The sequence below is a fragment of the Brevibacillus sp. B_LB10_24 genome (assembly GCF_046036945.1).
In the GTDB taxonomy this organism is placed as follows: Bacteria; Bacillota; Bacilli; order Brevibacillales; family Brevibacillaceae; genus Brevibacillus_C.
This window is the reverse complement of record NZ_JBJQOQ010000014.1, coordinates 1-57,671: the sequence shown is the minus strand read 5'-3', so window position 1 is coordinate 57,671 and position 57,671 is coordinate 1. Positions and strand designations below refer to the sequence as shown.

The 57,671-nt window shown below is 47.9% G+C and carries 56 protein-coding genes and 2 pseudogenes; 16 read left to right on the top strand and 42 right to left on the bottom strand.

The features are described from left to right. The first annotated feature begins 125 nt into the window (after positions 1-125). Positions 126-1,571 carry a catalase KatA gene (gene katA / locus ACI7RC_RS14450; protein ID WP_408108999.1) on the top strand — a complete coding sequence of 482 codons (1,446 nt, stop codon included), beginning with the start codon at positions 126-128 and terminating at the stop codon, positions 1,569-1,571. A gap of 69 nt (positions 1,572-1,640) precedes the next feature. On the opposite strand, the gene ACI7RC_RS14445 is transcribed toward katA, so the two are convergent. From ACI7RC_RS14445 to ACI7RC_RS14435, 3 genes are all read right to left on the bottom strand, one after another. Then, on the bottom strand, positions 1,641-1,895 hold the full coding sequence (locus tag ACI7RC_RS14445) for an LPXTG cell wall anchor domain-containing protein (RefSeq protein WP_408108926.1): 255 nt from the start codon (positions 1,893-1,895) through the stop codon (positions 1,641-1,643). A 48-nt stretch (positions 1,896-1,943) separates the two neighbouring features. Next, the gene (locus ACI7RC_RS14440) at positions 1,944-2,432 is read right to left on the bottom strand and encodes a low molecular weight protein-tyrosine-phosphatase (protein WP_408108925.1); all 489 of its coding nucleotides are present in this window, start codon (positions 2,430-2,432) and stop codon (positions 1,944-1,946) included. 153 nt (positions 2,433-2,585) lie between these two features. Beyond that, positions 2,586-3,452, bottom strand: coding sequence for a sensor histidine kinase (locus tag ACI7RC_RS14435; protein WP_408108924.1), 867 nt, complete (start codon positions 3,450-3,452; stop codon positions 2,586-2,588). 175 nt (positions 3,453-3,627) lie between these two features. On the opposite strand from ACI7RC_RS14435, the gene ACI7RC_RS14430 reads away from it, so the two are divergent. Continuing rightward, positions 3,628-4,461 (top strand): SDR family NAD(P)-dependent oxidoreductase, encoded by an 834-nt coding sequence (locus ACI7RC_RS14430; RefSeq protein ID WP_408108923.1) that lies wholly within the window; start codon positions 3,628-3,630, stop codon positions 4,459-4,461. Positions 4,462-4,519: 58 nt separating this feature from the next. On the opposite strand, the gene ACI7RC_RS14425 is transcribed toward ACI7RC_RS14430, so the two are convergent. From ACI7RC_RS14425 to ACI7RC_RS14350, 16 genes and pseudogenes are all read right to left on the bottom strand, one after another. Further along, entirely contained in the window at positions 4,520-5,512 is a 993-nt protein-coding gene (locus ACI7RC_RS14425) for an ABC transporter ATP-binding protein (RefSeq protein ID WP_408108922.1), read from the bottom strand. Then, positions 5,509-6,507, bottom strand: a complete 999-nt coding sequence (locus ACI7RC_RS14420; protein ID WP_408108921.1) for an ABC transporter ATP-binding protein — start codon at positions 6,505-6,507, stop codon at positions 5,509-5,511. The genes ACI7RC_RS14425 and ACI7RC_RS14420 overlap by 4 nt, the downstream gene beginning before the upstream one ends. Position 6,508: 1 nt before the next feature. After that, positions 6,509-7,441 (bottom strand): ABC transporter permease, encoded by a 933-nt coding sequence (locus ACI7RC_RS14415; RefSeq protein WP_408108920.1) that lies wholly within the window; start codon positions 7,439-7,441, stop codon positions 6,509-6,511. Positions 7,442-7,457: 16 nt separating this feature from the next. Continuing rightward, positions 7,458-8,375 carry an ABC transporter permease gene (locus ACI7RC_RS14410; protein WP_408108919.1) on the bottom strand — a complete coding sequence of 306 codons (918 nt, stop codon included), beginning with the start codon at positions 8,373-8,375 and terminating at the stop codon, positions 7,458-7,460. 182 nt (positions 8,376-8,557) lie between these two features. Next, positions 8,558-10,138 carry an ABC transporter substrate-binding protein gene (locus ACI7RC_RS14405; RefSeq protein WP_408108918.1) on the bottom strand — a complete coding sequence of 527 codons (1,581 nt, stop codon included), beginning with the start codon at positions 10,136-10,138 and terminating at the stop codon, positions 8,558-8,560. Between the two features lie 70 nt (positions 10,139-10,208). Next, positions 10,209-11,324, bottom strand: coding sequence for an amidohydrolase family protein (locus ACI7RC_RS14400; protein ID WP_408108917.1), 1,116 nt, complete (start codon positions 11,322-11,324; stop codon positions 10,209-10,211). 46 nt (positions 11,325-11,370) lie between these two features. Beyond that, the gene (locus tag ACI7RC_RS14395) at positions 11,371-11,742 is read right to left on the bottom strand and encodes a Rieske (2Fe-2S) protein (protein ID WP_408108916.1); all 372 of its coding nucleotides are present in this window, start codon (positions 11,740-11,742) and stop codon (positions 11,371-11,373) included. A 1-nt stretch (position 11,743) separates the two neighbouring features. After that, the gene (locus tag ACI7RC_RS14390; protein WP_408108915.1) at positions 11,744-12,859 is read right to left on the bottom strand and encodes an amidohydrolase family protein; all 1,116 of its coding nucleotides are present in this window, start codon (positions 12,857-12,859) and stop codon (positions 11,744-11,746) included. Between the two features lie 188 nt (positions 12,860-13,047). Continuing rightward, on the bottom strand, positions 13,048-13,872 hold the full coding sequence (locus ACI7RC_RS14385) for an AraC family transcriptional regulator (RefSeq protein WP_408108914.1): 825 nt from the start codon (positions 13,870-13,872) through the stop codon (positions 13,048-13,050). A gap of 229 nt (positions 13,873-14,101) precedes the next feature. Then, complete coding sequence (locus ACI7RC_RS14380; protein ID WP_408108913.1) at positions 14,102-14,524, bottom strand: SRPBCC family protein; 423 nt, start codon at positions 14,522-14,524, stop codon at positions 14,102-14,104. A 92-nt stretch (positions 14,525-14,616) separates the two neighbouring features. Beyond that, positions 14,617-15,996, bottom strand: coding sequence for a M56 family metallopeptidase (locus ACI7RC_RS14375; RefSeq protein ID WP_408108912.1), 1,380 nt, complete (start codon positions 15,994-15,996; stop codon positions 14,617-14,619). A 9-nt stretch (positions 15,997-16,005) separates the two neighbouring features. Then, entirely contained in the window at positions 16,006-16,365 is a 360-nt protein-coding gene (locus ACI7RC_RS14370) for a BlaI/MecI/CopY family transcriptional regulator (protein ID WP_408108911.1), read from the bottom strand. Between the two features lie 245 nt (positions 16,366-16,610). Next, complete coding sequence (locus ACI7RC_RS14365; RefSeq protein ID WP_408108910.1) at positions 16,611-17,555, bottom strand: zf-HC2 domain-containing protein; 945 nt, start codon at positions 17,553-17,555, stop codon at positions 16,611-16,613. Next, on the bottom strand, positions 17,552-18,046 hold the full coding sequence (locus tag ACI7RC_RS14360) for an RNA polymerase sigma factor (RefSeq protein WP_408108909.1): 495 nt from the start codon (positions 18,044-18,046) through the stop codon (positions 17,552-17,554). Before ACI7RC_RS14360 ends, ACI7RC_RS14365 begins: the two co-directional genes overlap by 4 nt. A gap of 133 nt (positions 18,047-18,179) precedes the next feature. Continuing rightward, a complete protein-coding gene (locus tag ACI7RC_RS14355) occupies positions 18,180-18,359 on the bottom strand; it encodes a hypothetical protein (protein ID WP_408108908.1) in 180 nt (59 codons plus the stop codon). A 232-nt stretch (positions 18,360-18,591) separates the two neighbouring features. Further along, positions 18,592-18,849 (bottom strand): annotated as a pseudogene (locus tag ACI7RC_RS14350) (helix-turn-helix domain-containing protein); the annotation flags it as partial. 298 nt (positions 18,850-19,147) lie between these two features. On the opposite strand from ACI7RC_RS14350, the gene ACI7RC_RS14345 reads away from it, so the two are divergent. Beyond that, the gene (locus ACI7RC_RS14345; protein ID WP_408108907.1) at positions 19,148-19,630 is read left to right on the top strand and encodes a DUF4367 domain-containing protein; all 483 of its coding nucleotides are present in this window, start codon (positions 19,148-19,150) and stop codon (positions 19,628-19,630) included. A gap of 170 nt (positions 19,631-19,800) precedes the next feature. On the opposite strand, the gene ACI7RC_RS14340 is transcribed toward ACI7RC_RS14345, so the two are convergent. The 4 genes and pseudogenes from ACI7RC_RS14340 to ACI7RC_RS14325 form a co-directional block, all read right to left on the bottom strand. Next, positions 19,801-20,364: a hypothetical protein gene (locus ACI7RC_RS14340; RefSeq protein ID WP_408108906.1), complete on the bottom strand. Its 564-nt coding sequence runs from the start codon at positions 20,362-20,364 to the stop codon at positions 19,801-19,803. A 288-nt stretch (positions 20,365-20,652) separates the two neighbouring features. Next, positions 20,653-20,813: pseudogene (locus ACI7RC_RS14335) on the bottom strand (SRPBCC family protein); the annotation flags it as partial. 2 nt (positions 20,814-20,815) lie between these two features. Then, positions 20,816-21,352 carry a hypothetical protein gene (locus ACI7RC_RS14330; RefSeq protein WP_408108905.1) on the bottom strand — a complete coding sequence of 179 codons (537 nt, stop codon included), beginning with the start codon at positions 21,350-21,352 and terminating at the stop codon, positions 20,816-20,818. Positions 21,353-21,398: 46 nt separating this feature from the next. Next, positions 21,399-22,601 (bottom strand): hypothetical protein, encoded by a 1,203-nt coding sequence (locus tag ACI7RC_RS14325; RefSeq protein WP_408108904.1) that lies wholly within the window; start codon positions 22,599-22,601, stop codon positions 21,399-21,401. A 205-nt stretch (positions 22,602-22,806) separates the two neighbouring features. Between ACI7RC_RS14325 and ACI7RC_RS14320 the strand changes: the two genes are divergently transcribed. From ACI7RC_RS14320 to ACI7RC_RS14285, 8 genes are all read left to right on the top strand, one after another. Next, positions 22,807-23,598 carry a GNAT family N-acetyltransferase gene (locus ACI7RC_RS14320; protein ID WP_408108903.1) on the top strand — a complete coding sequence of 264 codons (792 nt, stop codon included), beginning with the start codon at positions 22,807-22,809 and terminating at the stop codon, positions 23,596-23,598. A gap of 109 nt (positions 23,599-23,707) precedes the next feature. Further along, positions 23,708-23,848 (top strand): hypothetical protein, encoded by a 141-nt coding sequence (locus tag ACI7RC_RS14315; protein WP_408108902.1) that lies wholly within the window; start codon positions 23,708-23,710, stop codon positions 23,846-23,848. A 310-nt stretch (positions 23,849-24,158) separates the two neighbouring features. Continuing rightward, on the top strand, positions 24,159-24,887 hold the full coding sequence (locus ACI7RC_RS14310; protein WP_408108901.1) for an amino acid ABC transporter ATP-binding protein: 729 nt from the start codon (positions 24,159-24,161) through the stop codon (positions 24,885-24,887). A 102-nt stretch (positions 24,888-24,989) separates the two neighbouring features. After that, positions 24,990-25,799: a transporter substrate-binding domain-containing protein gene (locus ACI7RC_RS14305; protein WP_408108998.1), complete on the top strand. Its 810-nt coding sequence runs from the start codon at positions 24,990-24,992 to the stop codon at positions 25,797-25,799. A gap of 88 nt (positions 25,800-25,887) precedes the next feature. Then, positions 25,888-26,541 (top strand): amino acid ABC transporter permease, encoded by a 654-nt coding sequence (locus ACI7RC_RS14300; protein ID WP_408108900.1) that lies wholly within the window; start codon positions 25,888-25,890, stop codon positions 26,539-26,541. Between the two features lie 16 nt (positions 26,542-26,557). Next, the gene (locus tag ACI7RC_RS14295) at positions 26,558-27,208 is read left to right on the top strand and encodes an amino acid ABC transporter permease (RefSeq protein ID WP_408108899.1); all 651 of its coding nucleotides are present in this window, start codon (positions 26,558-26,560) and stop codon (positions 27,206-27,208) included. A gap of 69 nt (positions 27,209-27,277) precedes the next feature. Continuing rightward, positions 27,278-28,549, top strand: a complete 1,272-nt coding sequence (locus ACI7RC_RS14290) for a sensor histidine kinase (protein ID WP_408108898.1) — start codon at positions 27,278-27,280, stop codon at positions 28,547-28,549. Further along, a complete protein-coding gene (locus tag ACI7RC_RS14285; RefSeq protein WP_408108897.1) occupies positions 28,546-29,475 on the top strand; it encodes a response regulator in 930 nt (309 codons plus the stop codon). Before ACI7RC_RS14290 ends, ACI7RC_RS14285 begins: the two co-directional genes overlap by 4 nt. Here the strand turns inward: ACI7RC_RS14285 and ACI7RC_RS14280 are convergent. From ACI7RC_RS14280 to ACI7RC_RS14265, 4 genes are all read right to left on the bottom strand, one after another. Beyond that, positions 29,465-30,886, bottom strand: a complete 1,422-nt coding sequence (locus ACI7RC_RS14280) for a sensor histidine kinase (RefSeq protein ID WP_408108896.1) — start codon at positions 30,884-30,886, stop codon at positions 29,465-29,467. The two genes, ACI7RC_RS14285 and ACI7RC_RS14280, sit on opposite strands and share 11 nt — an antisense overlap. A 109-nt stretch (positions 30,887-30,995) precedes the next feature. After that, complete coding sequence (locus ACI7RC_RS14275; protein ID WP_408108895.1) at positions 30,996-31,883, bottom strand: hypothetical protein; 888 nt, start codon at positions 31,881-31,883, stop codon at positions 30,996-30,998. Positions 31,884-31,989: 106 nt separating this feature from the next. After that, complete coding sequence (locus tag ACI7RC_RS14270; RefSeq protein ID WP_408108894.1) at positions 31,990-32,637, bottom strand: response regulator transcription factor; 648 nt, start codon at positions 32,635-32,637, stop codon at positions 31,990-31,992. 245 nt (positions 32,638-32,882) lie between these two features. Then, positions 32,883-33,071, bottom strand: a complete 189-nt coding sequence (locus tag ACI7RC_RS14265) for a hypothetical protein (RefSeq protein ID WP_408108893.1) — start codon at positions 33,069-33,071, stop codon at positions 32,883-32,885. Positions 33,072-33,384: 313 nt separating this feature from the next. Here ACI7RC_RS14265 and ACI7RC_RS14260 point away from each other — a divergent pair, with 313 nt between their 5' ends. From ACI7RC_RS14260 to ACI7RC_RS14245, 4 genes are all read left to right on the top strand, one after another. Continuing rightward, on the top strand, positions 33,385-34,146 hold the full coding sequence (locus ACI7RC_RS14260; RefSeq protein ID WP_408108892.1) for an FG-GAP-like repeat-containing protein: 762 nt from the start codon (positions 33,385-33,387) through the stop codon (positions 34,144-34,146). Positions 34,147-34,332: 186 nt separating this feature from the next. Beyond that, positions 34,333-34,935, top strand: coding sequence for a TetR/AcrR family transcriptional regulator (locus tag ACI7RC_RS14255; protein WP_408108891.1), 603 nt, complete (start codon positions 34,333-34,335; stop codon positions 34,933-34,935). Positions 34,936-34,940: 5 nt separating this feature from the next. Continuing rightward, a complete protein-coding gene (gene map, locus ACI7RC_RS14250; protein ID WP_408108890.1) occupies positions 34,941-35,687 on the top strand; it encodes a type I methionyl aminopeptidase in 747 nt (248 codons plus the stop codon). 278 nt (positions 35,688-35,965) lie between these two features. Continuing rightward, on the top strand, positions 35,966-37,093 hold the full coding sequence (locus tag ACI7RC_RS14245; protein WP_408108889.1) for an NAD(P)/FAD-dependent oxidoreductase: 1,128 nt from the start codon (positions 35,966-35,968) through the stop codon (positions 37,091-37,093). A gap of 514 nt (positions 37,094-37,607) precedes the next feature. Here the strand turns inward: ACI7RC_RS14245 and ACI7RC_RS14240 are convergent. Beyond that, positions 37,608-38,558: a helix-turn-helix transcriptional regulator gene (locus ACI7RC_RS14240; protein ID WP_408108888.1), complete on the bottom strand. Its 951-nt coding sequence runs from the start codon at positions 38,556-38,558 to the stop codon at positions 37,608-37,610. 97 nt (positions 38,559-38,655) lie between these two features. Between ACI7RC_RS14240 and ACI7RC_RS14235 the strand changes: the two genes are divergently transcribed. After that, positions 38,656-39,840: an MFS transporter gene (locus tag ACI7RC_RS14235; protein WP_408108887.1), complete on the top strand. Its 1,185-nt coding sequence runs from the start codon at positions 38,656-38,658 to the stop codon at positions 39,838-39,840. Between the two features lie 303 nt (positions 39,841-40,143). Here the strand turns inward: ACI7RC_RS14235 and ACI7RC_RS14230 are convergent, their stop codons facing one another. The 14 genes from ACI7RC_RS14230 to ACI7RC_RS14165 all read right to left on the bottom strand — a co-directional run bounded on the left by ACI7RC_RS14230 (position 40,144) and on the right by ACI7RC_RS14165 (position 57,357). Next, on the bottom strand, positions 40,144-41,322 hold the full coding sequence (locus tag ACI7RC_RS14230) for an MFS transporter (protein WP_408108886.1): 1,179 nt from the start codon (positions 41,320-41,322) through the stop codon (positions 40,144-40,146). A gap of 143 nt (positions 41,323-41,465) precedes the next feature. After that, a complete protein-coding gene (locus tag ACI7RC_RS14225; protein WP_408108885.1) occupies positions 41,466-41,768 on the bottom strand; it encodes an ArsR/SmtB family transcription factor in 303 nt (100 codons plus the stop codon). A gap of 242 nt (positions 41,769-42,010) precedes the next feature. After that, positions 42,011-42,433: a DUF1259 domain-containing protein gene (locus ACI7RC_RS14220; protein ID WP_408108884.1), complete on the bottom strand. Its 423-nt coding sequence runs from the start codon at positions 42,431-42,433 to the stop codon at positions 42,011-42,013. 54 nt (positions 42,434-42,487) lie between these two features. Next, a complete protein-coding gene (locus tag ACI7RC_RS14215) occupies positions 42,488-42,907 on the bottom strand; it encodes a DUF1259 domain-containing protein (RefSeq protein WP_408108883.1) in 420 nt (139 codons plus the stop codon). 279 nt (positions 42,908-43,186) lie between these two features. After that, on the bottom strand, positions 43,187-44,455 hold the full coding sequence (locus ACI7RC_RS14210) for a cytosine deaminase (protein ID WP_408108882.1): 1,269 nt from the start codon (positions 44,453-44,455) through the stop codon (positions 43,187-43,189). Beyond that, positions 44,445-45,719, bottom strand: coding sequence for a cytosine permease (codB, locus tag ACI7RC_RS14205; protein WP_408108881.1), 1,275 nt, complete (start codon positions 45,717-45,719; stop codon positions 44,445-44,447). Before codB ends, ACI7RC_RS14210 begins: the two co-directional genes overlap by 11 nt. Positions 45,720-46,020: 301 nt before the next feature. After that, entirely contained in the window at positions 46,021-46,896 is an 876-nt protein-coding gene (sigJ, locus tag ACI7RC_RS14200; RefSeq protein ID WP_408108880.1) for an RNA polymerase sigma factor SigJ, read from the bottom strand. Beyond that, positions 46,874-48,193, bottom strand: a complete 1,320-nt coding sequence (locus ACI7RC_RS14195; RefSeq protein WP_408108879.1) for a phytoene desaturase family protein — start codon at positions 48,191-48,193, stop codon at positions 46,874-46,876. Before ACI7RC_RS14195 ends, sigJ begins: the two co-directional genes overlap by 23 nt. A 110-nt stretch (positions 48,194-48,303) precedes the next feature. Continuing rightward, positions 48,304-50,013, bottom strand: coding sequence for an ABC transporter ATP-binding protein (locus ACI7RC_RS14190; protein WP_408108997.1), 1,710 nt, complete (start codon positions 50,011-50,013; stop codon positions 48,304-48,306). Beyond that, on the bottom strand, positions 49,982-51,814 hold the full coding sequence (locus tag ACI7RC_RS14185; protein ID WP_408108878.1) for an ABC transporter ATP-binding protein: 1,833 nt from the start codon (positions 51,812-51,814) through the stop codon (positions 49,982-49,984). Before ACI7RC_RS14185 ends, ACI7RC_RS14190 begins: the two co-directional genes overlap by 32 nt. Beyond that, on the bottom strand, positions 51,811-53,010 hold the full coding sequence (locus ACI7RC_RS14180) for an MFS transporter (protein ID WP_408108877.1): 1,200 nt from the start codon (positions 53,008-53,010) through the stop codon (positions 51,811-51,813). The genes ACI7RC_RS14185 and ACI7RC_RS14180 overlap by 4 nt, the downstream gene beginning before the upstream one ends. 33 nt (positions 53,011-53,043) lie before the next feature. After that, positions 53,044-55,101 (bottom strand): multicopper oxidase family protein, encoded by a 2,058-nt coding sequence (locus ACI7RC_RS14175; RefSeq protein ID WP_408108876.1) that lies wholly within the window; start codon positions 55,099-55,101, stop codon positions 53,044-53,046. A 227-nt stretch (positions 55,102-55,328) separates the two neighbouring features. After that, complete coding sequence (locus ACI7RC_RS14170; protein ID WP_408108875.1) at positions 55,329-56,681, bottom strand: sensor histidine kinase; 1,353 nt, start codon at positions 56,679-56,681, stop codon at positions 55,329-55,331. After that, positions 56,674-57,357 (bottom strand): response regulator transcription factor, encoded by a 684-nt coding sequence (locus ACI7RC_RS14165; protein WP_408108874.1) that lies wholly within the window; start codon positions 57,355-57,357, stop codon positions 56,674-56,676. The genes ACI7RC_RS14170 and ACI7RC_RS14165 overlap by 8 nt, the downstream gene beginning before the upstream one ends. Between the last annotated feature and the right edge of the window lie 314 nt (positions 57,358-57,671).

Sequence of the window (57,671 nt, the reverse complement as noted above, 5' to 3'; positions counted from 1 at the left end):
CGGCCTACCCAAAATCGAATGAGACAAATTATAATTATTATAAAAAAGTATTGATTTTAGACTGAGAAGTGTTATCATATACCTATGCAACATCAAAACTTCTTCGAGGTGATTCGCTCATGAGCATAAATAAGAACAACCTTACGACAAGCTGGGGAGCTCCCGTCGGGGACAACCAAAACTCCATGACAGCCGGTTCGCGCGGCCCCACTTTGATCCAAGATGTCCACCTATTGGAAAAATTGGCTCATTTTAATCGAGAGCGCGTCCCGGAACGGGTCGTTCACGCGAAGGGCGCCGGTGCCCATGGCTATTTTGAAGTTACGAATGACGTCACGAAATACACCAAAGCGAATTTCTTGTCAGAGGTAGGGAAGCAGACCCCGGTATTCGTTCGATTCTCGACGGTTGCCGGAGAGAACGGCTCCGCAGATACGGTTCGCGATCCGCGCGGCTTTGCCGTCAAATTTTATACGGAAGAAGGAAACTACGACCTGGTCGGCAACAACACCCCTGTTTTCTTCATCCGCGACGCGATTAAATTCCCTGACTTTATCCATACGCAAAAACGCCATCCGCAAACACACCTGAAAAACCCGAATGCCGTTTGGGATTTCTGGTCTTTATCACCTGAATCGCTGCACCAGGTCACGATTTTGATGTCGGACCGCGGCATCCCGGCGACCTACCGGCACATGCACGGCTTCGGCAGTCACACGTTCAAATGGGTAAACGCGCAAGGCGAAGGAGTCTGGGTAAAATACCACTTCAAAACCGAACAAGGGATTAAGAACTTGACAGCAGAAGTAGCTACAAAGATCGCGGGAGAGAACCCCGATTACCACACCGAAGATTTATTCAATGCGATTAAAAACGGCGACTTCCCGTCTTGGAAGCTGTACGTTCAAATCATGCCGCTGGAAGATGCAAATACGTATCGCTTTGATCCATTTGACGTGACGAAAGTCTGGTCACAAAAGGACTATCCTTTGATTGAGGTAGGCCGGATGGTGCTGAACCGAAATCCGGAAAACTACTTTGCCGAGGTGGAGCAAGCGACCTTCTCTCCAGGCACGCTGGTGCCCGGGATCGATGTCTCGCCGGACAAAATGCTTCAAGGCCGCTTGTTTGCCTACGCTGACGCACACCGCTACCGGGTGGGGGCCAACCATCAGGCACTGCCCATCAACCGCCCGCGCAATCAGGTGAACAACTACCAGCGCGACGGTCAAATGCGCTTCGACGACAACGGCGGCAGCTCCGTCTACTACGAGCCAAACAGCTTTGGCGGACCGACAGAATCACCTGCGCACAAAGCACACGCCTATCCGGTATCCGGGATGGCCGACAGCGTGGCCTATGACAAAGATGACCATTATACCCAAGCAGGCGACCTGTACCGCCTTCTGAGCGAAGAGGAACGCACACGCCTGATCCAAAACATCGTCAACTCGATGAAGCCTGTAGAAAAAGACGAAATCAAGCTGCGTCAAATCCGGCACTTTTACAAAGCGGATCCTGAATACGGCCGCCGTATTGCAGAAGGACTGGGACTGCCTGTGCCGGAATGATCAAAGTAACATGATTGGACAAAAAACAGCCTGCTGAACTATTTCAGCAGGCTAAAAACCGTCTTTTGATTACTGCGGACTGCGTTTAAACTGTTTCCTTCCCAAGAACCAGGCACCGAGTATAACCAGGTACGCACCAAACAATTGGAGCGGCAGATGGCTCTCTTCACCAGTCTGAGGAAGTTCCTTCACCGAAACCTTGCCTGGCTCACTCGGCTTTTCCGGATTGGATACAACCGGTTTTTCCGGTCTATCCTCCCTTTCTCCTTTATCCGACTGATCCCCTTTACCCGGGTTGTTCGATCCCAGCGAGCCCTTCATCATCCACAATGATCACTTTCAAGCCGATCTCTCCCCTTAAAAAAACCGCCGCTACATTTGCTGCTCCTTCTTCCTGATGATTCCGTGATCCCGGCAAATCTTCTCCAGCAAGCCTTTGCACCCAAGCTCGACAAGTTGATAGACATGCTCAAACCGCCCTGTATAATAGGGGTCCTCCACTTCCCGCTCCTCTTGTTCCCGGGCGTAATCCAGCAGCATCGAGATATTGCCTGCCTGCGGAGCCAATCTTTTCAGTCCGTCAAGATTTTCGTTATCCATACAAACAATATAGGTAAACGCCGTAAAATCCCCCGTGTTAATCTGTCTCGCCCGCAAGTAGTCATGTGGGATGGCGTTCGCTTTTAACAATCCCAGCGTCCCCCGATGGGGCCGATCTCCTGTGTGCCAACCGCCTAGTCCAGCCGAATCCACCTCGATTTGATCGGCAAGACCTGATTCCGCAACCATATGGCGGAAAACGGCTTCCGCCATCGGAGAGCGGCATATATTGCCCAAACATACAAATAACACACGTATCATCCAAATCCCCTTCTCTCAGAAGAAGTCTTCCATTGTTGGCAAGTATTTGTATTCCATTCTATCAGTTCTCGGAACCAATTTCCCGAACGAAGTGAACAAACCGCTTTTCATCACCGATTCCGATCAGGTATGACAAATGACACCGTCGTGCCTTCACCCGGCTTGCTGTGGATCGGGAATCTCCATCTTCAGTTGAATAGGCTTGACGTCGATCATAAATGTGAGCGTGTCGATGACACCGGAAACCACCGATTGGACATGCAGCGGCTCTTTATGAAGCACAATGCGCTTGTCTTGCAGCCGGACGACATCCAGCAGATCGTCGATCAGCCGTGACATCCAGCTGATCGTGATGAGCAGCTCCATGTCCCGGGTGCTGCGGGCATTCATCGCCTGCTTCTCATTGGCGACGACGGTCTGGGCAATATTGATAATCCCGTGCAGCGGCGTTCTCAGCTCATGAGAGGTATTGGCAAGAAACTGGTCCTTCAGCTTGTCTGCCTGTCTCAACTGCTCGTTCAGCTTGGCATTTTCCTCAGAATTGCGGAAATACCGTTTAAACCAGTATGCCGAAAATCCGACAATGGCCCCGATCACATCGATCGGATAGTAGATGTTGTCCACTTCCAGGATATTTTGTAACACGCCCCAGAAAATGCTGGAAAAAACGCTCGTGGCAGCAAACAGCAAAAATACAGCGTCAGAGTGATTTCTGACGACCATTCTGCCGACCAAATAAAAAACCCAAGCCAAAGGAAACAAATAGAGTAATTCGAACACTTTTACTTCGGTTGTATAGTAGATCAACGGTGCCGGCGCTATGAACAAAAACGCCGAATACAGGCTGAGGAAAGCCATATACCCGCGGAACAGCCCGGTGCCGGCTGCATGCCGGGAAAGATTTCTGACCAGCAGGAGCATAAAGCAGGACTGCCATATGTAAGCGAGCAGCTTGACCTTTAATGCCCAAGTGTAATCAAGCGGCAGCCAAAGCAACAGCAAGTTATCGTGATCGGACACTATTTCGACATGGATCCGATTGTTCCTTTTTGAAGGAAAAATAACCCGTACTGTGAACTTTCCCCTTTATTTTTCCTCTGCTTTGAATATGACAGAAGATGACATATATAACAGCTAAAATAAAGCTTACTGATCCTACCTACTCACAATCACATTTATGAAAAGGGGAGTTCGCATGAATTCATTGGATGGGAAAATTGCACTGGTCACAGGCGGAAGCAGAGGCGCGGGAAGAGCCATAGCGGTAGAGCTGGCGAAAGCTGGCGCGACAGTCTACGTCACGGGAAGAAGCGTCAAAAGCGGGTCTACGCTGGGCTATCCCGGAACGATAGACGATACGGCGGCAGAGATCCAATCCTTCGGCGGAACAGCATTTGCCGTTCGCTGCGACCACACCGATGACGAGCAGACAGCGTCAGTAATCCGCCGCATCCAGCAGGAGCAAGGGCAGCTGGATATCCTGGTGAACAATGTTTGGGGCGGCAACGAACTATCTATTGAACAGAAACCTTTTTGGGAATTGCCGATGCAGCATTGGGATCACATGTTTCAGGCAGGGGTGCGGGCACAGCTTGCAACCAATCGGTTTGCGATTCCTCTGATGCGGGAAAAGCAATCAGGTCTTATCGTGCACACAACCTTCTGGGATGACCACAAATACATCGGAAATTTTTATTACGACTTGGCAAAAAATGCCCTAAACCGCATGGCTTTTGGATTGGCAACTGAGTTGAGGCAGGACAATATTGCTGTCGTCGCCGTTTCACCGGGATGGATGCGAACGGAGCTGGTATTGGCCGCGTTCCATACCGACGAAGAAAATTGGCATACAGTGCCTGAACTGGGGCAAACGGAATCGCCCCACTATGTAGGACGCGCCATCGTCGCTTTATCAAGCGATCCGCAGGTAGGTGCAAAAAGCGGTCACATTCTCAGAGTCGGTGAACTTGCGGAGGAATACGGCTTTACCGATATTGACGGAAGGAAAATTCCGGCGTTTCATGTGTAAGTGATGAAGAGGGGTGAGCTGCCCCTCTTGTCTGTTTTCCATGGCCATTACGTATAACTCACACTACCGAATAATGACAAGCAACCTGTTGACCTGGCCCAATTTCACGCAATGAAGGGACCTCTTCCTTGCACTTTTTATCTGCATAAGGACATCTCGTGTGAAAACGACAACCAGATGGAGGGTTGATGGCATTTGGAATTTCACCACTTAAGAAAATTCGACCTCTCTCATTTCTTCTAAAGGGGTCTGGTACGGGAACGGCTGACAACAACCCTTTGGTGTAAGGATGTAGGGGTTGTTGGAAGATCTGCTCCTTCTCGCCGACTTCCACAATTTTTCCCAAATACATAACAGCAATGCGATCACTGATATACTTAATCGCGGGTATACCGTGGGCGATAAACATATACGTCAGTTGAAATTCTTTTTGCAAGGATTGAAGCAAGTTTAGGATCTGGGCCTGTATTGACACATCTAGCGCTGATACCGGCTCATCACAAACAATTAGCTTCGGATTAAGAGCCAAGGCCCTGGCGATTCCGACCCTTTGTCTTTGTCCCCCGCTAAATTCATGTGGAAAACGGTGCGCATACGTCTTGCTTAATCCCACGGTATCCATTAAATCTGCCACTCGTTTTCCCAGCTCTGCTCCTCCTGCTTTTTTGTGGGTCCGCAGCGGCTCCGCAATGATATCGAAGACTCGCATTCGAGGGTTTAGCGAGGAAAAAGGATCCTGAAAGATCATTTGAATATCAGGTCTCCTGCTTGCCAACTCTTCTTTTGTCATGGAGAACAAATCTCTCCCTTCAAACAAGATTTGCCCTTCCGTTGGTTCCAGCAGTTGAACAACCATATTGCCAGTCGTAGACTTGCCGCAGCCGGACTCTCCTACAATCCCTACCGTCTCCCCTTTTTTTATTTGCAGATCAATGCCGTCAACTGCCCGCAACACTTCCTTCTTTTTTGATAACCATCCTCCGGAAAGGTTGAAATGCTTTTTTAAGGCACGCAATTCCAGCAGATACTTTTCATTCTCTGTCCCTCTCATATCGCCACCTCGCTTGGTCCATCAAAAAGCCAACAGCGAACATCATGTTCCCTCGAAAGGGGATACATCTGGGGAGATTCACTCGCACATTTCTCCAATTTACATGGACATCTCGGATGGAATCGACACCCCTTGGGCATCTCCATCGGGCTGGGAACAGTACCTTCAATCGGTTCCAGGGTTTCATTCGATTGATCAATGTTGGGGGTGCTTTTTAATAAACTTTTCGTATAGGGGTGTTTTGGATTTTGAAATAGAGAATAAACATCTCCCTGCTCCACAACCTGTCCGGCGTACATCACAATCACCCTGTCGGCCATTTCCGCAACAACACCCAGATCATGCGTGATTAACATAATTGAGGTGCCAAATTCCTGTGAAAGCTGTCTCATCAGCTGCAGAATTTGGGCCTGAATCGTGACGTCCAGCGCAGTGGTCGGTTCATCTGCAATCAATAACTTGGGATTGCAGGCAAGCGCCATCGCAATCATAACTCTTTGTCTCATCCCCCCACTTAATAAATGAGGATAGGTCGAATACATTTTCTCAGCGCGGGCAATCCCAACACGTGTCAATATGTCAATCCCTTTTTTTCTGGCTTCATTTTTGCTTACTTTTTCATGGAGTCTGATTACTTCCGAGAGTTGATTGCCAATGGTAAACAACGGATTTAATGAAGTAAGGGGCTCCTGGAAAATCATTGAAATTTCGTTTCCCCGAATTTCCCTCATTTCTTTTTTTGAGGCCTTTCCTAAATCTTTTCCTTCAAACAGGATTTCTCCCTTTTCGATTTTCGCCAATTTCGGCAATAGACCCATAATCGACAACGAAGTAACACTCTTCCCACATCCAGACTCTCCGACAACGGCTACGGTTTCACCCCTGTTAATGTGAAACGAGACACCATCTACAATCGGGACAAGTCCATATGTAGTGGAGAAACACGTCTTCAGTTGTTTAACCTCGAGCAGCGGATGTTCCTTATTTTTCTTCATTTTACAAATCCCTCCCCTGCGAGTGCGGATCCAAAATATCGCGCAACCAGTCTCCAAGGAATATGATTCCTAGAACGGTAAACGTAATGGCTAATCCCGGAAACGTGGCAAGCCACCAATTCGTGGCCAAGTAATTTCGCCCGTCGCTTAGCATGCCCCCCCACGAAACGGTTGGCGGTTGTATCCCCAGTCCCAAAAAGCTTAATGAAGCTTCAAGCAAAATCGTTGTAGCAACCGTTAACGTGGAGATGACGATAAAGGATGATAAGATGTTAGGAAAAATGTGACGCATAATGATCATTCTGTTACTGACGCCTATCGTACGAGCTGCTTTCACAAATTCTCTTTCTTTGATGCTTAATACTTCTCCGCGGACGATTCGCGCGTAGGAAACCCAATTCGTTACGCCAATAACAAAGATCAACGTTACAACTCCGGGTCCAACCACCCCTAATACGACTAATGTAAACAAAATGTTTGGTATGGCTAGAAAGGCATCCACAAGACGCATCGAAACAATATCGATCCATTTTCCGTAATAACCGGAAATCAATCCGATAAACAATCCAATCAATCCTGACAGTACCACGGAACAAACTCCAACCAGGAGTGAAATTTGCGTTCCATAAATGATTCGGCTTACTATATCCCTGCCCATCTGATCTGTCCCGAGAATATGTTCACTAGTGCCCCCTTCGACCCAGAAAGGAGGAACTAACATATGTGCAGGGTTGATTTCATCAGGAGTATAAGGGGAAATCTGCGGAGCGAAGATTCCGACCAAACAAACGATGAGCGTTATGATCGCTCCAACTGTTCCCGTTTTACTCTGAAACAAAAGCTGAAGCCAGCGTTTCAGTTGCTTTTTTTTCGTTTCTGTTCGACTACCATGAATCGATACATCTGTTGAGGAGGCCGGCATGTCGTACTCCATTCCCGATTCCCCTTTCCTATTTGAACTTGATTCTCGGATCAATCACACGATAAAGCAGGTCGGTTATCAAGTTAATGAGTACCACAATAGTCGCCACGACAAATACAGCAGCTTGAACGATCGCCATATCCCTGCCGTTGACTGCTTGAACAATTAATTGACCCAAACCCGGCCATGCGAATACCGTTTCGGTAATGAGTGCACCGCTTACCAAAGTTGACACCTGCAGTGCGATTATCGTAATAACGGGGATTAAAGTATTGCGAAACGCGTGCTTGTAAATCACAAAAAAATCCCGCAACCCCTTGCTCTTTGCTGTTCGTACATAGTCTTGATTAAGAACCTCCAGCATACTGGAGCGGATCAGCCGCGTCATCGTAGCGGCAACAGCGGTGCCTAATGTGACAGCCGGCAATATCAAATGTTCAATCGATCCGCGACCAGAGACCGGGAATATTTGGAAACTTACGGAAAAGAGCAAAATCAACATGATACCGAGCCAAAAGTTTGGCATTGCTTTCCCCAACACAGAACCGCCTGTGATGAATAGATCAAGAAATGAATTCCTTCTGGTTGCCGACCAAATCCCGAGCGGAACTGAAATGATTGTTGCCACTATCATGGAAGCAAAGGCAAGCTCAAAGGTTGCAGGCAGTCTTTCCAATACAATGGGCAAAGCAGCGCTATTGTAGCGAAACGATTGGCCGAAATCATCTTGCAACATGTTCTGAAAGAAAATCCAGTATTGAACAAGAAAAGGCTTGTTTAATCCTAATGATTCACGGAAGATCTCGATTTCTTCTTGCGTAGAACCGATCGGCATCATTAACGCAACAGGATCCCCAGCAACATGGATCAGCCCGAAAACGATGAGTGAGATCAGGAAAAGGACAATGATTAGCTGAACGAGTCGTTGTATCAAAAATTTGGTCATTGTTTCACCTGCTCTTGTATAAAATTGTTTCCAGCGTACATGCAACTGCTGAGCAGTCGAAAACTGGATACTACTTGCCTGTATCCAGCGTCAGTCCCACGATATAGAAAGCCGGGAGAGAAAGCCCTCTGCCGTTGTGTGAAGTCCCACTCTCCCGCCTCATTTCTTGAAACAAAGCTGCTTTATTTCCTGGTGATGGTATCGAAGTAAATCTGCTCATCGAATCTTGGGGTAAAGGTAATTCTGTCATTCACACCGTAAATCGATTTTTCTTGATACAGAGGGATTTGCGGACGTTCATCGGACGCAATTTTCTGAATTCGGTAAAATGCTTGTTTGCGCTCTTCCATATCAAGACTGCTTGCAGCCTTTTCGTACAATTCATCAATCTCTGCATTGTGGTAATCCATTAATTGATCGGCATTTTCTGCGTAGAATTGAGTCAATACGTACGAAGCATCCAGCAAGTCATCCGCCAAACCGATTAACATCATGTCCTTAATTGCATGGGGTGTAGTGTACACATTGGACAGTGCGCTAAATTCAAGAATTTCCAAATTCACCTTAAATCCTGCCTGAGTGAGCATTGCTGCTACCATCTCAGCGACCTCGCTGTCAAGCAAATATCTTCCTTTCGGTGCTTGAAGCGTCAGCTCGACTCCGTTTGGATATCCAACTTCAGCCAACAACTGCTTGGCTCGCTCAGGATCGTATAGAGAAGTGTTTTGCAGATCCGGATCTGCACCAAATATTCCTTCTGCTACCCTTGTTCGGATCTCGTTTCCTGCGTTTTTCAACACATTTGTAATCAATGCTTTCTTGTCGATTGCCAGCTCAATCGCTTCCCGAACCCTTGGATTGCTTGTCACGTGCCCTTCACCGGTACGCAAGATCAAGGTCATGACTCTTGTATGTCCCTGCTTAATCAATGACAATCCTTGGGAATTTTCGATACGATCCCATTCGTTGGGCGGGATGTTTACGGCAAGGTCGACTCCGCCGGTCAAAAGCTCGCTTACTCTTGTAGAGTTTTCCGGAATAGCGCGTACAATCACTTGGTCCCACTCTCTTTCCCCGCCATCGAAATACTCCGGGTATTTCTCCAGAATGACACGATCGTCTTTTATCCACTTCACATACTTGTACGGACCCGTCCCAACTGGATTTTTCAGGAAATTATCCCAGCCGTTTTCCTCGATGTATTTCTTGGGCAGAATCTCCGAACCGTTCTTAACCAACAAATTCAATAATGTGGGCGCTTTGGTTTTCGTAATGATTTCAAATTGCAAATCGTCAATTACCTTGACATCTGTAATGATTCTGTTGTAATAGACATACTCCAGGACCGTTTTATCCTTTGAAATCCGGTCCAATGTGAATTTCACGTCATTCGATGTCAATGTGTCTCCGTTATGAAACTTTACTCCCTCTTTTAACTTGAATTTCCATGTTACATCATCAACTTGCTCATAGCTCTGCACCAATTCCGGCTCGGGTGCCTTGCCTGGTTGCAATTTCATCAAATGATTGAACATATTGCGCAGAACAGTTGCTGTCGGCGTGTTGCGGGAGTTTTGGGTATCAAACGTTTTCAGATCAGAAGCTTGGGCGATGGTAAGGACCTTAGTGTTTGCGCCGCTTTGACCACTACTCGCCCCTTCTGATTTAGTGACTTCACTAGATTGAGTCCCGGAAGAACAGCCTTGAAAAACAAGAGTTAAGGAGACAACCAGACATAGGAACGGAGTGAGATATTTACGCATTTTCCAACTACCCCTTACCATCTCTATTTTTTTATCTAGCTTGGGTTACCCCCCGTAAATCCGTCTAACCTTACTCGACTTCATCCAGAGGCGGTAATTTGTACAACTTGCTTGCGTTATTGTAGAAAATGTTGTTTCTCAGTTCAGGGTCTAGCTTTGCAGGAAAAGCATGCGTGGGAGAATCAAAATCCCAGTGCGGATAATCACTGCAAAATACAAGATTATCTTTCGCGTTCAACCATTCCATATGCTGGACAAATATCTCTTTCTCCGGTGTTTCCTGCACGGGTTGCGACCCGATAAATACATTGCTCTTGTAGTATTCACTTGGCGGTTTTTTCAACCAAGGTACCTGGGTGTGCAACGATTTCCAATCATGATCCATTTTCCACAAAAATGGCGCAACCCAATAGAATCCACCTTCAATTAATCCTACTTTTAGTGTAGGAAAGCGCTCGAATACACCTTCGTAGATGAAGCTGGCCAAATGAGCCATGAATGACGGGGGGCGTAATGCTTTCCACTCAGCGTAATGACTTGGATACCCGACACTAGTTGGCGTTCCGAAAATGCCATCGCCTTCATATCCAACGTGAATCGCAAAGGGCAGATTATACTCGACGCATTTCTCGTAGATCGGATAATAAAAGCGTTGCCCGTATGGCATTCTCGCTCCGGAAACGGTAATGACTTGCACCATTCGTTTATCTTTTGCCATGCGATCAATCTCTTTGGCTGCCAGAAGCGGATCCTGGATGGGTACGAAGATGGAAGCCCGCAATTTGTCACACTTATCCAGCCATTGGTCTATTGTCCAATCGTTGTGCGCCGCACAAAGCGCCTCGGCGTATTCGACTTGTTGACTTGCATAGATTCTGTAGTGTTGTCCAGTTAAAATCCCGTACCTTATGTTGTATTCATCAAGTAACTGTTTTTGCAAAAAGTCCAAATCACCGGCAGCGGGTCTCCCATTTTCCGGAAAGGAGTCGTTTCTCCGTCCCTTGACTCCCCCTCCTTTGAGAAAAGGCAGCAGAGGCAGTTGATCTCCCCAGTGGTCGATCTGATCTCGATATTTTTTTGACAAGTATGGGTAAAGGTCTTTAAGTCCAGCAATGTTATGATGGATGTCGCAATCAATAATCGCGGTTTTTGTCTTTTTTCTCTGTACACTCAATTCAGTAGCCATTCGTATCCCTCCCTTTCGATTGGAAAAAGTAATCTTCGTCAATCACTCATACCTGAATGTACACATCCCCATCCTCAACAGAGACATCAAATCTTTCTACCGTGACCTCGTACGACTTGGTTCTCATCTTCGGATCCACGATCAAACACCCAGTCTTGATATCAAACTCCCAGCTATGCCATGGGCAGTGAACAATTTCTCCTTCGCGTTCATATTCCAATGTGTTGGGAGCATGAGAGACAATCAGCGGTCCAATCACTCCTCTGCAAAGCGGCGCATTTTGATGGGGGCAGATGTTCCGCAAGCCGTAAAGTTCCCCGCCAAGGTTGTAGATACCAATGCTTTTGTTTTCAACTTCCACAATTTTGCATTGTCCTTGCTTAAATTCCTTCAGCACACCGATATGATGCCGGCCCACGTTAATCACTCTCCTTGCGACGAGGTAAATGATAGATTTCGCTGGCATTGGCAAACAAGATGTTTTCCCGAAGCCCGGCGTCCAGTTCCGCTGCAAGAACCTCGATTGGTGATTCAAAGTCCCAGCGGGGGTAATTGCTGCAAAATACGAGATTTTCTTTCGCGTTCATCCATTTTAATGATTGGAGCATCGCGTTTTTGTCGGGAGATTGCTCTAGCGGTTGTTGACCAACGAAAACATTGCTCTTGTAGTATTCACTAGGGGGTTTTTTCACCCATGGCGTCTGATTGCGCAGGCACTTCCAGTCATTGTCGAACTGCCATAGTGCTGGGGCCACCCAGTGAATACCCGCCTCAAGAAAACCAACCTTCAATGCAGAGAATATTTCGAATACTCCTTCGAAGATAAAACTCGCCAAGTGAGCAATAAATGCACCTGCTCCGATTGTTTTATATTCAAGGTAATGACTCGGATAGCCAACCCCGGTTGCGGTTCCCAGGAATCCCGCCCCTTCCAATCCGCTATGAATAGCAAACGGGAGATTATACTCGACGCACTTCTCGTAAATCGGATGAAACACACGCTGCCCATATGGATATCTGGAACCACCGACAGTGATAACCTGCACCATTCGCTTATCTTTTGCCATTCGTTCAATTTCTTTTACCGCCAGTTTCGAATCGTGGATTGGTACCAGAATCGATCCTCTCAACCTGTCGTCTTTATCCAGCCAATGCTCCACTGTCCAATCATTATGGGCCGAGCAAAGAGCTGCCGAGTATTCGATATGGTAGCTGGCATAATGCTTGAAAAACTGGCCGGTCAGTATCCCGTAGTCAATGTCGTATGCATCCAACAATTGATCCCGCATTATGCTCAAATCCGAGCCTGGCGGCTTATTGTTTTGAGGAAACGAATCATGCCTAAACCCTCTCAAGCCGGCTCCATCCAACATTCCAAATTCCGGCAATTGTGGACCCCATGCTCCAATTTGATCCCGGTACACTCTTGGCAGATAAGGAAACAAGTCCTCGATCCTTTCCATGGAATGATGGATATCGCAATCTATGACCGCTGTCTTTTGCAATGATTGTTTGTCACTAATTGAAGCAGACATATCGTTTACACCTCCAAATATTTTCCAACATTCGTAACGCCATTATAATTAAATGTGCAGAATCCAAACATGCACATTTTTATTCTGTTTATATACAAAATCTCACTCTCTGTCCTGAAGCATAAAAAAACCCTTCTCTTTAGCCAGAGGGCTTTGGAGAAGGGTTCTGATCCAATTTTTATGTTTTCTCATGGTTGGGCCACATGAAAAAAACCGATAAAAGAGCCATGTTCCTTTCGGTATTGTGATGGCGTAATGTTGATTTTTGACGAGAAAATTCTACTTAAATAAAACCCGCTTTGGTACCCGCATCGCGTTGCAATATCATCAATCGTTAAATTTGAATTAAGCAAAAGCACTTGTGCTTTTTTAATCCGCAATAATGTCAAGTATTCAATAGGTGAAACCCCGTAAGCCTCCTTAAATCTGCGTGTGAATTGGCCTTGACTCAGGCCAAATAAAGAGGAGACTGACTTTATGCTTATCGGATGAGACATATGTTCCTCGATAAATTCCACTGCCTGTTTTATCAATCGATCATTTTTTAACGCCGGTCTGGTGAATTGTTTTGGTTGATTCTTCAAGAAAAACTGATACAGGATTTCGTGCAATAGATGATTCTTCCAATCTTGGCTGATCACATCCTTGCGCAGAAGACTTTCCCTAAAAAAGTCGCAGATCGTAGATAGGCGAACTGTGTCTTCAAGAGTTATTTTTCCAAATGGATACTGTTGGTGATCGAACGTGTAATCCTCTGGCTGAAACCACGTGAAGAATAGGGAATGAAACGTTAATTTCGATAAGATTTCATGACGAAAGGATATTCTCGGTGGAAATAAGACAACGTCACCAAAGGTTGCAATACCTGTTTGGTTTTTTATTTCGAAACGAAGACTGCCACATTCCGGAATGATCATCTTCCAAGACGTATAATGATTCTTCTCAATAACAAACTGTCTTGTTGTCGAATAAAGGTGTATACCTATTTCCGGCTTATTTCTCCAGACATGCATTCTGTCAGCTCCCCTTTATGATCCCTTGACTGGAAAAAGATGACCCGAAACTAAATTTATATTAACAAGATGATAATGTAATATTTATATTTTTGCAAATATTAAACCTATAGCTACTTTCATGAAAACTAATCTCATTGTAAAGAGAAAAATCACTTTTCACAATATGTGTATGAGGTTTATATATACAAAAACACCACAGGAAAGCGTCCTGTGGTGAATCATACGATCACTTCACTAATGCTGCTCTCAAATCCACGCCAAATTCCAAATACCCCTTTAAGCAGGTCAGCATATACACCCAGCCTTCTTTATTATCAATCAGGTTCCCAATGTCATCTTCTTGAAAACCCTCTTCATTCACTTCAACCACCGTGCTCGCATGATCCAGCTCTTCCAGCATAATCGTAACAACGTGTTCATCCTCAGCCTGGCCCCACTTGAATACGATTTTCTTATTCGCTTCGACTTCTGCTACATAGATAACTGCTTCTGCATTGTATTCATCATATCTCAATGTAACCGTCTTGCCGGGAGCCCATCTCTCAGAACTGGACGAGAACCAGAAGCCGCCAATTTTCGCGGGATCTACAAAGGCTTCAAATACTTCAACCGCAGGTTTACCGACTTTCATTTTCGTTACATTGTTCATGCCAAATCAACTCCCTTGGTATTGATCATATGGAAATGGGCGGCAAAATCGCTGCTTGTTTTTGTTCCACCTCCAGTTTATTGTATCCAACCCTATTGATTTTTCGGCGCCATTTGAACGATTGCCGCTTTTGCTTCTTCTTCCGTCATTTCAACAAGTTTTTCTACCTGGTTGGTTTCGGGGTTTCTCACGGTTTTCAGGTCAATTGGTTCGCCCCTATCAATTATATCGTTTGGATTATCGGTAATGCCAGATCTCATAAGGCCGCTATATGACTTGCCTTTCCAAATGTTTTCATCGTACAAAGTACGTACCCACTTTCCGTCAAAACGGTAAACATGCATGGTCTCATCATACTGCAGGAATTCAGCAAAATCGGCAAATGCCCGACGATTTTTCAAGGTATAGGGAGGATATTCCTCTGCAGATTCGTCTTTAGCTTCGTTCATGCTAACAGTAGTTGGCACTGTCCGCGTCTGAACTCCTTGCTCTGCTTTGGTTGTGCCGGGATCCTTATAAGCTGTTGCAAATACTGTTGTGACGCCTGCCGCAAGCAAAATGGCTGTTATTATTGTAGAAATGGATGCCTTCTTAAATTTCATAATAGACACAATCCTTTCTTCGGTTGCATTTTTGCTAAAACCATTGTAGAGCATTGTGAACCTGCTTCTCTGCTCTGCCATGCCTATCAAGGACAGGGCATATTCAGACCTTGTTCCCTCGCCAAATAATGTAAGGACTTTCTCGTCGCAGGCCATTTCCAAATCTCGATTTGCCAGCACGTACATGATCCAGACCAACGGGTTAAACCAATGGACGCAGAGCACAAGCATCAAAACGAGCTTCCAAAGCATGTCAAAGTGCTTGATGTGCTGAAATTCATGCGCCAGTACGTATTGCATAAGCCGCTTGTCGGTAAAGTCCATTGTCTTGGGGAAAATGATGCGGGGCTTCAATATCCCAACTGCCACAGGAGTGGTTATTCTGTCTGACATCAGGACTTGTATAGGACGAAGCAGCTTATGTTCGCTGCACCATTCGTCTACGAGAGCATTGTTGCGGATCGGGATCGCCATTTTCAATTCTTTGCAGCTTTTGTAAAAAGCAGTAGCAAAAAAGCTGGCCACAGCCGCCGCACCAATAATCCAAATCATGTACATCGGTGATACGGTGAATGTCCCGCCCTGTATCGGCAAATCCCCTTGTGTTCCTGTCGGTGTGCTGTCATACCAAAAGTAGCTTGCCACGCCAGGCATAACGACGTGGGGAGAGAAGAAAGCTGCAATGCTGTCAACGATATTGTAGAGGCTGAACCTTGAAGCAGTGGAATATGGTATCAACAAACGAAAGGCTGCAACGCCCCAAAGCACAAGGAACGTGTTCTTAGGAAGCTTGTTCAAACTCAAGAGCCGGATCACCACGATGGCGATAATGAGTACGGCAGCGGACAGGCTCATTTGAAAAATATCCATTGTAACGCCTCACTTTAGGTTCTCAACAATTTGTTTAAGCCTGTCAATCTCTTCCTTGGTAAGGTTTTTCTCATTGATATATGTGGAGAAAAACAGTTCGGTAGACCCGTCAAATACCTTGTTGATAAGTTCCTCAGTTTCCTGTTTTTGTACCTGCCTTTTTGTAATTAGAGCCTTGCAGGTAAAGTTTGGTTCTTTACGCTCGATAGCGCCTTTTTTGATTAGCTTCTTGATGATGGTATACGTTGTGTTGCGATTCCAACCCGTGTCATCATTGAGGATTTTGGCAAGCTGTCCAGCTGTTAATTCACCTTCCTTCCATAAGGCTTCCATGACTTTCAGTTCCGAATCGAACAGTTTGATACTCATAGAGTTCACCCCTGACTACTGCAGTAGTTATGTGTAAATTAAGACTATCGCGGTAGTCACATTTTGTCAATGACTATTCTGATAGTCAAACAATTTTATTTTTAGTACTTTTTCATTTGGTATGTAAAGAATTGTTGAATCTTTTGCATGATCACTTTCGATATGATGAAGCTCTACTGGCTGATTCCCTAAATCATTCGTCAACTTAACCTGATATGTTTCAGCCAATAACGTAATGTAAAAATCTATTTGGCACTTAAAAAATACCTTGCAAATACAACCCCTAAAATAAGCACAATGGCAATAAGTACGTATAGCATAAACTGTTCCATTGTTGCTACACTGGCACTCCATCCTTTATCGCCGCTCTCAGGCATTCGATAACTTTCTGTGATATCTGTACCTTTTGAATCTAAAAGAACCAGGCCAGAGTGATTTAAGCTAAGTTGCCCAGCTTCCCCCATTTGTTCTCGTAACGTATTCTGCAGGTCCGACTCACTGTACAAGTCCAGGAACTGGTTATTTCTTATATCAAACGTTAACAACCTTCGGGTATCACGGTATCCGTCTTCAAGGAAACGAAGTCCATAAGCAGCGATATTCTCACAATGATAACCACCCACCGCATAACAAGTCCCCTTCTTGGTGTCAAATCGATAGGATTTCAAGACTGCCGAATAATTGCTCGGACTGTATTTAACATTTACTAATCTATATTTCTGATTCACTCCTTTTAATAGCCGAGCGAAGCCATAAACATTCGGATTGGCGTTATCTTTGAAAAATGCAATTAATACTCCGTCTATTTCTTTTGTTTCCAGAACATATGCGTCTGTCGAATGATCGCCGGCAGAAGTATATTCCGTTATCGCAGTCGATAAAACTCCCTTGTCACTCGTAAACGTATATTCTTTAGAATAAAGCCAAAAAGAACAGAGCAGCGCAAAAAATAGGCAGAAAACACCTGCTATGATCCTCGTTTTCTTTATCTTTTTCAAAAATTTCAATTCAACCTTTGGAAACGTTTTTTCCTTGCCGATTTCAGCAGTCATAACTTTCCACACGTCATGACATTGTTCGCAGGAGTTCATGTGTTCTTCAAGAAAATGATTGGTTTCTTCACTTGCAAGTTTTTCTATGTAGTTCGGAATCAAATCTTGGACAATACTGCAAGGCAAATTTTGTTTCATTTTAATTCCTCCCTTAATAATTTTTGTTTTCCTCTGTAAAAGGTTACGCGCGCCCATGTCTCATTTCGGCTTAATATGTCGCCAATCTCTCTAAAACTTAGTCCCCCTGTTATCCTAAGCAGCATAACCTCTTTTGTCTGTTCGTCGAGGCCCTGAATTTTACGATACAATTCGGTTTTCTCCTCTTTCATTAATATTTCGTCTATGGCCTTTTCTGTTATGGAGAGGGAGAGTGTAAACTCGCTCTCATCTAAAGGAAAATTATCTAATTTATTTCTCTTTTTCCAATATTTAAACCATAAATGTTTGGCGATTTGGCAGAGCCAAACGGATATTTTACATTGTCCGCGAAAGTTTTTTACTGTTTTCAATGCCTGGTAAAAGGTTTCTTGTGTCAGTTCTTCAGACAAATTAGCATCACGAGTTAGGCAAAATAAGTATTTATACACTGTTTGAAAGTACTCTGTATAAATTTGCTCCATATCCTTCATCCTTTCACCTCCTGCTAATAAGTCCCTTAAAGCCAGGTTTCGTTACAAATAGATTGCGGGAAAAACAAACTCATTTAATTGTACATACAACTTATTGAGATAACAAACGAAAAAGAAGGGCGATCTGCCCCTCTCACGCTTCTGTTTTGATTTTTGCCATATGCAGCTCATGCAATTCCTCAAGATTTTGCAGAGAAAGTTCCTGCTTACTCGCCTCAATCTCTTCAATCATTGCCAGAATCGCTTTCGTCAGTGTCATGTCCAGCGCTGCCGACTCGCCAGCGGCAATAACCGGCCCCAAATGCTCGGGCACTTCCGTCTTCCTTTTTCGAACGGCCAGATCTCTCCATAGTCCCGTCTTTGTTTTCGTATACGGTGCAGCCTTCCTTTGCGTCAGATGTAGTAGATAGAATCAGTGAATGTTCCACCGCCTGAAGAGGCGGGGGCTTCTTGTTTCGACGATCGTTGCCTTTCTGAAGGAAAGGTCTTACATGATCTCCACAAGCGTTCGATGCGTTACGCATCCCGTTCGGGGCAAACCCTCCCTACGGTGTTCGGTCCACTTTTGACGATGCGGTATGATTGTTTGTGCAAAAAATCTTTGCGCTGCCGCGCGACTTTTTGGTGGATTCTCGCAACCTTCCGTATGCGGGGAATTCCTTCTTGAAGGCGGGCAATTCATTCTGCTGCATGGCATAGGTGACGGTTTTGCCCTCTTGGTTATAGGCGGTATCCCGTTGATCCTTGGCCCGATTGTACAGCTTCCGGCACAAGTCCAACGTTCGAATCATGAGCTGTTCCTGTTCGGGAGCCGGTTAGAGTCGAAACTGAAACGTGATCTACACGAAGGACCACCACCTTAATAGGAACGTACATTCCCATTATACCACAAAAACCTCCGTTAGTCGTCTCTTCTCTTAGAAAATGAGACAGCATTTTTTTGACGATGGACGCCTCAGGCAATAGACAAGTGCATGTAGGCTTCGCCTAACCAAGATTCATCCCCTACCTGCAGAGGATGGGGACTTCTCTCGGAAACATGTTAAAACAATATCACTTGGACATATCACAGTCTCACAAACGGAGCCGGACCCGGAAAGAATGCCTATTCCTGATCAAGTGAAACAATTGCCCGATGGGGGCACACTCGCTGTTGCGAAAGTTGGTGCCCCATTGCCTGATGTAAACACACTTGTGGTAAAAGATGCTGAGAAGCTGGATCAGTACACCTCCTTTCATGTATTGCTTCCAAGCTACCATCCCGAGGGATACATTTTTGACCGTGCTGAATTCTATCAGGATGAACAGGGAGGTGTGAGCAACTCCAAGTACATCAACATTTACTATAAAAATCAAGTAACGGGTGAGGAGATCTTTATGCAGCAGCGCCAGGCAGATGAAGAGACCGCTTTTGGAGCAGCCACTTCCAACAAGATCGAGGCGATCAAAATGAATGGCGTCGAAGCTGTACTCACCGGGGAGCATACCATCGACTGGGAAGCGAATGGCGTGTTGTACAGCATGTCAGCCAAAGGGCTTCAACCGGAAGAAATCATCAAGGTCGCTGAGTCAGTTCTTGAGTAGAGAAGCAGGCAATCGAACGTAACGAAATCTTGCAATGGAAAAAGCATGTTCCCGCTCAGAAACAACACAATGAGCAGGAGCATGCTTTTTGCAAATCCCAAAATCGGCAAGGGCGCTTCATTTCTTTGCATAAATGATGCTAACCATCGTATGATCCGAAAATTTAGCGATCAATACGGAAGTATCCCAGTTTTTCGTATATATACCTTGAATACCTGCACATCGTTGTCTTTCTCTTCCGCTGCAATGTCTAATCCGTTATCCTTCAGGATTTGACGATAAAGTTCAGCGGTTTTTTCCACGGAGTCGGATACCTGGAAGTTTACTTGGTAATATGGATCTCCCGGAGTTTTTCCATCGCCGATCTTCATGGCGGTTGTATTCTTCGCATGATCCAAAATGGGAATGTCATCAGGTACGGCGTCAGGCGGCTGCGCACCTTGCTCCATCGACTCCTTTGTGATTACTATCTGCTTTGACATGTCGACATAGTTCATAGGCGTTTCGCCTTTAGGTTCTTCGCTTTTCTGCTCTGTTTGTTCATTCTGCACTGTTTGCTCCTTCTGCTCCGGCTTCTCCGCTGCGGCCGGCTTAGTCTGGCTTTCCGACGTGTCTGCCGCCTTCTCTGTGCCGCTTCCGCTGCAGCCAATGACAACTGCCGGAATCAAGACAAAAGAAAGCAAGCCGATGAGCAGATAGACGATTCTCATCCGTTTCGATATACCGCTTTTCATCACAATAACCTCCGATGCCAGGTTTCAATTGAAGCTCTTTCGCAGGCCGTTGCTTTACGCCTTCTACGGTTGAATTACACAGCAAAAAACCCCTGCTTCAGAGTCACTTTAAAGCATGGGGCGTTTCAAAAGCGTTACTTACTCATGATTTTGGCGGAATCCTTCTCTTGTAATAATTTGCGGCGCAGCACCATTGGCAAGACTCCACCGTGACGGTAATACTCAATGCGAAATAAATAGCGAGTTGTTACCGGGGGGCATCAATCCAAGGCTGGCCTCTTCCTTATAAGACATACTTGCCAGATGCTCCTCAAGACGATCCATGGTCTGCTCGGCACCTGGGACGGCATATGTTTTCACCTTATCGAATCCAGGGCATTTTCTTCAAAAACTGTGCTATAAGCGAGTTTGGTCTTACCATCCGGATCCTCAAAGATTGCTGTCGCAAGTTTCAATCCTTCTGAGGTTCAAACTCGTACCGGTAAATCTCGAAACTGGAAGACAAATGAAACGAATCGACTTTCTTCACTTCTCCGGGTTCGAGGTGCAGGCCGTCAAATACACTTTCATCAAGCTCTTTTCCTTGTTTATCATAGATCCTCACGACCAATCGGCCGTCGAAGCGGTAAGAATCGTTGTAATTCCCGGCGTAGATGTAGATTTTGTAGATATCCTTGCTTTTGAAAGAGCCGGCGGCAACCGCCAAACGGTCGATTTCGCTGACGGATCCTCCGATCCTTTGCATTTTCTCTTCATAATGGTGAACGATTTGCTGGCGCATCCAAGTATCGATCGATTTTTCCTGGTAGGTAATCGTCGCGATCGGAATCGTCGTGACCACGTATAGGAATACCATCGCTCCCATTCCGCTGCGAAGTACGACGCGCCGCTCGTATCCTCCCGCGATGAGCGAAATCCAAGCGATCGCCATCATGACAGCGGTAATCAAGTGCCACTTGGAAAAAAACATTTCCGAATAGAATGTCATAGGCTCCTCCTATCGTTGTAGACTCCATCAATGGAACTTGTTGTCGTCAAACACCGCGTCTATCCCTTCGTTTCCGGCGCAGCCAGTACAAGATACCGAACAGCGGCCAGACGGCACCCGCCATCAAGATCACGGCAGCCATCGCGGAGGTGTAGTATTCTTCACCGGGTGCGGGACCGGCGCTGCTCTCCAGCATAAAACCGCCGATCAGCGCCCAACCGAAAAACGAAATGAAGAGGAAGCGCAAAGGAACCCAGAACGTCAAATGTTTCACCAAATACTGGTAGACTACTGCGGCGACAAACAGCACGGCAAGACATATTCCGGTCGAGTCCGGGGAAATAATGCCCTTATCGGCCAGCTTGATGGAAACAAAGAGGAAAGCGAACAGCAGCGTGAATATGATCAGAGTTGACCGCTGCGGTTTCAATCGCATCAGGGCTTGTAAAGCGTTCCTGCCGGCAGTTCCGCTGTGCCGCGGATCCACTTGGGCTTGGGCTGCGTCGTGGAACTCATCGGGATTCTTCGCCCGTTCCCGGCGCTCTATTTCATTGAGGATCGAATCCAATTTTGGCTGCAAATAACGATCGAAGGGAAACGGCATCGAGCTTACTTCTTCGTCCAACATGCCAAGCTGTTCCTCTTCCGGCAATTCGGACAGCAGCCGATTCGTCGCCCAGAGAGGGGTGCCGTGGTTTTGCAGTTCTTTCAGCCAAATTTCGGTTTCGCCATTTTCGTAGAAAGGTACGGCAAGCACCCGCTTCTTGTTCATTCCATCCCGGTATTGGATATATATGATTGGTAAAATACGAAAAACAGGTTGTGCCTCTCTCAACTTGCTTTTCCGATAGGCATAATCATACTGCGAAATATACTTCGAAACGTAGACACGGTCAATCTGCCCGAATCTGATGGCATCCTCACGAACCGTATTCTCACTGTGGTTGTAGATTCGATACTCGATCCGATCCTCGTACAGCTTATACCGGTTAAGCAGGCGATTTTTGCGTATCGCCGACCGCAAATAACGAATCGTAAATCTTACAAGCCATGCCCCCGGCAGCAAGAGGAGGAGAAGTATGTAGGTCCATGATTGATACAGGTATACCAAATAGATAGGACCGCCGATCAGCGCTATCCCCAATAGGAAGACAAATGACATGGCTTCGAACGTTAATATCCAGTAGAAAGGCTCCATCCGCCGGTCACAACGTTCGTGGATGAAATCCTGATCGCTAGAATGAATCAATCATATTCCTCCATTCCCATTCTTTTTCTCCATCTATTATACGAGGCGGTCTATTTGAGGTTCCATAAACTCTATTACGGCAGATAATTCTAAATATTATGGGAGGATATAAAAGATTGTGAACATTGTATGAAAACTCCTATTTCATATGTATAATAATTTCCAAAGAGCGCTCTTTAATTTATTTGTAAGAAAGGTGAAAATTATGACCTTGTACCAAGAATTGGTATTGAGCAATTTTATAAGGAAAGCAACATTTCTTACATTTTTCACTCGAGGTGCCAGAGTAATAGAAAATAAACATTTCGTAGCCATTGACTCAGGTTTTCCATCCGATACTTTTAATGTGCTTGTGCCTTTATCCCCATTGCCTGCCGCTATGGAAACCACCGTCAAAGAAACCATTGATTCATTTGCCAATAAAGGGTTCCCCTTGAGTATTTGGGTAGACAGGCGTTTTTTGACGAATGATACAGTAACATGGCTTGACGACGCAGGCATGAATGAAGCAGAGCGAAACATAACCATGAAGTTAGATCATGACTACATCAAATACAATGCTCCTTTATCTGCCGGTGTGTTAGATATAAAAGAGGTGAAAGATCAAAAGGATGTCTTCTTATATGGTGAGGTTTTTCAATCGCTATTTGAAGGCACCCCCGAACAAGCAGTACTTCAACTGTTTTTTAAAAACGTGGCAGCCAATTACCAACCCTCTCAGAAGAAGATGAGATGGTTTGTTGGCTTTTTTCGTGGGCAAGCAGTGTCAACCGGATGTGTCATAGAAGCAGACAACAGTTATGGCATTTATGATGTAATGACCAGGAAAGAGTTTAGAGGGAGAGGTTTCGGAAGCGTCATGTTTGATTTCCTTCTCAGTCAGATAAAAACAGAGAAAAACGGAAAGCCTTGCGTTTTACAAGCCTCTCAAGATGGCCTCAACATATATAAGAGGGCTGGATTCGAAGAAGTCGGAGAAATGATCGTTTGGCAATAAACAGATCCACATCCTGGAAGTCTACCACAGTAAAGATAAACTGCATGTCGTCCCCAATAAAGGACCAGAAGAGATCAATCTGAAAATATACGACGAGGTGTACGAGGATATGATCCTTGCGAAATCGCGGGAGACGGTCACGTTGACTTATCTCCTGCCCAAGAAAGATTCCAATCTGGTAAAAATGTCAGGACTCCAGGTGGAAGAAACGAAAAGCAGTGGAACGGTTCCTATTTTCGTTGGCAAATAACTACATCAACATGACAGTAAAAACGCAAAAAGCCGCCTTCGAGGCGGCTTTTTTTGGCCGCTTGCAGTATCCTCGGAAGTGAGCGGAGCGCCTCCTGCGGACAGGGGATGCACTTCATCCTTCACCATGATTTTAAATTCCCCTGATACGACAGTATGTACTCCTGAATGTAATTCAGAATATTACAGCAAACGGTCAACTCATCTTTATGAAAATGTAGTGAAAAAGGTAAATAATCTGTCTTTTCCTGTAGAATCCGGTAGAACCGAGGTTATTATCGTAATTAGAAAATAAAAAAGGGGGATCTTGGTTGATTAGCTTTCATCAAGTGAATAAGCATTATGGGAACTTCCACGTCCTGAAAAACATTAACCTACACATCAACCAGGGGGAAGTCGTCGTGGTCATCGGTCCATCTGGATCCGGAAAAAGCACGTTGGTCCGGTGCATCAACCGTTTGGAAACGATTTCAAGCGGAGAGCTGGTTGTCGACAATGTCAAGGTAAACGACAAAAATACCGATATCAACAACCTCCGCCGTGACATCGGCATGGTGTTCCAACATTTTAACCTGTATCCACACAAGACGGTACTGCAAAACATTACGCTTGCTCCGATCAAGGTACTGCGCATTTCCGAGAAGGAAGCGATAGAAACAGCCACCTATTATCTGGAGAAGGTAGGAATCCCGGATAAAGCGCTGAAGTATCCGAGCCAGCTCTCAGGTGGCCAGCAGCAGCGTGTCGCAATTGCACGTGGACTCGCGATGAAACCCAAAATCATGCTGTTCGATGAGCCAACATCCGCGCTCGACCCGGAAACGATTGGCGAAGTGCTGGATGTCATGAAAAAGTTGGCACAAGAAGGCATGACAATGGTTGTTGTGACCCACGAAATGGGGTTTGCCCGCGAGGTGGCGGACCGCATCGTGTTCATGGATCAGGGGCAGATTTTGGAGGAGGCACATCCTCGCGACTTCTTCGCCAACCCGCGTGAAGAACGGGCAAAGCTATTCCTCAGCCGTATTTTGAATCACTGATTTGATGTTAGCAGTGTTAAAGACAAAAACATAGGGAAAAGGGGTATTCAAGTGAAAGCGAAAAGTATCTTTAAAAAAGTAGCAGGTTTTGGTTTGACAGCGATGCTGAGCGCATCGATTTTGGCGGGCTGTGGTACCAGCAAGACTACGGAAGGCACAAATCAGGGGAACCAATCGTCGGCTTCTACAGGTGCGTCAGGTACGCTGGCCAAAATCAAAGAGAGAGACAAGTTCGTCGTCGGCGTAAAATATGACCTGAATTTGTTCGGTTTGAAAGATCCTGCTACCGGCAACGTGGAAGGCTTAGATATCGACCTCGCCAAAGCGATTGCCAAAAAAGTACTGGGTGACGAAAACAAGATCGAACTGAAAGAAGTCACCTCCAAAACACGCATCCCGATGCTTAAAAATGGAGAGATCGACGCGATTATTGCGACAATGACCATTACCGAAGATCGCAAAAAGGAAGTAGATTTCTCTGATGTCTATTTTAACGCCGGTCAATCCCTCCTCGTGAAAAAGGATAGTCCGATCAATCAGCTGTCAGATATCAAGAAGGGCATGAAAATCGTTACTGCGAAGGGTTCCACCTCCGCTAAAAATATTCGTGAAAAAGCTCCGGAGGCAGAAATCCTTGAATTTGAAAACTACGCCGAAGCGTTTACAGCACTGAAAGCAGGACAAGGCGATGCTTTGACGACAGATAACGCACTCTTGTACGGCATGGCCAAACAAGATCCGAATTACCGTGTAACCAATGAGACCTTCACGGAAGAGCCTTATGGTATTGCTGTGGCAAAGGGTGATTCCGAATTCACTGCCGTGATTAACGATTTGCTTAAGGAAATGAAGGAAAACGGCGAATACGACAAGATTTATGAAAAATGGATTGGAGAGAAGCCGAAAAATTAACACTGTTTCATGATCAAACCAAGATGAGCGGTCTCCCTACCGCTCATCCACTCATTTCTAAACAAGAACAGGGGGATACGCAACGCAGATGCTTAATTTTTCCATCCTTTTTGACCATTGGGACCTATACCTCCAGGGTTTTGGGAATACACTGAAAGCCAGTCTTCTTTCACTCTTGGGCAGCCTTTTGCTTGGTACGCTTATCGCAATCTTCCGCATCGCACCGCTGCGTCCCTTACAATGGATTGGGACCGTTTATGTGGAATTTATCCGTAATATTCCGTTGATCCTCGTTGTCTTCTTTTTCTTTGTGGGGCTTCCCGCCATCGGAATTCGGCTTGACCCGTTTTTTGCCGGCACCATGGGGCTCACCGTTTATACCGCCTCATTTATTGCGGAAACAATACGTGCCGGCATTCTGGCCGTTCCAAAAGGACAAACCGAAGCGGCCCGGTCATCCGGTCTAACCTATGTCCAAACCATGCGTCATGTCATTTTGCCGCAAGCGATGAAGATCGTTGTGCCGCCAATGGGCAACCAATTTATCAATCTGGTGAAAAACTCCTCCGTGCTGGGTGTCATCGCGGGTCTCGACCTGATGTATTTCGGCGATCGCATTTCGTCAGATACACTTGTTACCTTTGATGTGTATATTTTTGTAGGCATTTTCTATCTGATTCTGACACTTCCGCTGAGTCTCGCTGTAGGATTTCTGGAGCGGCGCCTCGCGAGAATCCGCTAAAAAGGAGGGGGTTACCTTGGATTTTATCGGCGCATACAATCCTGCTCATCTAGCCTTTTTGCTCGATGGGTTTCTCGTTACTTTGAAAGTGGCGTTTCTGTCGATTGTGCTTAGCTTTGCAATCGGCATTATCGTCGGGACGTTGCGTTTCACGCAAATCCCCGTTGTTTCCCACATTCTTGCTGTTACAGTGGAGCTTGTCCGCAACCTGCCGCTTCTGTTGATCATTTTCTTTACCTACTTTGCATTGCCGGAAGTGGGACTAAAACTGGAGAAATTCTACGCCGCGATTCTGGCGCTTGTCATTTTTGAATCAGCCATGCTATCGGAGATTGTCCGAAGCGGATTGAATTCGGTTGAAAAAGGGCAGATTGAAGCCGCTCGTTCCTCCGGACTCAGCAATGTCCAGACGCTGTGGCACATCGTGCTGCCGCAGGCACTGAAGCGCATGGTGCCGCCGATTGTCAGCCAGTTTATTGCCCTATTAAAAGATACATCGCTGGCAGTCGTGATTTCTCTGCCGGAGTTGATGAACCATGCGCAAATCCTTAACGGCCACAACATAAACTACGTAATCCCCGTCTTCCTAATGGTTGCCGTTATGTATTTTGTGGTCAACTATGCGTTGTCCATTCTCTCAAGGCGCCTGGAAAACAGACATGTCTAATCATTCCGGTTTCGTACATCTCCATTAATCGTGATAAGAGACCTATTAATTTGTTAGAAAGGGACAGCTATGCGAGAGCGCCTGTTTTTATTACTGATCATTATGCTGGCAACCGCCTTTTTTGGTGAAATGAAAGTAATTCCGTTTGGGGGGACATTTCGGTTTTCGCTGGGTATTGCCGCTTTCTTTTTTGGATTGCTGTGGTTCCAATCGGTACCCGTGCTTCTAACCGGACTGTTAACTGGTACGTTTATTCTTGGCTTTCGGGTTGGTCTGGACGCCTTAATTGGTCACACGGTGCTCGTAAATAGTCTGCAAGCTCATCTGCCGTCTGCCTTCTACTATTTTAGCTTTTCCCTGCTCTTTTATCTCAGCCGGGCCCGACAGTATCTGGAATTCCCCCTTGTTTTGGGCCTAATTGGCGCAACGATCGATTTCGCCTCCAACATGGTTGAACTGTTTGTGCGTCAGCTTTCCGGTGATTTTCCCGACTTTACCTGGCAGAGCTGTGCGATGCTCCTCTTTTTTAGTGTCTTGCGAAGTTTTTTTGCAGTAGGACTATATAATAATTTTATGATTCGTCAGGTGCGGGTTGCCGGGGAAATACGGCAGCAGGAGCTGGAAAAGCTGCGCATGATCAATACAGAGCTGTACGGAGAGGCCTTTTACCTGCGTAAATCGATGACCCATCTTGAGGAAATCACGCGCGAAAGCTATCAATTGTATACCCGTTTGCTCTCATCTAAACATACTGAATCTTCCACAGCTCTGCACATAGCAGAACATGTGCATGAGGTGAAAAAGGACTCGCAGCGGATGCTGGCAGGTTTGTTTAAAATTATTAACCAGGAAGGCCTTGACTCGCGCCTTGCCGTTTCGGATTTGTGTGAGCTTGTTATCAAGGCCAATCAAAAATACGCAGAAATGATCGGCAAACAGATCCAGTTCGAGTTAAAATGTGATGTAAACTTGTCGACCAGTCAGATTTATAAGCTGCTGTCGGTTTTGAACAACCTGGTGGCGAATGCGGTCGAGGCGATTCCTTCCTATGGCTGGATTGAGCTTTTTGTCGAGCTTAAGCAGCAAAACATCGTGTTTCATGTACTCGACAGCGGGCCAGGGATTCCGAAAGAAGAACGGAATTGGGTGTTTGAACCAGGATACACGACCAAGTATGACCGGCAGGGCAACGCATCAACGGGGATCGGACTTACCCATTCGCGAGGAATTGTCCACAGCCTGCATGGTAGTCTGAACATCCTGAATGATCAAAAACAGATGACTCATTTTGAAGTGGCCATTCCCACTAATCAACTGTTGAGAAAGGAGGGCCAATTATGATTCGTATTTTCCTGATAGAAGACGATGCGGTGATACGCAGAATGTTGGAAAAGATCATTAATGAGAGCGGACTGGGCGAGATTGTGGGCCAAGCCAATGATGGTATCGGGGTAACGATTGACCAGCTGTACGGCGTTGACGTCATCTTGATTGATCTTTTGATGCCAGGGCTGGATGGGATTCAAACCATCAAAGGACTACAGGCGGAAGGATTTACCGGGCGCTTTATCATGGTGTCCCAGGTAGAAAACAAAGAGATGATTGGAGAAGCATACGCGCAAGGAATCGATACGTTTATCCAAAAACCGATCAACAGGTTGGAGGTGTTGTCGGTACTAAAGCGAGTGGCCGACCACCTATCTTTGGAAGCCTCCCTTTACTCGATTCGCAAATCGCTTCAGATCCTAGATATAAAGGGAAAGGAGCAATCGGGTTTTAGCTTCACGAACCCAGCATCCTATGGCATGGCGGCTTATGAACAGAGTACGCTTGAGCAAAAGATCCGTCAACTAATGCTCCAACTGGGGATCGCGGGTGAAGCAGGTGCCCCCGATTTGCTGCTGATTATCCAATGGCTCATGCAGGAGGAACGGGGCAATCAACTGCGAGAGCTTCAGCTAAAAGAGCTGTATACGCAGATTTTGCATAAGCTGCATGGAAACCTGAATGAACAATTGATCGGAAAAGAAGTCCGTGCGATGGAACAACGTATCCGCCGTATGGTCTTACAGGCGTTTACCCACTTGTCGTCACTTGGCTTGGCCGACTATGCAAATCCTACGTTTGAGCACTTTGCACCACGTTTTTTTGATTTTCAGGAAGTTCGCTTACGTATGAAGGAATTAGAGTCCGGCGAAAAGAACACCAAATGCCGCATCAGCGTACGAAAATTTTTGTCCGCCTTTTTATTTGAGGCTAAGGCATAACTGATTTATCGGAAGATTTTCCAGTAAAAGTAAGCTTCGCTGTCGTCCCTTTCCCCAGCTCAGATGCAAAACTCAGCTCTGCCTGATGATTCACCGCAATCTGCCGGCAGAGCGTCAAACCTAATCCCGCTCCGCCGCCAGAGCGGCTGCGTGAAGGATCGACCCGATAGAAAGCCTCTGTGATATGGGCGAGATGCTCCTCTGTTATTCCCTTGCCGTTATCCTGGACCAAGATCACCTTATGACCATCCTCCAGATCAGCGGCCAGCTTGATGACTCCGCCCGGACTGCATGCTTTGATCGCGTTATCGATCAAATTGACGAGCAGGATGTGCATCAGGTCGGCATCGCAAAACAGCGTCTCAAAGCGGTACTCATAGGTGATCTGCATGTTTTTTTCGGCTGCCTTCAGAGACAGGGCTTGTTCCACTCCGCGAACCAACTCTTCCATGCGAACATCGGTTAGCTCGATCCTGTTTTCACGAAGGGTTGCCAAATCCAGCAAACGGTAAGCGATCTTCTGCAGTCTGCGGCTCTCCGACATGATGTAATTGGTCGCAAACAGCTTGTCCTCTTCTGTGCGAACGACCTTCTGGATGTATTCCGCATACCCGTATATGGCCGTCAGGGGAGTTCTGAGCTCATGGGCCAGATTATCGGCAAATTGCTGCTTCTGTTCCGCGGCTGCAGCCAGCTCCTGGATCTGACGCTGGATTTCCTCAGCCATATGATTGAAGCTTTGCGCCATTTCGGAAAGCTCGTCACGGCCGGATACCGGAAGCCTGGTATTATATGCGCCGGCTGCTATCTCGCGGGAGATTTGAGAAATCTGCGAGAGTGGCTTAAATATGCGATGAAGCAATAAGAGCAGGCCGAATGCAAACAAGCTGGAAAGAATCAGTCCTGCGATAAACAGCGTGTTTTTCATTTGTTCCCATGCGGTGATGGCATCTGTTGTATCGTAAAGATAGACCATTGTGTATGAATCATAGGGTACTGGAAGCTTTCCCGAAACCATGACATAGGTATGGCCGGCTGATTTTTGCATTGAAACCAGTCGAGTTCCGTCCTTCGGCGGTTCCACAAAACGGCTCGGCATTCCGATTTCCTGCCGATTGGAATAGACGAGCTGATTGCCTTGGTAAAGCGCCAGTTTCACCTTTTTATCCCCAGACAGATAACTGTACGGCTGGAGCAGAGAGCCCAAAGAGCCCTCAATATCCGTTCCACGGCTTTCCACAGATTGAAAATCCTTGATAAGCGCAGATGTGATGAAATAATGCTCGCCCAAGCTTTTCTCTTCCGCACGATGAACCGTATCTTTAAACGTCGTGATACAAATGATGACGATGCCAAGATTGAAGGAGAACAAAAAAAGGAGAAGTGTTGTTAAAAAGGTCCGGTATTTCATTGGCATGCCTTCCTTTTCGAAAATATTCGTTCGCGATTCGGTTGAATCCGTTCAAGGAGGGAGCGATCAAGCGTGAAAAGCCGCCAGCATTGGGCGGCTTGTCTTTGTCTTAATCCAATTCTATCACCTGCAGAAAGGGAGTTTCGTTTCCGGTGGCAGGAGGGGCCGACTTTTCCAGCTTTTTAACCTTTTCCTGCACCTGCTTCATGAGTTTTTCATTGAATTCTACCGCGGGCTTATATTCCCCATTATAAACGATACCGAGCAGCTGCTTGTCGTATCGCGAGAATGTCATCAAAGCAATTTCCCCGTTTTCGCCTGTGATATCGAGGGAAATCGTCGGATCGTTGTTGCTGTAACCCTGGCCGTTGTAGGCAACCGACTTGACCTTGCCGTGAACAACGTTGTATTTCTCCGCCAAATTCTTTGCCAGCGCCACATATTCCTGCGGATTTTTAAAAAGCTCCGGATCAAAGTCTAGGGAAACTTGTTTATCCAGCGTTCTTTCACGCGCCAAATCAAATAATTCTCCTGTTACCGAGTCCACAGTGAAAGAATAACTGCGCTTCCCGTCAATCAGCACATCAGCGTACCAGCTCGTACGAGGAAGACTTTCGGATGCCTGGTTGTAGCCCATTTGAATCACCTGACCCTCCAAGCTCTGGCCAAATACTTCCCACAGGGCCTGTGCACCGATTTCCGCGGCAGCTTCTTTTGTTATGTCCTTGCTGGTCGGCGTTTGGTTACGGTAGGATTCAAGGTCAATATCACCTACCGTGTAATTCGCTTTCTTGTAGCCTGCCGGCAAGCTTTTTTGCGTCGCTTGGGCGGAACTGGCTGTATAGTTCGTATAGCTAGTCGCCACCGTATCCGTCTTTTTGAATTCCGCCGCTGTCACTCCCTGTACGAGTCCCTGGAACAGCAATGTGCTGCCCCCGATGACGACCGCAGCCGCCAGCACGGTTTGTTTCAAGCTTTTTCCCGATCCTGTTTTCATCTGAATCCTCTCCTTCTTCGTTTTATTCGTGATCACAATGGCAGTATAAGAGGGGCGGATTATCAAATCGTCATCAAGCGATTAGGAAGTTGTAAAAAATTCGTCCCTACACTTCGAGACGGTATCCCATTTTATAGACCGTTTTAATCCTGCATTCCAGATCCAGCTTCTTCCTCAGCTTTTGAATATGTACATCTACCGTCCTGGTATCCCCTATGTAGTCATAGCCCCAGGCAAGCTCCAGCAGCTTGTCGCGTGACAAGGCAATATTGCGGTTTTTCACCAAAACTTCCAGCAAATCGAATTCTTTGGGCGTACATTCGACCGGATCTCCATGCAGAAATACTTGTCTGCCGGCAAAATCGATTTTTACCCCGTCCAGTTCAAACGTCTTGCTTTCCTTCTTGGTGCGTCGCAACACCGCATCCACCCGCGCCAAGAGTTCCAGCATCTCAAATGGTTTGACCAGATAATCATCAGCGCCGAGGGTGAGGCCCTTCACCTTGTCCGATAGTCCGTCCCGCGCCGTCAAGAAAATGGCAGGCGTCCCGCGGATCTGCCGGAATACCTCGTATCCGTCCATCTCGGGAAGCATGATGTCCAGCAGAACGAGATCCACTTCGCGCTGTTCCAACTCATGAATCGCTGCCCTGCCATCAAACACAGAAATACATGTATGTCCTACTGATTGCAGATTTCTCTTGATTAACTCATTGATGGGCATTTCGTCTTCGACAATCAAGATGGTTGCCACAAGGATCACCTCTCTATAAGCATAGCACGGCAATGTAATAGAGTTGTAAAAGGTGTTACCCTTCCGTGTACGTTTTACTCATCAACTTGGGACAGGTTCGTTCAACCATTAAGATGGGAGGAAAGTTCGAGAGCCATATAAGGACGCATGTCCGGGACTGGCGAACGATAAATAACCGTACTCTTTACGCGATCGTAAAAAAGTACGGTCTTTCGCTTTGCCTGAGGGGCACCTCTCCGCCAGGGTCATATATGGTACTTCACGGTCTGGTATAAAATCACGATCCACAGACAGATGACAGCAAATCCAGCAACCCATGCCCGGGCCCTCATGGCCTTTGACTTGAACTGTTTCCGATGCAAAAAGCCCGGCATCGCCAGAAATGTAAGAACAATATTGAAAAAGATGAGAAACGTGTATAGACCATTACTCAAAGACGTATCCCTCCTTTCCCGCAGCCTTTTGCAAGCAATGCGGCGACATCAATCGATCAAACGGTTGATGTCCAATCCGAATCATTGACAACAAGCAAGCGGAAGAAGAGACACACTTTATTCATCCAATCACCAGCTTGCTTTTTTAAGGTATACGCCTGGAGAATTGGGAAGTTTCAAAAAAGGGAAACGCGGAGAATACGTTGTCCAGGTTTTGGCAAGACCACCCGGATCATCACCTGATGCAAGTTGTAAAAGCCGCACACCACCCAAAATCGGAACATAGACTACAAGACGACAGCAGGAGGAGTGAATGCGGACGATGTACACCTTAAGGCCTGTCAACGCCAACAGAGGACGTTTTTCCCCGATTGCTTCCGCTCAGCAGATGCGCGTACTCGATCAAAAATGGGGGGATGTGAATGGAGACGGCATTCCCGATCTCGTTTATTTGGCGGGCAGTCAAGAGCCGGGCAGCCCCTTTATTCAACATATTACCCTGTACATTCAGGACGGGCGAACAGGGATAACCAATCCGATTCCCTTGAAACAAAATGCCGGCTACCACCCTACCGTACAATTGGCGGACTTCACCGGGAACGGCGTAAACGATATCCTCGTCGTGATCGATTCCGGCGGGTCCGGGGGCTATATCTACAGCTATGTTTTCTCTGATCTCAACAACCAACCCTATCAATTATTTGACTCTGAGCAGTATAATCAAGCACACCATTACTCGGTCAATTACCTGGATAACTACCAGGTCAAAGCTACCAGCCAAAATCCGCAATCGACGTATATCATCGATATAACCTATAAAGGAAGGCAGTATTTATCGGAAATCTATGACAGCAGCGGTAAACTGAAGGAACCGATTCAAGGGGACGTAAACGCATTAAGCGGCCTCTATCCGATCGATTTTGAGCGGTACGGCCAGTATTCATTAATGGCCCTGCAGCGAATTACCGGAAGATACAATGCGGATGGGCTAGGTTATTTCATGAATATCTTAAAATGGAACGGCAGCCAATTTTATACCTATCAGCAATGGGTTTGGATCAAAGGGACAGGTTAATCGGGAGATAAAATCAAACGGGCGGTCAGGTTAAAACTCTGACTGACCCGTTTTTCCTTATCGTTCCTATGCTGGATAAAGCTTTGTCCGAAAAAACAGGCGAATCGAAGTACTTGATCCGTACTTCTAAAATGATGTATATTCATTTTATATTGACATTACCGCAGGTCTAAAAAAGGAGGAGCCATGTCACCACGTACCAAAGAACAGAATGATGCGATCCGGGAGATGCGGATGAACCAAATTATGCAAGCGGCTGCGGAAGTATATTTGGAGAAGGGCATTCAATTGGAAATACGCGATGTTGCGGTCAAGGCAGAGCTCGGCTACGGAACCGTGTATCATTACTACAAAAATAAGCACATGCTTTTGGAAGATTTACTGTGGGATGCCCTGAATCGAACGGAGTCGGCAGTACTGCCCGCTTTGACGGGGGACGGCGGCAGTTTGCTTAAAGCTGAGTCGTTCTCCAGGCTGCTCCTGCGGACGTGCATCCAGGATCCTTCCGTATTTATTTTGCTTAAAACGGTTGCGGATAATTTTCATCACTTCCCGAGAAACCGGTTCATCAAGCTGTCTGCCGATTTTCAGGAACGGATCTATTTGCCGTTTGTGGAAATGATTCGTGAAGGAATCGGTTCCAAATCACCGGAGAAAACAGCTAATCTGATATTTGGCTCGCTTGTTGGCTGCACAGCATTGAACATCCACCACAATATGCAAAGCGAGATGGATGTGGAAGGGATCGTCGATATGATTTTTTCAGGCATACAGGCAAAGGAGAAATGAATGGAATGGTCATCCTGAAATCGAGGGCAGAAATTGAAGAAATGAGAAAAGCCGGCCGAATTGTCGCTGCTTTTCATCAAGCCATTGCTGGCATGATCCGGCCGGGTGTCACGACGCTCGATATCGAGACGTTCGCGGTGCGGTTCCTGAAGGAGAATGGCGCCAAGGCTTATACGATAGGCTACAACGGTTATCCGTTTGCGACATGTGCGTCCGTCAACGACGTCATTGCGCATGGTTTTCCGAACCGGAAGCCGCTCAAGGAAGGCGACATCGTCACAATCGACATCGTCGCGGAGGCGGATGGCTGGATCGGCGATTCCGCTTGGAGTTATGCGGTCGGCGAGGTGTCGGAAGAAGCCCGTAATCTGATGCGGGTAACGAAGGAATGTTTAGATCTTGGTATCGAAAAAGCTGTCGTCGGAAACCGGATCGGCGATGTGATGCACGCGGTTCAAACCCATGCCGAGCGAAACGGATTCTCGGTAGTGCGCGATCTGCTCGGTCATGGCGTAGGAAGGGAGATGCACGAGGAACCTAATTATCCTCACATCGGGACTCCGGGCAAAGGGTTCCGCTTGAAGGAAGGGATGGTTCTTACGATCGAGCCGATGCTAAATGCCGGAAAAGCGTTCATGACGATTGATGCCGACGGATGGACCGCCAGAACCGCCGACGGCTCGCTTTCCGCACAGTACGAGCATACGATCGCCATTACTGCGGATGGCCCGATTATATTGACCGCACAATGAACCTCCGCCGCTTACTCGCTAACGCGAGTTGAAGTCGGGGCTTCTTACCATGGGCAACTTCATGTACCTTTTGTAGACAGGGATTTGCCCGATCTACTCCATATCCCAGTACGCTAGGGATTGCCGCATCTATGCGGACTCTGTTGGCGGCAGACAGTAATACGGCAGAGCAAGAAATTCTGCAGCAAAAATCGGTATAGTAAATTTTTGCTTTTGGTTTTGCGTGCAGATGGATACAATGGACGAGATACTTGCTTACACAAAAAGGATGCTGAAAGATGAAAACATATATCGTAGTCGGTGCTGGGATTCTGGGGGCCTCTACGGCATATCAATTGGCCAAAAGAGGCGCAGAAGTGATCATCGTCGACCGCAAAGATAAAGGGCAAGCCACTGATGCGGCTGCGGGGATCATCTGTCCGTGGCTGTCGCAAAGACGCAATCAAGCCTGGTATACGCTGGCGAAGGAGGGGGCCCGTTTTTACCCCTCCTTGATCGAAGAGCTTGAACGGGACGGGGAAACCCAAACCGGTTATGCCCGCGTCGGCGCCATCAGCATACAGAAGGATACGAAAAAACGCGCCGAACTTGAAAAACGCGCATTAAAACGCAAAGAGAACGCTCCGGAGATGGGAGAAATCACCCAGCTTTCTGCAAGCGAAGCAAAGGCCTTGTTTCCACCGCTTGCCGATGACTGCGCCGCTGTCTATGTAACGGGTGCCGCCCGTGTCGATGGACGGGCTCTCCGGGATGCCCTTTTGCGTGCCGCCGTAAAAAAGGGCGCTGTACTTATAAACGGCGAAGCGACCCTTCAGTACGATGGAACATGTGTAACAGGAGTACATGTTGAAAAGGAATCGATCGCTTCCGATGCAGTCATTGTCTGTGCCGGTGCATGGGCAAATCTGCTGCTACAACCTTTAGGTGTAGACTTTCGGGTAACCTGCCAAAAAGCGCAAATCGTCCACTTGGAATGGCCTGGTGCGGACACGGACAACTGGCCCGTCGTCATGCCGCCCAGCGATCAATATTTGTTGGCATTTGAGAATAACAGAATTGTCGTTGGCGCAACGCATGAAAATAATCCGGAAGGTTTTGACACCCGCATAACGGCCGGCGGCTTACAGGAGGTTTTCAACAAAGCCCTGGAAACAGCCCCAGGCTTGGACAGTGCCGCGTTTCTCGAAGCAAGAGCAGGCTTTCGTCCCTTTACCCCAGGCTTTCTCCCTGTCATCGGCGGTTTGCCCGGTTGGGAAGGAATCCTCATCGCAAATGGCCTGGGAGCGTCCGGTCTGACGATGGGCCCCTATATCGGATACCAATTGGCCAAGCTTGCTCTCGGACTGGAGATGGATATCGATCTGGAAAACTATCGTGTGGCAGGCGCCATTGGTAATGAGGCGTAAACAAGACGAGATGAGGGGATTTAGCCCCTCTTTTTCTTTCCTTTTGCATGGGAGTCGGCTGCCACTACTTGTTTTTGTAAGCGACGGGATCAGCAGTTCCCTCCACGCAACGTGCAGCCGATCCTCAAATCTTTCCTTCTCAATAAAAAGGTAAGAGCGGACAAAGCCAAGCTGCTTCCATCCGCAGCCGCTCGCGCATGGCCAGCGGCAAGGTAAAGGTGAATTCCGAACCTCGACCTGGCACAGAGCTGGCCAGCAGTCGTCCATTTACATATAACGTCGATGAGTTTCGAACGCTAGGTACGCGAATGCCTATAAAACAAAGAGATCCAAAGTATGCGAGCGCTTGTCAGCGATTACTCTCCATTTTTTGACCCTATTTCGATTATTTGACAAAGCGTCCTGCTCCTTTTACAAAATCCTGCTAGCGGGAGTTATTTACATAATATTGAGAAGTATACCGTACGCACACTTCCATGTTTAATTGGCAAAGTCATTCCCTGCCCTATGATCGCTACGAATCGTATTTGGACAAGATTTCTGCAAACAGCCGCTTTATCGTATCGATCAGCTCGGGCGGCTGCTTTACAGTCGCCTCGTTGCCCAACCCGATGAAAAACCTGGCATAAAATGGGATGTCATTTTGAGGAATGGGGCCTACCAGCCACCCGGTGCCATCCTCCCGGATATGCAAATGGGAGCCCAGCCATAAGACAGCCTCGCACATCTGGACGCCTTTCTGGCTGAGTTCCGCATAAAGCCCGACCGACTCCTTCTCCGTTTGGAAAACCGTCTCCTTGTTTCCAAGGTGAACATCCCGCAGATCCATAGGCTCCGTACCCTCCGTATCGTATTTTGCCGATTGAATCCGATCGCAGCGAAAGATGCGGAAATCTTTGCGAAGAAAGCAGTAAGCCGGACAAAACCACAAGCCGTTGCTGGCGTAAATTCCGATCGGCTGGATTTTGCGGCATGCCTCGTCTCCATCCGACCCGTATGTAATCAGCAGCACCTTCTGATCGACGGCCGCTTCGAGCAAGATCGATAAAAAAGGGGATTCCTGCTGTCTCGTCGGCGTCACGAAGTCTACCCGGTTTTTCATTTGATCGATGCGATCGCGAACGTCCCCGGACATATGCAGATAAAATTTGTTCAATGCTGAGGCAGATTCCGATTCGAAGGGCAGAGAAGAATAGTGACGGAGAGCGTGCACCGCGAAAAACATCGCCACCGCCTCTTCTTCGGAGAATGCGATCGGCGGCAAAATTCTTTCCTTCAGCACCTGGTAACCGCCGTGAGGGCCTACCTCCGAATAAAGCGGGACCCCAAGCTCGCTCAATTCCTGCAGGTCCCTCAGCATCGTTCTCGTGGATACGCCAAACTCCTGGGCAAGCTCTTTCACCGTAAATTTCCGTTTTCGGTTGATTGTCATCATCAGTTCCAACAGACGTTTTGATTTGGACATGACTCGCTCCCGCTATTTTTTAATTCATGACAATTGTTGTCACTATTATCCTCTACAATAGGTCCCAGATCAAATCGAAAAGGAATGGGTGAGGAAAATGCGCAAAATTGCCATGTTGTTTTTTCTGGTCATGTTCGTGATCGGGACGGATACGTTCCTGATCTCTCCGCTGCTTCCCATACTGCAAAGCATGTTCGGTGTGCCTACGGAAATGGCGGGATGGATGATGGGAGCCTATACCTTGGGCTCGGCGGTGTTCGCGCTGATCGCCGGACCCTTGTCCGATGGATGGGATCGAAAGAAGGTGCTGCTGTCCGGCCTTTGTTGCTTCGCTATATCGACTTGCCTGTGCGGCTTCGCCGTCAATTTTTGGACCATGTGCTTGTTCCGCTTTATGGCAGGAGTTAGTGCGGCGTTTACCGCTCCGCAGGTGTGGGCAGCCATTCCGGCCCTGTTTCCCCCCGCCAAAATCAGCAAGGTACTGGGCGTCGCCTACGCAGGTCTCGCCGTCTCCCAAGCGCTAGGCGTGCCGATCGGAAGCCTCTTGGCGGCAGGCGGCTGGTCTCTGCCATTCTGGGCCATCGGCCTGTTTTCTCTGCTGCTGGCGGTTGCAGTCTTTTTCGCCGTGCCGGGCATGAAGCCGCACCAACAGCAAGGTGAGAAGCCGTCTATTTTAAATCGATACGTTCCCCTGCTGACCAGCAGCAAAGCCAGAGGCACCTATCTCGCCTACTTCTTTGTACATCTGGGGAGCAGCGCCGCCTTTGCTTTTCTCGGGAAATGGATGGCGGACCGCTTTTCCCTTTCGGTTAATGAGGCGGGATATGTGATCATTTTTCTGGGGCTTGGCAATTTGCTCGGCAGCTTGTGCAGTCCTTTTGTGATAAAAGCGTTGCAGCAGTTTCAGACAATGGCGGCGGGGATGCTCATCGCGATTGCGGCTTATATCGCACTGCCTCATGTGTCGTCTCTTTCAATGGTCAAAGGTGTTACCTTTTTCATTTTCGCGATCCTCGGCATTCTGTTCCCGCTTATGGTGGGGCTGTTGAACAGTCTAAATCCGACGATCCGCGGCACCATTTCAAGTCTGGCCACCTCAACGATGAATGCGGCGACAACGCTCGGAGCTTGGATGGCCGGAATGCTGTATGCGGTGTTCAACGGTTATGCTGCTGTCGGAGTTTTCACGGGGATCTGCCTGGCGTGCTCGCTGGTTGTATTTATGTCCAGCGGAGTTTTGTCCGGTCAGGCGGAAAAAGCGGGGGAAAAACCGGTCACTTAGATTATAAAGTTTCACATAGGGTGGTCATGTTGCCGACCGCCCTCGAACATCTACCTGATGGCGAGTAAGAAGAGCCGTGATCATAAAAACCAAAAAACGAACCCGACTTTGTTGCCGCTCAGGATGTAGACTTGAATTCTCTCTCACAAATGGCGGAGGGGCCACCGTCTATCCCCCAATGGAGAAGACTCCGATTTTAGGCATTGAAGTGTACAAGCATGAAATCATTAAAACCTAATAAACGAGCCGCACTCTTCAATAGAAGAATGCGGCTTCTCGCTGTTAGAAAAAGACAATGTCTCATCATGCGCTTTCCGTAAAAGCCTTTTCTTTCATCCTGACATTTAAAAGAAACGAAGCAATGACAGCAATGAAGACTCCAATCGTTCCGAACCAGGTGATCGACGCCAAAGATATTTGATCCACGAGAATGCCGCCAATTCCGGCGCCTGCCGCCATCGACAATTGCATCACGGACTGGTTAAGACCAAGCATGATTCCCGAATAATTCGGCTCGATTCGCACCAAATTATACTGCTGCGTAGGGCCGGAAGACCAGGCTGCAAATGACCATACGACAAGGACGGCGACAACCGGAAGCCATGAATCGGTTAATTGGGCCGTAATCGAGAGCCCAAGCAATGCGACGATGTGCAGCAGCATTCCCCCGGTTAATGTGGGAGCAACCCCCCATTTATCCGTACTGTAGCCGCCAAATTTGGAACCGATCAGACTGGCTATGCCGAATGCCAGCAAGGCCCCGCTCAGCACGTTTTCATGCAATCCTGCGACCGTAAGCAGATAGGGAGAAATATAGGTATAAGCGATAGAATATCCGCCCAGCCAAAAGAACGTGATGGACAAACCAAGGGCGACTCTCTTGTTTTTCAGAAGAGCCAGTTGCTTGGACAAAGGTACGGGAGCATCCCCTTTTACCCGCGGAATCGTCAGATAAAGAACAACGATCGCCACCAGCCCGGCCAATGCCAGGAACCCAAAGACCGATCTCCAGCCAAATGCAGCCGCTGCGATTCGCCCAAGTGGCACGCCAATGATCAAGGAGGCTGTAAAGCCCATTACGACGGTTGCAATGGAGCTGGCTTGCTTTCCTTCCGGCGCGATTTTTGCGGCAATATCCAGAGCGGTAACCACAACCATCCCCGCACCTAAGGCCATGATGACGCGTGCTGCTATGAATAGTCCGAATCCAGGCAGAGTGAACGACAGAAGATTGGCTAACACAAAAATTCCCAGTGCATACACAAGCAGCTTTTGCCTCTCTATTTTCGCGGTCACCGCCATTAATACCGGTGTACAAATGCCATAAATCAAGGAAAAAATAGTAACGAGCTGGCCCGCAGAAGTAATCGAAATCCCCATTGAATCCGAGATTTTGTCCAAGATGCCTGAAATCACATACTCGGATGTCCCAACCAAAAAACTGACCAATGCCAAAAAGGTAATTTTCCATGTGCTTGACACGAAACAATCACTCCTATCTTTGATTTCACATCTATATATCGTAAAATGTAGATATGATAGGGTTATAAATTTACACATCGGGATATGTCGATATGTAAGCCTGAAACAAAACTGAATTCTCACATGGATCATTCAGTTTGTCATTATAATTCGCTTTTTAATAAGTCGGCAATCTCGCGGATTTTTTCTTCATCTCTTTTAAAGTAGGTAAACTTGCCAATCCGCTCTGTTTTGATCAGGCCGGCCCGTTGGAGAATCGACAAATAGTGAGAAGCAGTTGACTGCGTCATGTTCAGCTTTTCGGTTACCTGACTGACGCATACCCCGGTTTTTCTCATATCAATCCCTTCATGTGGCGTAAAATGCTTCTCAGGTTCTTTCAACCAATGCAAAATTTGCAACCTGGCCTCGTTGGACAATGCTTTAAAAATTTCAATTGGCTCCATACATGTGATTATATCGAGAATTGTCGATATGTCAAGTGTGGGTTTGGATGGCAGCCAACATAACCCAAGCAATTTGACTGCTTGGGTTCGTAATGAATAGGTAAATATAGCTTTAACAGCTGATCACGACTTTCATATTAGCGGCACACAGTACTTCACATGACCCGAGTGTCCAGTGAGACCTAAAGTACGATGTGCATTCAACAAAAACCCCCTGGAAGCACTTTCATTCACTACTAAAATTAACCTAAGAAAGCAATAGAACGTTTCACCTTCCTTGCAAATGCAATGGGATTATCGATCGACTCCCAGTGAATATACATAATACGTGGGTTATCAAACAGCCAGTGATTATGGAGTGCTGTTACTTTGATCCCGTTCTTACGAAGGTTTGACAGCAATCGATTCACTTGGTTCTGGAAGAGGGCCGTTTCCCCTAAACAGAGTGCGCGGCCCGAACTGTCCAGTGATTCAAAAGAGAACAGTTGATAACGGACCAATGGTGATGTGGTACGTCTTCCTAAAATGGCGGCATTTATTTTCCTATTTCTAGTAACAAAACAAACCGGACCTTTTGTAATTGAATGCTCTGTTCCACCTAAAATGGTTGAAAATTGGTTACAAAGTCTTCTAAAACGGGGACTTGCTTTCACTTGTTCCGCCATACGAAATCATCCTTTCGTAAAATGATAATAATACAGCTTCATCGCTCAGTTGCATTAACCCAAGAATGCAATGGATTCTTTGGTTTTTCTAGCAAATACAATAGGATTCTCAATGGCTTCCCAGTGCATATACATTAAACGAGGGGTTTCTTTTAGCCAGTGATTATGAAGCGCAGTCACTTTTATCCCACGTTTACGGAGATTCGACATCAATCGATTCACTTGATTTTGGTGTACGGCAGTCTCGCCCAAACAAAGTGCTCGACCCGACTTATCAAGAGATTCAAACGAAAACATTTGCATTTGAACCAAAGGGGAGCGCGTTCTTTTTCCCAGGATTGTCGCCCTTAAGTTCGTCATTCGCATGACAAAACAAACCGGACCCTCGTCAACTTCCGATACACCGCCAAGGATTTTTCCGAATTGGGTACAAAGCCTTTTGAATTGTGGGCTAACCTTCACTTTTTCAGCCATATGAATCCTCCTTTAATCATTTTCGGACTATCTTATGATCAAAGAAGCAAAGTGTATGGACGAAACACCGTGATAAAATAAATTAGGGTGTAGCTTTCGGCCATTCACGCCATTACCTAAGTCAGCCAATACGATCCCTTCGTTTGGAGCCTCCTCTACCCATCGGAATGTTATTGCCTTCTCCCGTTTCCCCCAAAACCCTATACCCTGGCAAAAAAGAAAAAGCCGAGCGAAGATCAGGATAATACCTGAATCTCGTCGGCTTAGCGGTAAACTTATTTACCTATTAAAATGAACTTTCTCTTCCATTTGACCGAAAGTGATTGTTGCTTCGCTCGGTTTTGTTTTGGCTATCAGCTTTCCATTTCTAAAGGAATACGTAACGACCGCTTGCTTGCGAATGGCTTCATATTCATTTTCTGCAGACAAGACAATGAAATTAGCTGGTTTCCCTTCCTCAATCCCGTAATTCTCTTCAATCTGTAGTGTTTTGGCGCTATTTTTCGTGATGAAATCAATGGAATTGACAATTTGCTCATAGCCCATTAATTGTGAAGCATGGATGCCCATATGCAATACTTGAAACATATTTCCTGTTCCCAGTGGATACCATGGGTCAAAAATATCGTCGTGGCCAAAGCAAACATTTAGCCCCGCTTCCTGCAACTCTTTTACCCGTGTTAGACCTCTTCTTTTTGGATACGTATCAAATCTCCCTTGAAGGTGAATATTCACAAGCGGATTCGATACAAAATTGATGGAAGAAAGCTTTAATAGGCGGAATAATTTATACGTATAGGCATCATTGTAAGAGCCCATTGCCGTTGTATGGCTCGCTGTTGTGCGCGTACCTATTCCACGTTCGTATGCCTCTTTTGCGACAACCTCAACAAAGCGTGATTGTTCATCATCGATTTCATCGCAATGAATGTCAACTAATCGATTATACTTTTCAGCGAGGTCAAAGGCTATTTTTAATGAATCCACTCCATATTCTCTCGTAAATTCAAAATGAGGAATACCCCCTACTACATCTGCGCCCATCTTCAATGATTCCTCAAGCAATTCGATCCCATTCGGATAGGAAAGAATGCCTTCTTGTGGAAAAGCAACAAGTTGAATATCTACGAAGGATGCCAATTCTTCCTTTACTTCCAGCATTGCTTTTAAAGCTGTGAGCTCTGGATCTGTTACATCTATATGTGTACGGACGTGCTGAATCCCTTGAGCCATTTGCCATTTCAGCGCCGTTTTCGCTCTTGTTTTCACGTCATCCCTTGTTAATGTTTCTTTTCGCTGCGCCCATCTTTGAATTCCTTCAAACAAGGTGCCGCTGATATTCCACTCCGGTTCACCGGCTGTTAAAGTTGTATCTAAATGGATATGCGGCTCAATAAACGGAGGAAGGACAAGAGAACCATTCACATCAATGATTTCTTTTCCATCAACATCTCCAAGTGTTTGCGTCACTTTATGGAACTTGCCGTCTTCTAGTAATAAGTGCCAAAGTCCGTCTTTCCCTCTAAGCTTTGCATTTTTAATGATCACTGATTACCCCGCCCTTATCTTTTATTTTACTCACGGATGCTTTTTCCTGAGGCAGACATTTCATCACAACGACATAAATAATGGCAGACCCTAATAATCCATTGATTGGAGGGATGCCTGGCGCAAATTTTGCAATGACAACTCCACAAACCCATGCGAAGATCGCAACCCAATTTACTGCTTTAAATGTCAACGTTTCAAATGGTTCGTATTTTCCACGTTTTAAAATAAAATAATCTGCTAATAGTATCGCTCCAATCGATGGCAGTGTAGAACCTAAAATCGTCAAAAATCCAACAAAGTTATTATAAAGCCACATAGCTGAAACTGTACCGACAATTCCGTTAAAGACGACCACTTTATGCTTCGATATTTTCGTAATATTGGCGAAGCCTAATCCTGAGGCGTATAACGCACTGTCATTTGTTGTCCAAATGTTTAAGCCGAGGACAATGATCGCAGGAATAATGAGCCCCTGTAAAAACATAATATCCGAGACATCCGATTTCCCAAAAGCAATGGCCCCTACAGCCCCAAACAAAAACATCAGTGAGTTTCCAAGAAAGAAAGCAATCACAATCGCCGTCACTGCTGAACGTGTTGTCTTGGCAAAACGGGCAAAATCAGGCGTAAGCGTACCGCCGCTAATAAAAGAGCCGATACAAATGGTTAATGCTGCTGCAAGACCCATTGTCTGAGTTGGTTCATAGGCGAGCAAGCCTTGAAGCCCCCCGATTGTTTCTGCTGCATCAAACATGGAATAACTCCCGAAGATGGCAATTGCGGGAACTGCGACAAATCCCAATACGGTTAAAGCCTTCATTCCAAAAATGGCTGACGCTGTCATCATTAAGCCTAAAATCGCAATTAATACATAAACATGAATCCCGGTCGCTTTTTCAACTGGAACAGCAAACATCGCAAGACCGACACCAAACCACCCTACTTGGGTTGCAGCTAATAAAAAGGAAGATAAATAAGAGCCTTTTTCACCAAATGCATATTTCGTCAACAAATGGGTGGATAACCCCGTTTTTGCTGCAATATAAGCCAATGAACCTGTATATAGACCCAGGATGAGATTACCTGTCAGTACAATCCAAATAAACTGGACCAGTGTCAACCCGCTTCCCAATGTCCCTCCAGACCACATACTTGCTGAAAAAAAAGTGAAAGAGAGCATGACCGCAAGAATCTTCCAAAATCCATTACGGTTCGCCTGGGGCACTGCCTGAAACGAGAATTCTTTATCTGCCTTTGACATACCAATTCCCCCAATACAATAGTTGATCAGAAACTGGTACCGAAGAAAACTTCGATTACTTTAGACGTCAGGAAATGAAAAAGCTTCTTGCCAATACCTGACAAGAAGCTTTTTTTAGAGTAATGAACATTGGATATCCTTCACACAGGCTACCCAAGCAATGATCATTTTTTCCGCTGTCCTTGTCAGCCTCTCTGGACTGAATTAAAGGTACCAGTATTTAATTAAGTTAAATTATTGCACAAAACTTTTGGTCTGTCATCCAAAATTTCTGGTACACGGAATTACTTTACCCACAACCTTACTTCATGCGATTAAAATGGGACAGTTTCTCCGGATTCATCACGACATAAAGGTTAGATACCTGATCCTGCAAATATTGAAACGTAATCACTGCGAAAATCATCTCTCCGAAGACTAACCGTATTCCCGGCATGCCGTTGATTTCACAAGTTTCATATCGAGATCCTGCCGGAATCTCATGCGCAATCCCGAGGAAGTAACGAATAATTCTGTCCGAACCCGTTATTGGGCGGAGTGCCGCTTTTACCTTGCCGCCTCCATCCATGTAAAGGACGGTATCCGAAGATAAAAGTTCAATGAGCAGCCCGATATTCCCGGTCATCAACGCCTCGGCAAATCGTTCAGCTAATGCCGTTTTTTTCTCCATGACTTCCGGGCTCCGATCAGGCAATTGACCGATACCCTTCTTCGCCCGATGAAAAATTTGCCGGCAATTTGCCGTGCTTTTGTCGACGATCTCGGCAATTTCATCAAAACGGTAATGAAATACTTCACGCAGCAGGAATACAATCCGTTCTGTCGCGGAGAGCTGCTGCAACAATAATAACCCGGCAGTAGAAAGGGATTCTTTCCATACCATTTCCGCGAGAGGATCGTTCTTCTGTAGTTCCCCGGTATCAACAGGCTCCGGCAACCATGGACCGGCATACGCTTCCCGGTTTCTGCTCGATGATCGAATGAAATCTACACAACGATTATGAACCGACCTGCACAAATAGGATTTGACATCGCGTACTTGCTGCGGCGGTTTCTCTTCCCACGACAGGAACACTTCGTGGACAATATCTTCCGCATCTGTAATGCTTCCCAGCGTATGATACGCTAATGACAAGAGCAATGGCTTTAAATCGCTATATAACTTTCCCCTCTCCAACGCGAAGTTCTCCCCCTCTTGAACGATTGTCGGCAATGATCGCTTGAGCCGCTCGTTTGGCACTGGCAAACGACACATCGGCCAATAGTTCTCCTTGCCCCGTCCAATCTCCTGCCACATACAGTCCGTGTATTTCCGGAACCGCCGGACCGTGATAAACGCCGCTTTTATCCACCGTGTTAAAATCGTGGGCAACCGTTACATTCGGCAAAAACTGCCTGGCTATTTCCTCTTTTCGCCACCCGGGTTGAACGAGATCCATTGCTTTTTCCAACTGCAGCAGGTCCGCTTCAGGTTGGCTTTCATTCATTCCAAGATGTTTGATCAGGTGGATGACGACAGTGCCGTCATCGTTAAGCTTCGCAACAGTAGACGGGAAGTTATAGAAGATAGGTTGATCCAGCCAAAATCCGACAATAAAGTGGGAACCTCTGTCAGGCAGACGGCGCAATACAAGATCGAGACACGCAGCGCGGATCGGTCTTGCGGCGGCTTTCCACTTGGCAAGGGATGTGCTGTCCGCGTTTTTGACCAAATCGTACGCCTCCTTCGGACCAGCCGTGATCACGACATGAGGAGTTTCGATCGTATCGCCGTCTGTACACCGGACACGTCGAACCGTCCCGTCATGTTCAACTTCGACCGCTTTTTTCTGCCGAATAATCGCGACGCCTGCGCGGATGGCCCGCTCTCTTAAATCGTCGACCAGCGCTCCCCATCCCCCATCGATATAGAAAGCTTTTCCGCCAAACGTTCGTTGAAGCTGCCGCACGGCAGGACCCGCAAGATGAAGTTCAGGGTGAGGAACGTAAGAATTTGCCCGACTCACCGAATAAATAACGTGCCTCAGCATCGGATGTCGAATTTCCTGTTCCGCCCACTCCTTCAAACTGATCTGCCCGATCCGCTTCGGATCAATCTTGCCCAGCTTGAGCATTAGACGGGCAAGCTCCATCTTTTCCGAGAATGAAAACAGCCTGGATGCGATTAGTTCCAAAGGTTTTGATGGCAGCGTATATACCCGGTTATTCCACATAGCTCCCGCCGAGGCCGGCGGGTAGGCGCCTTTTGGCTCCACACCTAATTCGCGCAAAATCGCCTCCCCTGCCCCGTCCCGATATAACGCATGCACGCCCAAATTAAGCGATGCTCCGCTTTTTTTGACAGTAAGCCCACGACCGCCAAGTTGATTTGCTTTTTCCAATATCATTACAGATAGTCCAGCCCTTGCCAAATAAATCGATGCAGTTAAACCGGCAAGACCGCCGCCAATGATCACGGCATCATACTGTCCCATGTTGGCCACCTCGCTTTTTTACGAACAAGACGTTTCCAGGGAGTAAAATGTGACACGTTCATAAGAAAAAATCATCAAACATCGAATTGCGAATCGTTAGAGGTACGGCCTCAGTGCTGCCGTCTCCACAGCCGGGCATACAGGCCACTCGACGAAAGCAATTCGTCATGGCGGCCTTGTTCCACGATCCGCCCTTGATCCAGTACAACAATCCGGTCGGCATGCTGCACGGTCTTGAGCCGATGAGCGACGACGATGACTGTTCGGCCTCGAACAAGCCGGTCGATCGCTTTTTGAATCTCCGCTTCGTTCTCGGGATCGAGAGAAGCTGTCGCTTCATCGAGGAGAACGATCGGCGCATTTTTCAGTATCGCCCTGGCGATGGAAATTCGCTGTTTTTCACCGCCCGACAGTGTGCTTCCGCCTTCGCCTACCATCGTGTCGTAACCGTTAGGCAGCTTCAAGATAAAATCGTGACAACAAGCCAGCCGCGCCGCTTCCTCGATTTCCTCGCGAGTTGCGTCGCTTCGTCCGAAGCGGATATTGCCGGCAATCGTATCCTGAAAAAGGTACACATCCTGGAATACCATCGATACTTTGCGCAGCAACGCTTCCGGGTCCATCGCGCGGATATCCTCCCCGCCCATCGTCACCGTTCCCTGATCCGGGTCGTAAAACCGGGCAATGAGCCGAAGGATGGTGCTTTTGCCGCTGCCCGAAGGGCCGACCAATGCGGTAAAGGAACCTGCCGGCATGCTTATGCTCACGTCTTGCAAGATCGGTTGATCCAGATAGCCAAACGTAACCTGCTTCAACTCGATATCATGATCTGCGGGGGGCGTCCGTTCTCCCTGCATGACCGGCTCTCGCAGCAGCCGCACCATCCGTTCGCCCGCTTGCTCGATATAGCGAAACTCTGCATAACCGGCAAGCGCAGTCGTCAGCGGGTCGAAGATTCGGGTTCCGATGATCAGGAACGCGACGAATGTGATGACGTCCAGGCTTCCCCCGAGCAGCAGATGAACGCCAATGAAGACCATGAAGGTAAGACCGGCACGAACAAAACCGATCGCGCTCAGTATAATCGGCCCCAATATCCCTTCAAAGCGGATGCTCTGCCGCATCAATTCCCGGAATGACCGTTCAAGCCGGACAAAACGTTCTCCGGTCATGTTGTAAGCTTTGATCACGCGGATCCCGTTCAAGTATTCTTGCAGCCGGCTGCCGGCGTCGATCTTGGCCCGCATATGCTGCGAGCCGAGTTTGCGCTGAATGCCGGACGTCAAAATCAGCAGCAGAATGGCCGCCGGCAGCGCCGCGAACAGGGAAAGCGCCAGGCGCCAGTCGAAGAAAGACAGGCCGATCAAGGCCAGCACCGGCATGACGGCACCCCCGATCATCTGCGGAACCACATGGGAGACGCCGTGTTCCACCTTGGAGAAATCGCTCGTCATCATATTAGCAAGCTCGCCCGGATCGCGCTTGTTCAGGTATCCCAGCGACAGCTTGCGCAGGTGCTCAGCCAACCGGGACCGTCCGTCCACCGCCGCGCCGTATGCGTCGCGGTATTGAGAACGATAAGCGGGAACTTCGAAGACGAACGAGAGAACCATCGAAGCAGCCAGCCCGCCGCACACCCACCAGAGACGTGCCGTATCAAGCGGAATATCGGGATGAACATACGAGGTAAAGATCAATCTCGCTGCTGCGACCGACAACATAAAAGGGACCATGCCCGCCAGATAGGCAACAGTCGTGTAACAAACAGGTTTGATCAACGAGCGCGGATTATCCACCGTAATATTGCGGAACATGCTCATCATCATCGTCCACCTCCCCTTTGCCCATATGCCACTGTGTTGCATGTTGATAGGAACGCCACATGCGTCCGTACAAGCCTCCAGCCGAGAGGAGCGCTTCATGCCTTCCCCGCTCGACGATTCTCCCGTTCTCCATCACGAGAATTTGATCCGCATCCCGTATGGTCGACAAGCGATGCGCGATGACGAGGACCGTCTTGTTTTTCATCAACGCTTTGAGCGCCAGTTGCATCTCGTACTCGTTCTCCGGATCGGCAAAAGCCGTCGCTTCATCGAGAACAAGGATCGGGGCGTTTTTCAAGATCGCTCGGGCCACGTTGATCCGCTGCTCTTCCCCGCCGGACAAGTAGACGCCGCCTTCTCCGATCCGCGTGTCATATCCAAGCGGAAGGTTCTCGATGAACGCCTGGCACTGCGCCGCTTTCGCCGCGGCGTACACGGCTTCCGGCGGCGCGTCCGGCCGGCCGGCAGCGATATTGTTGTACACGGTATCATAGAACAAAAACGAGTCCTGAAACACGAAGGCGACGGTGTCCATCAGATCAGCGGTCGACATGTCGCGGATATCCACGCCGCCGATGCGGATCGCCCCCATGTTCACATTCCAGAAACGAGGCACCAGATGGGCAACCGTCGATTTGCCGGCTCCCGACGGACCGACGAGGGCCGTCACTTCTCCCTGGCGGGCAGTAAAGGAAATGTCCGCAAGCGCATCGGTATCCGAAGGCTCCGTTCCATACGAGAAGAAGACATGATCGAGCGAAACATCGAATGAAGTCGGCCGCCTTGGAAGCTCGGGCTCCGGCAATGGCGGCTCCTCCAATATGCGGTCGAATCGCTCCACGCCTTCGTTCATAAATCGGATCGATTCAGCCAAGTACATCAATTTAAACATCGGTGCGGCTATGCCCGGCGCCATGACCAGGAAAAACAGCAGAGCGGAGGCGACGGTGACGCTGCCCGGATCCCGGTTCAACAAGAACACGCCGACCGGCAAAATAAACGCAACTAACGAGCTCAGGATCACCTTGAATGTCAAATTCCCGTATAGAAACAGCTCCGTTATTTTCACGCCGTGGTCGCGGTAGCGGACCATGTCCCGGTAAAACTGTCGGAACGATTGCACGGTTTGCCCGAACACCTTGACGGCCGGCATCCCCCGCACGTACTGAACGGCGGAAGCATTCATCCGTTCCAGCGCGTCATAGGCCATCTTGAAGTTTTCTTTCGTCTTGGACCCGATCATGAACGTGATCATAACCGCTATACCGATGATCATCGGCACGAGGCACGCAATCGCCAGCCAAACATGAAACGAGAGCATGACGGCGATCATCAGGATCGCGGTCACCGCCACATGAACGAGATCGGGCAATTGGTGGGCAATAAACGTTTCCACTTTATCCACGTTTTCTTCCAGCGTTTTCTTGACGGCCCCCGTCGAATGGCCGTTTAACCATCCGAGCGGAAGCTTGCCGATATGGCCGACAAGCTTGATTCTAAGACCGTATAGAATACGGAAAGCGGCGATATGCGCAATTTGTCCCCCCGCGTACATCGCGGCCAATCCGGCTACGAAGCCGACTAGAGCGGTAACGCCCCAGCGGATCATCTTCGCTCCGTCAGCCGATGCCGGGGACGCCGCGTGTTCCAACAGCTCTTTCAAAATGAAATAGACGGACACGTAAGGCACCAGCATGCAAACGGCGCTAAGCGCAGAGAACAGGCCGGAGACGATCAACAGCTTGCGCTTTTCTCCGGCGATTTCCAGCAGTCGTGGGAACCCTTTTTTCCGAGTCATTCAACCCCTCCTCCAATCGTTTTCGGAGACGGAATGGCCGCCTTTCTCTTGGTGAGCGCAAAGAGAAAGGATAAACCGATGAGAAGCGCGAAAACCGAATACGGAGCTGCCATATGCGCCGTGTAAAGCGCAGTCCCGGCAACCGGCCCCAGGAAGGCGCCGCTTCCCTGCAAAGCCGTGACATAAGAAGCAATTCTCCGTTGTTCATGATCCTGTACCGCAACGGAAGCGCTCGCGCTATATCCAAGCAAAGCAAACCCGAAGCCGATTCCCAGAACGATAAAATTCACATAGGTCAACCGAAAGAATGCCAGCAGTCCTAACAGCCCCAAGGCGACAATCAACAATCCGAGACGCAGCATTCTCGCAGGGCGCCGCTTCAGATATTTGCTGGCGACGATTTGCGCGGCCACAACCGTGACGCCCGCAACAGCCAATCCATATCCGATCAGTTGTGTCGTTGCCTGAGCATCAAACCCCAACGAATCTTGCACGTAAAAACCAATGGTCACCTGAAGAATATTTAGCGTGACCGACAGAAGGAGACCGACCCATAAGTAAAAACGAATTCGCGGATCGAACGGCGAAAGCGAAGAGATCGATCGTTCTTTCTTTTGTCCTGCTTCGTTCGGAATCGATATCCATAAAAAGAGGATCATGATAAAAAGCAGGGCGGAAACGGCATACATCGGCGCGGTAAGCCCGATCGCGGCCATGACGCCGCTCATGGCGGGGCCCAGGACGAAGCCAAGCCCGTTGGCTGTGCTGAATAAGGCCATTCCCTGCGTTCGTGTCTCCTGTGTCGTCCAACTCATCACATAAGCTTGCGCTTTGGCCGGAATGCCTCCGAAGAAAAATCCCGAAACCACGCGCAACAGCAAAAAGATCCAAAAAAAGCCTGAAGAAACGTGTGTTTGGGTCGCCGCGTAATCGGCTAGCCAGGCGAATGCAATCACGGTCGCCAAATAAACAAACATAACGAGAGCCAGCATCTGTTTACTGCGCAGAAAGGTCATCTTTTCCCAGAAGTATCCGCCAAGCAGCCAGAAAAGCCCCGTAACGGACACCAAACATCCCGATTGAAAATCGCTCAGCCCCAGATTACGGGAAAGCGGACCGATAATCGGATTGAACACCGCGATCGAGATCGTGCCGCACAGGACAATGAAAAACATCACGACAAATCTGGATTTCAAAACTTGCTCACTCCTATCGCAGATTGAATTCGTTCACTCCGGCAGGTTGACGGTCGCGCTGCCGATCTCAAACGGGGAATAGACGCCTTCATAGGCGAGGTGTGCCGACATCCCGACGGCGGCGTGGTCGAGATTGTGGCAGTGATCCATCCAGATGCCGGGATTGTCGGCAACGAAAGCGACCTCATACGTTTCCCCTGGCGCCGCGTTCAGCGTATCGGCAATCCAAGGACTGCCGGCAACGACCTTGCCGTTGCGGCTGAGCACTTGAATATGGTGACCGTGTAGATGCATCGGATGATCCTCAAAGCCGCGGTTTACGAACGTCATTTTGACGAGATCGCCTTCCCGAACTGTAAACATCGGCGCATCCGGAAAAACATGGCCGTTGATCGTCTGCACGAACGTGAACTTCCCGTTATAAAAACCGAGCCGATTGTCGAATACAAGCTTGTAATTCCGATCATACCGGGTATCGGGACCGAACTTCGTCTTGGCGGGCGTTCCATAGGACACGGGATCAAAGACCGGTCCCTTAATGATGTCCGGCGGCATTCCTTCATTCGACGGGCTGATCACGAGAACATTGCCGTCTTGGACAAACGGTCCGATTTGCCGCGAAATGCCGACGGCCGTATCCGGCATCACAAACGTCACGTCGTATCTTCCTCCGGCCGCTAAATCCAGACGGGCATTTGTCAGGTCCTCAGGTTCATGAATGTCGGTGCCGTCAATGGCCGCCACTTGAAACGGAACGCCCGAAATATAAATCGGGGCAAGAATGTTTTCCGCATTCACGAACCTAAGCCGAACAAACGTTCCTGGTTCAGCCGTTTTGTGCTGCAGTCTGTTCAGTTCCCCTAAGGTAACGGACGTTCCGCTCTCCGTCTGCCATTTGTGCAAAACAACCGCCATATCGGCCGTTTTCTGCGGAGGCGCTCCGTCCGGTTCCACGATGAAGATTCCATAAAGCCCCATTCTTACTTGTTTGGACGATTGCTGATGGGAATGGTACCAATACGTCCCCGCTTGCTCGGCAATGAAACGATAGACGTGCTGTTGCTGCGGCATGACGGCATCTTGCGTCATGCCCGCGACGCCGTCTTCGGCGTTCGGTACGTCCACGCCGTGCCAGTGGATGGTAACGCCGGCATCGACGTCTTTGTTGATCAAAGTGACTTCGACCAAATCTCCTTGCTTCACTCGCAATTCAGGTCCGGGAATTTGCCCATTGTAGGTCCAGGCTTCTTTCCTCTCACCTGAAGGCAGCGTAATCATCGTTTTTTTCGCTTCCAGGATAAACGATTGATCGGCTTTCCCGGTTTGGGGTCCGGTCAAATCGGCCACGCTCACGAATTGCGATGCGGTGCCGCCGGTATGAGCGTGCTCATGGCCAGCCATGCTCATTCGCTCCGGAACGCGGCTCGCCTGCGCTCCGAGCGCAAACCAAACGGCAGCAATCAGCACAACCGTCAGTAAGACTCCCCCTTTCCGGGATAGTCGTACGGCCAGCGTGCCTGTATCCGGCAAACCGGCCTCTGAGAAGCGGCGGTAACGACTTTTTTGGCGAATCCATAGCAGGTAGTCGACAATTGCGTAAACCAGCCAAACCGCGAGGACCGTTCCGATTTTGAGCGGCCATTGCGCGATAAAGAACTGTTGAATAACCGACAAAAGCGAGCCTATAAACAAAACCTGAACCGGGAACAACCAGCCTGTAGAAGCCGCCGCCAAACGATCCTGGGCCGCAGGCGGTTCCTTCGACGCTTTAGCCGCGGCCGCCCGAATCTTCCTTGCCGCCGGAATCGAGAACAATACGATCGCTGCGGCAGGGAACGCCAGCATCGGCAGCTGCATCGTCACCTTATCTTCGACGAATACCTCATCGGAAGCCGCTAGGACGACAACCGCCGTCACTTTGACGAGAAAGACCAGTCCGCTGATTCCCATCCAAACGAGCGACAACCGCAAACGGGAATACAATTTCCCTTTCGTAGGCGCCAGATAGGTTCGGCTCGCACACAGGGCAGCGATTCCCGAGAATACAGCCAATAAAATCGTCGATGCAAACTGCACAAACAACCAGACCATGTACAACATCCCCCTCTTTTAGAATCCTAGCTCACTTGCGTTATCCGCCTTGCACCTACTCGTTATGCCTGACCGGCTCCAATCTTCGTACCCTGTTTTGTCACCAATCTTGCAACCGATACTACGCACTCTATATGAACGTAATTTGAACGAATTGGGGATAAATGTAAAAAAAGATGGACGGATCGTCCACCTTTTCGCTTGCTTTATTCGATTGTTTAAATGACTTACACGGCTGGCAGAAAGACGGTTACAGCCGTTCCTTTTCCTAAGTCGCTGTCGATCGCGACCGAGCCGCTGTGCAATTCGACAACGCGCTTGACGATCGCGAGACCAAGCCCGCTTCCCCCCGCTTCGCGGTTGTGCGATTTATCGGCCATATAGAAGCGTTCGAAGACGCGTTTGCGGTCTTCTTCGGCAATGCCGATGCCCGTATCCCGGAAGACGACTCCAATTTCGCCGTTTTCTTGCCGAAGCTCGATGGAGATTTCGCCGCCCTCGGGCGTAAATTTGATGCTATTGCCAAAAATATTCAGCCATACCTGGCTCAGCAGGTCTTCGTCCGCATGAATCGACGTTGTGGGAAGCTCGAGGCGAATATTCAATCGTTTGGCCGCCCATTGCGGCTCTGCGGCTACGACGATGCGGCGTAGCTGCCTGTCAAGCCGAACGAGCGTCGGGTGAAAGGGATAATGGTTCGAATCGATCGTGGCCAGCCTAAGCATGTTCTCGCTGAGCCGGGACAACCTCATGCTTTCCTGCCGGATAATGTTCAGACAGCGCAGTTGCTCGGCTTCATTTAGACCGTCTTTTTGCAGGATGGAGACAAAACCCGAAATGGACGCCAGCGGGGTTTGAATTTCGTGGGACACGTTGGAGACGAACTCCTGACGCATCCTTTCGACCTGGCTGATCTCGTGGGCCATTTGCTGAAATTGCTCCGACAAGACGCCCAATTCATCCTTGCTCTTCGTCTGAAGAACGATGTTATAGTCTCCTTTGGCCACTTTTCGGGTTGCGGCCGTCAAGGCTCTTAAGGGCTTCACCACGATTCTCGTAAATAGAACGAACTTGAAGCTGCCGATCGCAAGCGCAATCAAGATAAAAGCACCCGTCATGGTGAGTACAAGCCCGGTTTCGGAGCTTTCCGGATGGATGACGATTGCCAGCTGCTCATCTGCCGTCCGTAAAGGAAAACCCAGGTTCATGCTCGTCGGCAAGGGCAGGACGGACATGCGCTTCACGACTTCGGCACCGTCCTGGACGAGACGGATATCGTCATCCGTAAGGTTGTGCTTGCTTGCCCGGCCATATGCGTAACGCAAACCATTCCGATCGTATATCCAAAGGGATACCTTCTGTGTTTCGGACAACTGTTTCAGATAAGGGCCGCGCTCGGCTGGCGCCAATCGGGAATAAACATCCGCGATCAACCCGCTTCGCATCGCATACTCGTTCCGGATGGATTGCGCGATCGGGTTTTTGAACAAATACACGGTGATCGGAACGGAGATACTGAAACCTACCGCTAAGGCCACAATAAAAATTAATAAAATTTTCAAATTAATGCTCTTAATCATGGCTTTGCGTCTCCAATCGGTATCCGAGACCGCGGACCGTTACGATGCGAAACAGATGGGTATAGGCGGCGAACCGCTTCCTCAGCCGCTGGATATGAACATCGACCGTCCGCTCGTCCCCCGCGTGGTCGAATCCCCATACCGCTTCGATTAATTGCTCCCGCAAAAAGATTTGGCCGGGATAGCTTGCAAGCTGGTATAACAGCTCGAATTCCTTCAGCGGCAAATTCCAATTCTCGCTGCCGAACGAAACGGTTCCCCGAAGCCGATCCAGCTTGAAGCTGCCCAATGTAACCCTCTTATCGGCCGCAATCCGGTACCGGCGCAGCACCGCTTTGATTCGGACCACCAGCTCTTGCGGATCGAAAGGCTTGACCAGGTAATCGTCGGCGCCTAAGCCAAATCCTTTCACCTTCTGACTCGTCTCGTGCTTGGCCGTAATCATGATGATCGGCAGTTCGGGGTTCAAATGTCGCAGTTCGCGGCACAAATCCCACCCGTCCATAACAGGCATCATGACATCAAGCACAACCAAATCCGCAGGCGAGCTTTCCATTTCTGCCAGCGCCTCTTTGCCGTTGACCGCTCCCCGGACACGATATCCTTCGTAGCTTAAAACCATTGAAATCATTTCCAACATATGCGCATCATCTTCAACTACAAGAACACTTGTCAATCCTTATGCCTCCTTACTAATCGCTTTTTTAGCTTGTCGTCATCTTAGAACTCCTTCCCTAACACGAACAATATTACATATGGTTGCTTTGTTCCTTATTCACTGTAGAATGCTTAAGGATATTCAGAATGCTAAGACGGAATTATCCAAATACCAGTCTAGAATTAAACCGTATTCGTTCCAATTTGTATCTGTTGTCTTACCATCCCATTCATGCTTGTCATTGTGCCCCGCTTATTTTTATGATCAAGTTAAACGCTGATCATTGGTTTTTTTTCTACGACTGACCAATTATCTAACAAGGATTTCCAATC

What these genes read in the sequence shown, in the direction of transcription:
- ACI7RC_RS14445 (WP_408108926.1), bottom strand. Translation starts at nt 1,895, where the DNA reads ATGATGAAGGGCTCGCTGGGATCGAACAACCCGGGTAAAGGGGATCAG.
- ACI7RC_RS14360 (WP_408108909.1), bottom strand. Translation starts at nt 18,046, where the DNA reads ATGAAGGATATGGAGCAAATTTATACAGAGTACTTTCAAACAGTGTAT.
- ACI7RC_RS14430 (WP_408108923.1), top strand. Translation starts at nt 3,628, where the DNA reads ATGAATTCATTGGATGGGAAAATTGCACTGGTCACAGGCGGAAGCAGA.
- ACI7RC_RS14320 (WP_408108903.1), top strand. Translation starts at nt 22,807, where the DNA reads ATGACCTTGTACCAAGAATTGGTATTGAGCAATTTTATAAGGAAAGCA.
- ACI7RC_RS14340 (WP_408108906.1), bottom strand. Translation starts at nt 20,364, where the DNA reads ATGAAAAGCGGTATATCGAAACGGATGAGAATCGTCTATCTGCTCATC.
- ACI7RC_RS14405 (WP_408108918.1), bottom strand. Translation starts at nt 10,138, where the DNA reads ATGCGTAAATATCTCACTCCGTTCCTATGTCTGGTTGTCTCCTTAACT.
- ACI7RC_RS14390 (WP_408108915.1), bottom strand. Translation starts at nt 12,859, where the DNA reads ATGTCTGCTTCAATTAGTGACAAACAATCATTGCAAAAGACAGCGGTC.
- ACI7RC_RS14300 (WP_408108900.1), top strand. Translation starts at nt 25,888, where the DNA reads ATGCTTAATTTTTCCATCCTTTTTGACCATTGGGACCTATACCTCCAG.
- ACI7RC_RS14175 (WP_408108876.1), bottom strand. Translation starts at nt 55,101, where the DNA reads ATGGTCTGGTTGTTTGTGCAGTTTGCATCGACGATTTTATTGGCTGTA.
- ACI7RC_RS14410 (WP_408108919.1), bottom strand. Translation starts at nt 8,375, where the DNA reads ATGACCAAATTTTTGATACAACGACTCGTTCAGCTAATCATTGTCCTT.
- ACI7RC_RS14275 (WP_408108895.1), bottom strand. Translation starts at nt 31,883, where the DNA reads ATGAAAACAGGATCGGGAAAAAGCTTGAAACAAACCGTGCTGGCGGCT.
- ACI7RC_RS14305 (WP_408108998.1), top strand. Translation starts at nt 24,990, where the DNA reads ATGCTGAGCGCATCGATTTTGGCGGGCTGTGGTACCAGCAAGACTACG.
- ACI7RC_RS14370 (WP_408108911.1), bottom strand. Translation starts at nt 16,365, where the DNA reads ATGAGTATCAAACTGTTCGATTCGGAACTGAAAGTCATGGAAGCCTTA.
- codB (WP_408108881.1), bottom strand. Translation starts at nt 45,719, where the DNA reads ATGTCAAAGGCAGATAAAGAATTCTCGTTTCAGGCAGTGCCCCAGGCG.
- ACI7RC_RS14415 (WP_408108920.1), bottom strand. Translation starts at nt 7,441, where the DNA reads ATGGAGTACGACATGCCGGCCTCCTCAACAGATGTATCGATTCATGGT.
- ACI7RC_RS14245 (WP_408108889.1), top strand. Translation starts at nt 35,966, where the DNA reads ATGAAAACATATATCGTAGTCGGTGCTGGGATTCTGGGGGCCTCTACG.
- ACI7RC_RS14420 (WP_408108921.1), bottom strand. Translation starts at nt 6,507, where the DNA reads ATGAAGAAAAATAAGGAACATCCGCTGCTCGAGGTTAAACAACTGAAG.
- ACI7RC_RS14215 (WP_408108883.1), bottom strand. Translation starts at nt 42,907, where the DNA reads ATGGCTGAAAAAGTGAAGGTTAGCCCACAATTCAAAAGGCTTTGTACC.
- map (WP_408108890.1), top strand. Translation starts at nt 34,941, where the DNA reads ATGGTCATCCTGAAATCGAGGGCAGAAATTGAAGAAATGAGAAAAGCC.
- ACI7RC_RS14440 (WP_408108925.1), bottom strand. Translation starts at nt 2,432, where the DNA reads ATGATACGTGTGTTATTTGTATGTTTGGGCAATATATGCCGCTCTCCG.
- ACI7RC_RS14290 (WP_408108898.1), top strand. Translation starts at nt 27,278, where the DNA reads ATGCGAGAGCGCCTGTTTTTATTACTGATCATTATGCTGGCAACCGCC.
- ACI7RC_RS14425 (WP_408108922.1), bottom strand. Translation starts at nt 5,512, where the DNA reads ATGAGAGGGACAGAGAATGAAAAGTATCTGCTGGAATTGCGTGCCTTA.
- ACI7RC_RS14285 (WP_408108897.1), top strand. Translation starts at nt 28,546, where the DNA reads ATGATTCGTATTTTCCTGATAGAAGACGATGCGGTGATACGCAGAATG.
- ACI7RC_RS14235 (WP_408108887.1), top strand. Translation starts at nt 38,656, where the DNA reads ATGCGCAAAATTGCCATGTTGTTTTTTCTGGTCATGTTCGTGATCGGG.
- ACI7RC_RS14260 (WP_408108892.1), top strand. Translation starts at nt 33,385, where the DNA reads ATGCGGACGATGTACACCTTAAGGCCTGTCAACGCCAACAGAGGACGT.
- ACI7RC_RS14365 (WP_408108910.1), bottom strand. Translation starts at nt 17,555, where the DNA reads ATGAAACAAAATTTGCCTTGCAGTATTGTCCAAGATTTGATTCCGAAC.
- ACI7RC_RS14385 (WP_408108914.1), bottom strand. Translation starts at nt 13,872, where the DNA reads ATGCATGTCTGGAGAAATAAGCCGGAAATAGGTATACACCTTTATTCG.
- ACI7RC_RS14185 (WP_408108878.1), bottom strand. Translation starts at nt 51,814, where the DNA reads ATGACTCGGAAAAAAGGGTTCCCACGACTGCTGGAAATCGCCGGAGAA.
- ACI7RC_RS14255 (WP_408108891.1), top strand. Translation starts at nt 34,333, where the DNA reads ATGTCACCACGTACCAAAGAACAGAATGATGCGATCCGGGAGATGCGG.
- ACI7RC_RS14315 (WP_408108902.1), top strand. Translation starts at nt 23,708, where the DNA reads ATGATCCTTGCGAAATCGCGGGAGACGGTCACGTTGACTTATCTCCTG.
- ACI7RC_RS14170 (WP_408108875.1), bottom strand. Translation starts at nt 56,681, where the DNA reads ATGATTAAGAGCATTAATTTGAAAATTTTATTAATTTTTATTGTGGCC.
- ACI7RC_RS14280 (WP_408108896.1), bottom strand. Translation starts at nt 30,886, where the DNA reads ATGAAATACCGGACCTTTTTAACAACACTTCTCCTTTTTTTGTTCTCC.
- ACI7RC_RS14225 (WP_408108885.1), bottom strand. Translation starts at nt 41,768, where the DNA reads ATGGAGCCAATTGAAATTTTTAAAGCATTGTCCAACGAGGCCAGGTTG.
- ACI7RC_RS14345 (WP_408108907.1), top strand. Translation starts at nt 19,148, where the DNA reads ATGCCTATTCCTGATCAAGTGAAACAATTGCCCGATGGGGGCACACTC.
- ACI7RC_RS14330 (WP_408108905.1), bottom strand. Translation starts at nt 21,352, where the DNA reads ATGACATTCTATTCGGAAATGTTTTTTTCCAAGTGGCACTTGATTACC.
- ACI7RC_RS14195 (WP_408108879.1), bottom strand. Translation starts at nt 48,193, where the DNA reads ATGGGACAGTATGATGCCGTGATCATTGGCGGCGGTCTTGCCGGTTTA.
- ACI7RC_RS14220 (WP_408108884.1), bottom strand. Translation starts at nt 42,433, where the DNA reads ATGGCGGAACAAGTGAAAGCAAGTCCCCGTTTTAGAAGACTTTGTAAC.
- ACI7RC_RS14240 (WP_408108888.1), bottom strand. Translation starts at nt 38,558, where the DNA reads ATGTCCAAATCAAAACGTCTGTTGGAACTGATGATGACAATCAACCGA.
- ACI7RC_RS14400 (WP_408108917.1), bottom strand. Translation starts at nt 11,324, where the DNA reads ATGGCTACTGAATTGAGTGTACAGAGAAAAAAGACAAAAACCGCGATT.
- ACI7RC_RS14380 (WP_408108913.1), bottom strand. Translation starts at nt 14,524, where the DNA reads ATGAACAATGTAACGAAAATGAAAGTCGGTAAACCTGCGGTTGAAGTA.
- ACI7RC_RS14375 (WP_408108912.1), bottom strand. Translation starts at nt 15,996, where the DNA reads ATGGATATTTTTCAAATGAGCCTGTCCGCTGCCGTACTCATTATCGCC.
- ACI7RC_RS14190 (WP_408108997.1), bottom strand. Translation starts at nt 50,013, where the DNA reads ATGAGCATGTTCCGCAATATTACGGTGGATAATCCGCGCTCGTTGATC.